Below are 55908 nucleotides of genomic sequence, written 5' to 3' on the forward strand. Positions count from 1 at the left end.
AAAAATATAGATATATTAATTTACCCATCGGACAGTGAAAGCTTAGGTTTAGTACCTCTTGAAGCGATGTCTACAGGTGTTTATTGTATTCTTTCTGACATTCCGGCTTTTCGTGAATTTAGCGATAAAGGATTAGTCTTTTCATTTCTCAAAAATATTGACACCTCATCTATTCGTGATGAAATTATTTCATTTAATTCTAAGGATGAAATTGAAATGAGAAAGATAATGCAAAAAAATAGCCTAATAGTCAATGAGTTCTATGGTAGTGAAAGCTTGAAAGGACGGTTGAATGATGTGTTTAGATGATAAATTTATTCTCTTTGTTTATGGGGAGGGGGGGCATACAGCACAGATGGCGAGATTGGCTCCTAATTTATTAAATAAACTTGAAGGTTTTAATGCTATAACATTATCAGATTCTTCGAAAAAAGCTAGTTGGTCTTTTTCTCATGTTGTAACGGGAGAGTTTAGGAATAAACATAAATGGTTAGGTATGTTTACCAACCTTGGCCCATTATCAATATTTATCGAATCATATCGGTTAATCCAAAAATACAATATCAGAGTTATTATTACTACGGGGCCAGGAATAGCTATATCAACTGCGCTTGCTGGAAGGATTTTGGGAGCAAAAATAATTCATATTGAGACGTGGTCACGATTTACGTCTTCTTCTCTTTCAGGGCGAATAATGTATTTATTGGCTTCAAAATTCTATGTGCAAAACGAATCGTTATTGCAATTGTATCCGAAGGCTATTTTTTCAGGTAGGTTATGAAAATATTTGTGACAGTTGGTACAACATCATTTGATAAAATGATAGAAAAGGTCGATATTTTTTTCTCAAAAGAAAATGACTATGACGTTACCTTTCAGATAGCTGATGGTAAATATATTCCTGTCAGCGGGGAGTTTTTCGCGTATACAGAAAATATTTATGATTACTATAATGAGGCTGATGTGGTTATAACCCATGCTGGGGCAGGTACAATCTATACTCTTCTCGAGATGGCAAAGAAAGTCATAGCTATTCCGAACTTAGAGAGAATAGATAAACATCAAAAAGATTTGGCGGAATATATGGAGGCTAATAATTATCTTATGGTTTGTTGGGATTATGAAAATCTCCCCTTTGTAATAGGTTCAATGCGGGATTTTACACCATCGAAATATAAAAAAATAATTTCCTAAAATATGATGAAATTGTTGATTTTGTTGTTCAGTCTTATTTGAATTAAATATGCTAATATGCTTTAGTATAAATTAGATATTTTCACTACACTTGAAAAGCATCCTAAGTTAATCTATCCGCTAGATAAGAGCCGCGCATAAGTCGCGGTGACCACACCTGACAGGAGTATGTAATGTCCAAGCAACAGATCGGCGTCGTCGGTATGGCAGTGATGGGGCGCAACCTGGCGCTCAACATCGAAAGCCGCGGTTATACCGTCTCCATCTTTAACCGCTCCCGCGAAAAAACTGAAGAAGTTGTTGCCGAGAACCCGGGTAAGAAACTGGTTCCTCATTACACGGTGAAAGAGTTCGTCGAGTCTCTTGAAACTCCGCGTCGTATCCTGTTAATGGTGAAGGCGGGCGCTGGCACTGATGCAGCCATCGACTCCCTGAAGCCGTACATGGATAAAGGCGACATCATTATTGATGGCGGTAACACCTTCTTCCAGGACACTATCCGTCGTAACCGTGAACTGTCCGCGGAAGGCTTTAACTTTATCGGTACCGGTGTTTCTGGTGGCGAAGAAGGGGCGCTGAAAGGGCCTTCTATCATGCCTGGCGGCCAGAAAGAAGCCTACGAACTGGTTGCGCCGATTCTGACTAAGATCGCTGCTGTTGCAGAAGACGGCGAGCCGTGCGTAACATACATCGGTGCGGACGGTGCGGGTCACTATGTCAAGATGGTTCACAACGGTATTGAATACGGCGATATGCAGCTGATTGCTGAAGCCTATTCTCTGCTGAAAGGTGGTTTAAACCTGTCTAACGAAGAGCTGGCAAGCACTTTCACCGAGTGGAACAACGGTGAGCTGAGCAGCTACCTGATCGACATTACCAAAGACATCTTCACCAAAAAAGATGAAGAAGGTAAATACCTGGTTGACGTCATTCTGGATGAAGCCGCTAACAAAGGTACCGGTAAGTGGACCAGCCAGAGTTCTCTGGATCTAGGCGAGCCGCTGTCGCTGATTACTGAATCCGTATTCGCACGCTATATCTCTTCTCTGAAAGAGCAGCGAGTTGCCGCTTCTAAAGTCCTGACGGGTCCAAAGGCCCAACTGGCGGGTGATAAAGCTGAGTTCGTTGAGAAAGTTCGTCGCGCTCTGTACTTGGGCAAGATCGTCTCCTATGCGCAGGGCTTCTCGCAACTGCGTGCCGCATCTGACGAGCACAACTGGGATCTGAACTACGGTGAGATTGCCAAGATCTTCCGTGCCGGCTGCATCATTCGTGCGCAGTTCCTGCAGAAGATCACCGATGCTTACGCTAAAAATGCCGGTATCGCTAACCTGCTGCTGGATCCGTACTTCAAGAACATCGCTGATGAATATCAGCAGGCGCTGCGTGATGTGGTGGCCTATGCCGTACAGAACGGTATTCCGGTTCCGACCTTCTCCGCAGCGGTTGCCTATTACGACAGCTACCGTGCAGAAGTACTGCCCGCTAACCTGATCCAGGCACAACGTGACTACTTCGGTGCGCACACCTATAAGCGCACAGATAAAGAAGGCGTGTTCCATACGGAATGGCTGGATTAATCTGATTTAGTCCCACCGCAAATGCCGGCCCGGAGCGCTCCTCCGGGCTTTTTTATGGGTAAAAAACGGCATTCGGTCAGGTCTGATAGGCGTAGCTGCGCTAAATCGCGATATAATGCACTTACGCTGATCCGATACGACAACGTTGGGTCTAACGATGGTGAATTGTTCACTCTTTAATGTTTAACCAAAAGAAGTCAAAGCTAATGAAAATAACGATTTCAGGTACAGGTTATGTGGGGCTGTCGAACGGTATTCTGATTGCCCAAAGTCACGAAGTGGTCGCACTGGATATTGTGCAATCCAAAGTAGACATGCTGAATCAGAAACAGTCACCGATTGCTGATAAAGAAATTGAAGAGTATTTGGCCACAAAAGATCTTAACTTCCGCGCAACCACCGACAAGCAAGAGGCTTACCGCAATGCTGACTACGTCATTATTGCCACGCCAACCGACTACGATCCTAAAACCAACTACTTCAATACGTCCAGCGTGGAGTCAGTCATCCGAGATGTACTGGAAATAAATCCGCAGGCGGTGATGATCATAAAATCAACCATCCCGGTAGGTTTTACCCAGTCGATTAAAGAATGTTTGGGCACGGAGAATATTATTTTCTCACCGGAGTTTCTGCGTGAAGGTAAGGCGCTTTATGACAATCTCCACCCGTCACGCATTGTGGTTGGTGAGCGTTCTGAGCGTGCAGAGCGATTTGCGGCATTGTTGCAGGAAGGTGCCATCAAGCAAGATATCCCCACTTTATTTACCGACTCTACCGAAGCTGAAGCGATTAAACTGTTTGCTAATACCTATCTCGCTATGCGGGTGGCGTATTTCAACGAGCTTGACAGTTACGCTGAAAGCTTAGGTTTAGATGCACGACAAATTATCGAAGGTGTCTGTCTGGATCCGCGTATTGGTAATCACTATAACAACCCCTCATTTGGTTATGGTGGCTATTGCCTGCCGAAAGACACCAAACAGTTGCTGGCGAACTACCAGTCGGTTCCCAATAACCTTATCTCCGCCATTGTGGATGCCAACCGCACGCGTAAAGACTTTATTGCCGACTCGATCCTTGCACGCAAACCAAAGGTGGTGGGGGTTTATCGCTTAATCATGAAAAGTGGTTCTGATAACTTCCGGGCGTCGTCCATTCAGGGCATCATGAAGCGAATTAAAGCCAAAGGTGTACCGGTGATTATTTTTGAACCGGTAATGAAAGAGGATGAATTCTTCCATTCGCGCGTGGTACGTGATTTAGACGCCTTTAAAAATGAAGCGGACATTATCATTTCTAACCGTATGACGCCGGAACTAAGTGATGTCGCCGATAAGGTGTACACCCGCGATCTGTTTGGTAATGACTAAGCCATCTCGCGAATAAAAGAGGTCCTTTAAAAGGCCTCTTTTATATTTCAGAACGAAAGAGTTTAAACCGCGTAGAAATCGCGATACCAGTCCACAAAGTTTTTTACACCATCTTTAACGGTTGTTTCGGGTTTAAAACCAATCACATCGTATAGTGCTTGAGTATCTGCGCTGGTTTCCAGCACGTCTCCGGGTTGCAGTGGCAGCATATTTTTAGTGGCTTCAATACCTAGCGCTTCTTCCAGTGCTTTGATGTAATCCATCAACTCGACCGGGGCACTATTGCCAATATTGTAGACGCGATAGGGAGCAATACTGGTAGCTGGAGTGCCGGTTTCAACGGTCCATTGTGCGTCGGTCAGCGGAATAATGTCCTGCAGGCGAACAATCGCCTCGGCGATATCATCAATATAGGTAAAATCACGCTTCATTTTACCAAAGTTATAGACGTCGATGCTTTTCCCTTCCAGCATCGCTTTGGTGAACTTAAATAGCGCCATATCCGGGCGACCCCACGGGCCGTACACGGTGAAGAAACGCAATCCCGTGGTCGGCAGGCCATATAAATGAGAGTAGGTATGCGCCATCAGCTCGTTGGCTTTTTTGGTTGCCGCATATAAGGACACAGGGTGATCAACGGAATCATCTGTGGCAAACGGCATCTTGCGGTTCAGGCCGTACACCGAGCTGGAGGATGCATAGAGCAGGTGTTGGATTTGGTTATGTCGACACCCCTCCAGTACGTTCAAAAAGCCGGTCAGATTGGAGTCTGCGTAAGCATGTGGATTGTCGATTGAGTATCGAACGCCCGCCTGTGCGGCGAGATGGATTACGCGATCAAAGCGCTCGTCCGCGAAGAGTGCCGCCATGCTTTCCCGGTCAGCTAAATCAAGCTTATGAAAATGGAATCCGGGGTGTACCAGCAACGCCAGGCGCGCCTGCTTAAGGTTGACATCGTAGTAATCGTTGAGATTATCCATACCGACCACCTGGTGGCCAGCGTCCAGCAGGCGTTTGCTAACGTGGAAGCCGATAAAACCGGCGGCACCCGTAACCAGGTATTTCATGTTGTACCTCTGTCTGGCTTTATTGTTGCCAGGCGCCATCAGGCGCCAGAAAGGGAGAATCATACCGTTTGACGATAAAAAAGATAATCGTTATCTGTTATCACCCTGTTCGGTTTTACTGGTTACGTCATTTTTATTCACAACGTGAATTGATAGGATGGCATGAATAGGCGCGCCAGTCAGATTTTCATTGTTGACTGCGATGATTGCCAGCTTAACTTTTTAAGTAGTGATTAAAATACCAATCAATATCACTTAAATAATCTGTATTTTTTATCAGTAATCCTATGGCATTACCTGAATTTATGGCTAAACTATTGGCGTTAAGTCTTTCCTCATTTAGGGTAATTATGTCTGTCGGTGATAACAACGTATCGGGGCGCAGTAACGATCCGGAACAGATTGATTTAATTGATTTAGTGATGCAGTTGTGGCGCGGCAAAATGACGATTGTTGTCTGTGTTGTTGTTGCCATCCTCCTTGCGGTGGGTTATCTGGCAGTGGCAAAAGAGAAATGGACTTCTACTGCAATTGTTACCCAGCCTGATATCGCGCAAATAGCCACTTACAATAATGCATTGAACGTATTGTATGGCAGCAGCGCGCCAAAAGTGACTGAGTTACAGGCCAATGTTATTGGACGTTTTAGCACCGCGTTTTCTGCGTTGGCTGAAACGCTTGATAATCAGGAAGAACCAGAAAAACTGACTATTGAGCAGTCAGTTAAGGGGCAACTGTTGCCGCTGGCGGTCTCCTATGTGAGTGATTCTCCTGAAGGTGCGCAGCGTCAACTTTCTGAATATATCCAACAAATTGATGACAAGGTTGCCAAAGAACTGGAAACTGACTTGGTTGATAACATCAAGCTGCGGACAACGGCGCTGAAAGACTCGTTGAGAACTCAAGAAGTGATTGCGCAAGAGCAAAAAAATCTGCGTATTAAGCAGATTCAGGAAGCCTTGCGCTACGCTGAACAAGCAGGTGTGACCAGGCCACAAATTCAGCAAACTCAGGATGTGACTCAGGACAGCATGCTGCTGTTGGGTAGCGATGCTCTGAAATCAATGATTGAGCACGAAGCGACTCGCCCGTTGACCTTCTCTGATAGCTACTTCCAGGCCAGGAAAAACCTGTTGGATATTGAGGCACTGAAGCTTGACGGTACTGGGTTAAACGCTTACCGCTATGTAATGAAACCGACCTTACCGATCCGTCGTGACAGCCCGAAGAAAGCCATTACGCTGGTACTGGCGGTACTGCTCGGGGGAATGATTGGCGCGGGCGTGGTACTGGGGCGAAATGCGTTACGGGGCTACAAAGCAAAAGCGCAGTAAGTCAGTATGACGCAGAGCTAAAAACAAAAAACCGGGTATCGCCCGGTTTTTTTACGCCCGAAGTTTACTGATGCCGCTGACGCAAATTCTCTATTACCGTGGTCAGATCGAGATCCTGATCCTGCAGCAGTACCAGCAGGTGATACATCAGATCGGATGCCTCATTGGTCAGTTCGAAACGGTCATGTACCGTTGCGGCCAGCGCGGTCTCCACGCCTTCTTCACCGACTTTCTGGGCGATGCGTTTGGTGCCGCTGGCATACAGTTTAGCCGTATAGGAACTCTCCGGGTCCGCCGTTTTACGCTCAGCAAGTAGCTGTTCAAGCTGATACAGGAACAGCCACTGGTGGCTGGCCTCGCCAAAACAGCTGCTGGTCCCTTTATGGCAGGTGGGCCCAATCGGGTTCACCAGCACCAGCAACGTGTCGTTATCGCAATCGGTCGTAATGCTGACCACATTGAGGAAGTTGCCGGAGGTTTCGCCCTTGGTCCACAGGCGCTGTTTGGTGCGCGAGAAAAAGGTCACTTTGCCGCTTTCAAGCGTTTTGTCCAGTGCTTCAAGGTTCATATAACCCAGCATCAATACTTCGCCGGAGACCGCATGCTGTACGACAACCGGCATCAGTCCGTCGGTTTTTTCCCAGTCCAGTTCGCGGCATTGTTGCTTCGTTAACATATCCTGATCTCCACGCCCTGCGTTGCCAGGTACGTTTTTAATTCACCAATATTAATAATCTGCTTGTGGAACACTGAAGCGGCGAGCGCGCCATCGACATCCGTATCCCGGAAGGCAGCAAGGAAGTGTTCCATGGTTCCTGCGCCGCCGGAGGCGATCAGCGGAACGTGGCATACTTCACGTACTTTTTTCAGCTGCTTGAGATCGTAGCCGTTACGCACGCCGTCCTGGTTCATCATATTGAGGACGATTTCACCTGCGCCGAGTTTTTGCACCTCTTTAACCCAGTCGAGGGTTTCCCACTGGGTGACGCGGGTTCGGCTTTCATCGCCAGTGTATTGATTAACGTGATACTTCCCGGTTTCGGCGTCATGCCAGGTATCGATCCCAACCACGATGCACTGCACGCCAAAGCGTTCGGCAAGGCGAGTGATGAGCTGAGGGTCTGCCAGCGCAGGGGAGTTGACAGAAATTTTATCAGCGCCGAAAGTCAGTATTTTCGCAGCATCGTCCACTGACTTAATCCCGCCCGCCACGCAGAACGGGATGTCGATCACTTCTGCTACGCGCGATACCCAGCTCTTATCGACTACACGTCCATCGCTGGAGGCGGTGATATCGTAGAACACCAGCTCATCTGCGCCCTCGTCGGCATAGCGTTTCGCCAACGGGACGATGTCACCGATGACCTCGTGATTACGAAACTGGACGCCTTTCACTACCTGACCATCGCGAACGTCCAGACACGGAATTATGCGTTTTGCCAGCATTGAATGGCCTCCTCAACGGTGAATTTTCCTTCCAGCAGCGCGCGTCCGACGATCACGCCGCGCACGCCGGTTCCGCGCAGGGCGGCAACGTCGTCGATATCACCAATACCACCGGATGACTGAAAGGCCACCTGCGGATATTTAGCGCAGACTTCTTCATAAAGCGATACGTTAGAGCCTGCCAGCGTGCCGTCGCGGGAGATATCGGTGCACAGCACATGCTTCAGGCCAACGGGCAGGTAGGTTTCCACCAGTTCTTCCAGCGAAACGCCGGAGTCTTCCTGCCAGCCGCTGACCGCGACCTGCTTGTTACCTTGTTCGTCAATACGCACATCCAGCGCCAGCACCAGTGCATCTGCACCGAAACGCTCGAACCAGCCTTTGACGACTTCAGGTGATTTTACCGCCGTCGAGCCAACCACCACGCGCGCCACACCGGCTGCCAGCAGGGCCGCAACATCCTCTTCTGTGCGCACACCGCCGCCAACCTGCACCGGTACGTTGACACCGGCGACCAGCGTTTTAATCAGCGGGATCTGACGCTTGAGCGGATCTTTCGCGCCGGTTAAATCTACCAGGTGCAGAACCTGTGCACCTTGTGCGGCGTAATCCTGCAAGCGCGGCAGGGGATCGTTGCCGTAATCACGCTGGGTGGCGTAATCGCCTTGGTGGAGACGCACAACTGTGCCATCGATTAAATCTAATGCCGGAATAATCATCACATCTCCAGAAAATTTTTCAGCAACAGCGCCCCAGCGGCACCCGAGCGCTCAGGGTGAAACTGTACGCCGAAGAAATTATCTTTTTGTACCGCTGCAGTGAACGGTTCACCGTAATGGCACTGGGCAATGGTCGAGGGATTGACCGGCATTGCGTAGCTGTGAACAAAATAAAAATACGCGCCATCGTCAATGCCGCGGAACAGTCGATTTCCCGCCTGCGGATACACCCGGTTCCAGCCCATATGCGGCAGTGGCAGACCAAAGTCGGTCATCTTAGGTACGTCTTGCTCAATAATACCCAGCATATCGACGCCATTGCTCTCTGCACTACGCCGACCGAGCAGTTGCATGCCTAAACAAATCCCCAGAACCGGTTGGGTACAGGCTTTGATCAGCTCAATCAGTTCGCGTTCACGTAGCTGATCCATCGCCGCCTGCGCGGTCCCGACGCCGGGCAGAAAAAGCTTATCAGCGCGCAGTACCACATCGGCGTCGCGGCTGACGATGGGGTCATAACCGTGACGCGCCACGGCAGATTTCACTGAGTTGAGGTTGGCGCAGCCGGTGTCGAGGATCACCACGTTCATCACAGCACTCCTTTTGAGGAGGGAAGGGTATCGCCCTCAACGCGAATCGCCTGGCGCAGCGTGCGGCCAAAGGCCTTGAACAGGCTTTCCACACGGTGGTGATCGTTTTTGCCCTTGGTCTTCAGGTGCAGCGTCACGCCCATGGTGTAAGAGAGCGAACGGAAAAAGTGCTCGATCATCTCGGTGCTCAGATCGCCAACGCGCTGATAGGTGAATTCAGCCCGGTATTCCAGGTGCGGACGTCCGGAGATATCCAGCGCGCAGCGGGCCAGGCATTCGTCCATTGGCAGCACAAACCCGAAGCGGTTGATGCCACGCTTGTCACCCAACGCCAGTTTTAACGCTTCGCCCAGCGCCAGACCGGTATCTTCTACGGTGTGGTGATCGTCAATATACAAGTCGCCCTTGACGGTGATTTCCATGCGAAAACCGCCGTGGGTCGAGATTTGATCCAGCATGTGGTCAAAGAAGCCGACGCCGGTATTAATTTTGCTGCGGCCCTCGCGGTCCAGCCACACTTTGACGTCAATCTGCGTTTCTTTGGTATTACGCTCAACGTGGGCGTAGCGGTCGCGTTTGGTCAGCTGTTCGCTAATCATCGACCAGTTCAGGGTGTCACGGTGGTAGCGTAACCCGCCGATTCCCATGTTTTCAGCCAGCTGAATGTCGGTTGCGCGGTCGCCAATCACGTAGCTATTCGCGGTATCCAGCGCCTGTTCAGCCAGATACTGTTCGACCAGCTTCACTTTTGGTTTACGGCAGTCGCATTCGTCTGCTGGCAGGTGCGGGCAGATCAGCACCTCATCAAACACCACGCCCTGCGAGGTGAAAATCTGCATCATCAGGTTATGCGGCCCGTCAAACTCAGCCTGCGGGAAGCTTTGCGTTCCCAGTCCATCCTGGTTGGTGATCATCACCAGTTTATAACCGGCTTTTTGCAGCTTGAGCAGGGCAGGGACAACCTCCGGCTCAAAGGCCAGTTTGTCAAAGCGATCAACCTGAAAGTCACTTGGCGGTTCTGAAATCAGGGTTCCATCACGGTCAATAAAAAGATACTTCTGGCTCATACTTGCTCCGCACGTAAAGCGTCAATGACGCGCTGGCTTTCTTCACGGGTGCCGACGGTGATCCGCAGGCAGCCGCTTAATGAAGGTTGTTTGTTCTGGTCTCGTAAGATAATGCCCTGATCCCACAAAGATTTAAACACAGAACTGGAAGCGGTAAAGCGGGCCAGAATATAGTTGGTTTCAGAGGTGAAAACCTGCTCCACGCAGGGGATAGTGTTTAGGGTATCCACCAGGTACTGACGCTCTTGTAGGATCTGCGCTACGCGTTCACGCATGGCGGCAATGCCTTGTGATGTCAGCGCCTGGGCGGCGATATCGGCTACCGGCGTCGACAGCGGGTAGGGGGCGATCACTTTCAACAGCAGGTTAATCACCTCTTCATTGGCCAGCGTAAATCCGCAGCGCAACCCTGCCAGCGCAAACGCCTTGGAAAGGGTACGCAGAACCACCAGGTGTGGATATTCCGTTAACCAGCCGGCCAGCGTCGCCTGCGGACAGAACTCAATGTACGCTTCATCGGCGACCACAATGGCTTTACCTTGGGTCATTTCAAGCAGCGAGCGTAGATCTTGTGGGTTAATCAACTGGCCGGTCGGATTGTTAGGGCTGCAAACGTAAACCACCTTCACGCCATCAAGCTTGTCGGCAATGCCCTGGAGATCGAGCTGCCAGTCGGCAAGCGTAGGCACGGTGCGGCATTCCACGCCGATGGTCTCAGCGCTGACGCTGTACATGCCGTAGGTCGGCGGGCAGTAAAGAATGGCATCCTGGCCGGGTTCACAAAACGCGCGGACCAACAGTTCGATACCTTCATCTGCCCCTCGGCTAACCAACACCTGCTCCGGTTTAACGCCCGCGTACTGTGCGTAATTCTCAATCACCGCTTTTGGCTGACATTCCGGGTAACGGTTAAGCGTCTGCTGGCTGAGCTGAAACTCAACGGCCGTCGGGAACTCGTTGGCATTCAGCCAGACGTCGCCATTACCGCCCAGACGACGGGCAGACTGATAGGGCGTCAGTTCGCGGACATTTTTACGGGCTAAATCGGTGACGCTAAGAATGTTGTCAGTGCTCATGCTTGCTCCTTGAGGGCGTTAACACGCAGGGTGACGGCATTTTTGTGGGCGGTCAGTCGCTCCGCGGCGGCCAGCGTTTCGATGGTTGAGGCGAGGGCTGAGAAACCTTGTGGCGACAGTTCCTGGACGGTCATCCGCTTTTGGAAGTCTGCCAGCCCGAGGCTTGAACAGGTCGCGGTGTAACCGTAGGTCGGTAGCACGTGGTTTGTCCCTGAGGCATAATCACCGGCGGATTCCGGTGACCAGTCACCGAGAAACACGGAGCCGGCGCTGGTGATGTCATCGACCAGTTCACGGGCGTTACGGGTCTGAATGATCAGGTGCTCTGGGCCGTACTGGTTAGAAATGGCGATGCACTGCGCCAGATCCCGGGTCACAATCAGACGGCTGGCGCTCAGCGCCTGACGCGCTGTTTCCGAGCGTGGTAGTTCAGCAAGCTGGCGTTCAACGGCGTCAGCCACGCGGCGGGCTATCCCGGCATCTGGCGTCAGCAGGATCACCTGAGAGTCCGGGCCGTGCTCGGCCTGCGAGAGCAGATCGGAGGCGACGAAATCCGGGGTCGCGCCGCTGTCGGCAATCACCAGTACTTCGGAAGGTCCGGCCGGCATATCAATGGCCGCACCGTCCAGACGCTGGCTTACCTGGCGCTTGGCCTCCGTTACCCAGGCATTACCCGGGCCAAAAATTTTGTCGACTTTGGGTACCGATTCGCTACCGAAGGCCAGAGCGGCAATTGCCTGGGCGCCACCGACGTTAAACACTTCTTGCACACCGCACAGCTGCGCCGCATACAAAATTTCGTCGGCGATAGGCGGTGGCGAGCACAGCACCACGCGTTGGCAACCAGCAATACGGGCCGGGGTGGCAAGCATCAATACCGTTGAGAAGAGTGGGGCCGATCCCCCCGGAATATACAAACCGACGGAGCTGACCGGACGGGTCACCTGCTGGCAGCGCACGCCGGGCTGCGTTTCAATATCTACCGCGGGCAGTTTTTGCGCGTTGTGAAACGTTTCAATATTTTTCACCGCGACCGCCATCGCCTGCTTGAGGTCCTCACTCAGACGCGCGCTGGCGGCAGAAATCTCTTCGGCACTGACTTTCAGCGCGCTGACGGTGGTTTTATCAAATTTGGCGCTGTATTCGCGCAGCGCCGCATCACCGCGTGATTTGACGTTATCCAGAATGTCGCTGACGGTACGGGTGATGCTGTCCGAGGCAGAGATTGCCGGGCGCATCAGCAATTCGCGTTGCTGCTCTGTGCTGCAGGTATTCCAGTCAATCAGGGTATTGAAGCTCATGGTCGTTACTCCATTATCGGGTGTTGCCGGATGGCGGTGCTGCCTTATCCGGCCTACAAGACCCGTAATATCAATGATTGTGACAATTCTTGTAGGCCTGATAAGCGAAGCGCCATCAGGCATCAGATCACTCCATCATCTTCTCAATTGGCAGCACCAGAATCGAACTGGCACCGAGCGCTTTCAGTTTTTCCATGGTTTCCCAGAACAGGGTTTCGCTGCTGACCATGTGCATTGCTACGCGCTGCTGATCGCCTGCCAGTGGCAGAATAGTTGGACGCTCTGCGCCTGGCAGCAGGGCGATGACCTCGTCCAGACGTTCGGTTGGGGCGTGCATCATGATGTACTTGGATTCGCGGGCCTGGATCACGCCCTGAATACGGGTCAGCAATTTATCGATCAGCTGCTGCTTGGCTTCCGCCATCTCGCCGTCGCGCTGGATCAGGCAGGCTTTGGAGCGGTAAATCACTTCGACTTCACGCAGGCCGTTGGCTTCCAGCGTGGCGCCGGTTGAGACCAGATCGCAAATCGCATCGGCCAGGCCCGCACGCGGGGCAACTTCTACTGAGCCGTTTAGCAGGCAGGATTTAAACGTGACGCCTTTCTGATCGAGATAACGTTTCAGCAGGTGCGGGTAGGAAGTGGCAACACGTTTACCGTTCAGCGAAGCCGGGCCGTCCCAGGCTTCGTCAGCCGGGGTGGCTAACGAGAGGCGACAGCCACCGAAGTCGAGACGACGCAGCGTAAAGTAGCGCGGATCTTCGCCCTGCGCCCGGCGGTTGAGCAACTCTTCTTCTAAAACGTTTTCACCAATGATGCCGAGGTCAACCACGCCGTCCATCACCAGACCCGGAATATCGTCATCACGCACGCGGAGAATATCAATCGGCATGTTCTCTGCCATCGCAATCAGGCGCTGGGTGTGAAGATTAATTTTAATGCCACAGCGGGCCAGTAATTCGCGTGAATCATCGCTTAAGCGGCCTGATTTCTGCATAGCTATGCGTAAACGGGTATTGTCTAACATTCTCTTGTCCTCGTTATCCTGTCTGAATCGGTCTGGGTCACGCACCAAAAAAAAAGCCCCCGGAAGAATTCTTCCGGGGGCTTTCTCATGCGCTCATGCACCACTGGAAGAGTTAAATGTCTCCCAGCACACATCGCCTGAAAGACTAGTCAGGATGATGGTGATGATGGTGTTTAAATTGAGCGCGTGTCATAAAATTTTCTCGATGAATGTTTATTCATTTGATGTCTTTTAACCTAAACCACTTTAGTCACCGAAAGCAAGGGCTTTTTTTGATCATTAATTCATTTCATATTGATACTATGAATTGTCAGTCACCGTGGGCTGGCGTAGCCTTGGGTAACAGGCCACAAGTCAGGAGAGAAGGCATGAAAAAGGTCGCAATTGTCGGGTTAGGTTGGTTAGGAATGCCGTTAGCCATGTCGCTGGCGGCGCGAGGCTGGCAGGTCACCGGCAGCAAAACCACGCTGGATGGGGTGGAAGCGGCCCGCATGAGCGGTATCGAAAGCTACTCGCTGCGCCTTGAACCTGAGCTGGTGTGCGCGTCAGACGATCTCGATGCGCTGATGGATGTCGATGCGCTGGTCATCACGCTGCCCGCCCGCCGTAGCGGTCCGGGTGAAGATTTTTATCTGCAGGCGATGCAGGAGCTGGTCGACAGTGCGCTGGCATACCGTATTCCACGGATTATTTTTACCAGCTCGACGTCGGTGTATGGTGACGTACAGGGAGCCGTGAAGGAAGGCTCGCCGCGCAATCCGGTGACGGCAAGCGGTCGTGTGCTGAAAGAACTTGAGGACTGGTTGCATAACCTGCCGGGGACCTCGGTAGACATTGTGCGCCTCGCCGGATTGGTTGGACCGGGCAGACACCCAGGGCGTTTTTTCGCCGGTAAAACGGCACCGGATGGACAGCATGGCGTCAATCTGGTGCATCTGGATGATGTCGTGTCTGCAATCACCCTGCTGCTCCAGGCACCGAAAGGAGGACACATCTATAATATATGTGCGCCTATGCATCCGGCGCGTAATGTGTTCTATCCCCAGATGGCGCGTTTGCTGGGGCTGGAACCGCCGGAATTTCGGGACGGTGTGGATAACGGTAAAGGTAAAGTCATTGACGGCAACCGAATTTGCAATGAACTTGGGTTTGAGTACCAGTATCCCGACCCGCTGGTGATGCCGATGGAGTGACAGACCAGCAGCGTGCCGTCATATACCGCCAGGGGGCGAGTATGAAACCACTGCTGGACGTTCTGATCATCCTCGACGCGTTAGATAAAGAGGGAAGTTTCGCGGCGGCGTCGGCAAAATTGTTTAAGACGCCGTCCGCGCTGAGTTATACCGTCCATAAGCTGGAAAGCGATCTGAATATTCAATTGTTGGATCGCAGCGGGCATCGGGCGACGTTTACCCGCACCGGGCAGATGCTGCTGGAAAAGGGGCGGGAGGTACTGCATACCGTCCGCGAACTCGAAAAACAGGCCATCAAACTGCACGAAGGTTGGGAGAACCAGCTGGTTATTGGCGTGGATGACACCTTTCCTTTTTCACTGCTGGCCCCGCTTATCGAATCCTTCTACCAGCACCACAGCGTCACGCGGCTTAAATTTATCAACGGTGTACTGGGCGGTTCCTGGGAGGCGCTCACCCAAGGGCGGGCCGATATTATCGTCGGGGCGATGCATGAACCGCCTTCCGCGAGTAACTTTGGTTTTGCGCGTTTAGGTGACCTCGAACAGGTGTTTGTGATCGCACCGCATCATCCGCTGGCGCAGGAAGACGAACCACTGCAACGGCGTACCATTAAACGTTTCCGTGCCATTGTGGTGGGGGACAGTCCTCACCTGGCGAGCTTGTCGGGTTCTCAACTGCTTGACGATCAGGATGCAATCACCGTTTTTGACTTTAAAACCAAGCTGGAACTGCAGATCAGTGGGCTGGGATGCGGGTATTTACCGCGCTATCTGGCACAACGTTTTTTGGACAGCGGCGCCCTGATAGAGAAGAAAGTGGTCGCACAAATTATGTTTGAACCGGTGTGGATTGGCTGGAATGAACAGACGTCAGGATTAGCCAGCGCCTGGTGGCGAGATCAGATTTTAGCAAATAGTGCTATCGCAGGCGTTTATGTAAAATCGAGTGTCGATAAATCAGGCGGTTAGATAAAAATATTTATTTTTGGCTATCTCATTCTCTTGTTATTTCTCTCCAATTTAGTGCAAAATACGCCGCTTGCAAAAAATGACATTAGCCGACGTTTTAATACGCGTCGGTTATTTTTTTGCATCAAACCAATCATTCATAAAAGAGGCCGGGCTTCGTACCGGATAGATACTTACTAAAAACCGACAGTTGTTGTCGCTGAGGAATTCGTAAAAATGGGGCAATTTTTTGCTTACGCGACGGTATTCACCGTAAAGGGGAATGACCATGTCGCATAACGTTACTCCAAACACCTCTCGCGTGGAATTACGTAAAACGCTTACGTTGGTTCCGGTTGTCATGATGGGCCTTGCCTATATGCAGCCGATGACGCTGTTCGATACATTTGGTATCGTTTCGGGCTTGACCGATGGTCATGTCGCGACGGCTTATGCTTTTGCGTTGGTTGCCATTCTCTTTACTGCGTTGAGCTACGGTAAACTGGTTCGCCGTTTCCCGTCTGCTGGCTCTGCGTACACCTATGCTCAGAAATCCATTAGCCCGACCGTAGGCTTTATGGTGGGCTGGTCATCGCTGCTGGACTATCTGTTCATGCCGATGATCAACATCCTGTTGGCTAAAATCTACTTTGAAGCGCTGGTGCCGTCGGTACCGTCGTGGATCTTTGTTGTCGCGCTGGTGGGCTTTATGACCATCTCGAATCTGCGCAGCATCAAGGCCGTCGCGAACTTCAATACCCTGATTGTTATTTTGCAGATGGGTATTGTGGCAGTGATTGTTGGCCTGATCATTTACGGCATTATGCACGGCGAAGGCGCAGGCACGCTGACCAGCACCCGTCCGTTCTGGTCTGAAGGCGCGCACGTGGTGCCGATGATTACCGGTGCAACTATCCTGTGCTTCTCGTTCCTTGGTTTTGACGGCATCTCTTCGCTGTCAGAAGAAACCAAAGACGCAGAGCGCGTTATTCCGAAGGCTATCTTCCTGACCGCGCTGATTGGTGGCCTGATCTTTATTGGTGCCTCCTACTTCCTGCAACTGTACTTCCCTGATATCTCTCGCTTTAAAGATCCGGACGCGTCACAGCCGGAAATCATGCTGTACGTTGCGGGTAAAACCTTCCAGTGGGGCGTGCTGGTGTTCTCCAGCGTCACCGTACTGGCATCCGGTATGGCGGCACATGCGGGCGTTTCTCGTCTGATGTACGTGATGGGGCGCGATGGCGTATTCCCGACCCGTTTCTTCGGTTATATTCACCCGAAATGGCGTACTCCTGCATGGAACGTGCTGCTGGTGGGTGCGATTGCGCTGCTGGCAATCAAATTTGACCTGGTGACGGCGACGGCGCTGATCAACTTCGGTGCGCTGGTGGCGTTTACCTTCGTGAACCTGTCTGTGATTTCACAGTTCTGGATCCGCGAAAAACGCAATAAGACGCTGAAAGACCACTTCAACTACCTGGTCATGCCGGTGTGTGGTGCTCTGACCGTCGGCGCACTGTGGGTTAACCTGGAAGAAAGCTCGATGGTTCTGGGTCTGATCTGGGCGGGTATTGGTCTGGTTTACCTGGCTTGCGTGACCAAAAGCTTCCGCAATCCGGTTCCACAGTACGAAGATATCGCGCAGTAATTGATGTTTGCCGGACTGGGGGCCTTGCGCCACCATCCGGCAAATTGCCTAACCGGAGACATGTTCTCCGGTTTTTTTATACCTGCGTGTTAGTTTCTCTACTTACACAATCTCTTCGGCGTATTGCCAGAGTGATTTCAGCAGCACCAGCTTCTCTTTATTATCCGCGTACTGTTGACTCAGCAGCTGCAATTCATTGGCATATTGCTGTAAAAACTCTGCGGTAAACACCTGACGGCGATGCTCCAGCCAGCGCTGCTGTTCAGACTCATCCAGCGTGCCGGGGAAGTTACGCGCGCGGTAATTAAACAGCAGCTTTTCAATACGCTTATCAACAAAGGTAATATCCAGTGCCGGTAAATTGCGTGGGTCGGTTTCCAGCACGATTTTCATCGCGGCGCGGTCGGCATCGCTGAAAAAACCGTTATACAGTTGGGCATCCACGTTGTCTGACGGTGTGAAGGGTTCTGCCTCGGAAAAAATAGCCACCACTTTATCGCGAACCTGCGGGTTTTCACGCAGGATTTTGAGGTTATCCAGACAATGCTGGCGGTTAATCCCCAGGCGGTCGGCATCTTCAGGGCGTAGTGTGTTGGCCTGTGCCAGAACCGGGCATTTGTTGATGTGCACCAGTTTCACGGGTACCGCCACGTTATCGCCCAGGTCGGCTTTGGCGGTGTAAAGGCGCTCACGCAGCGTGTCGCTGTCCAGCTCAAGCAGGGGAGAAATATCACCGGCTAAGTCAACCATGATGACCGCGTTGCGATTGTCCGGGTGCCAGGCGAGCGGCGCAACCCAGCTGGTATTGCCGCGCCATGCGCCGAACATGCCGGAGACATGAACCAACGGTTTCATTTGTGGGACATCGATCAGGGCGGCCAGCTTGTGCTTGTTCCGGTGGCTATAGAGATAGTCGAACAGACGAGGCTGACGCGACTTAACCAACTGCGCCATCGCAATGGTGGCGTACACGTCGGCCATCGCATCGTGGGCGTTGGCGTGTTCAATGTCGTTGGCTTTGGTCAAATGCTCAAGGCGGAAACTGGGTAACCCGTCGTCGTTTTCTGGCCAGTTAATGCCTTCCGGACGCAGGGCATAACAGGCGCGCATGACATCCAGTAAATCCCAACGTGAATTATCGTGCTGCCAACTCCAGGCGTAGGGGTCGTAGAAATTGCGGTACAGGATATTGCGCGTCACTTCGTCGTCGAAGCGCACATTGTTATAGCCCACAATACAGGTTTTGGGCACGGTAAACAGGGCGTGAATGCGGGCAGCAAACGTTGCTTCGTTCTCTCCTTTTTCACGCGCTTCCTGCGGGGTAATACCGGTGATAAGTACCGCTTCCGGGTGCGGCAGATAGTCGTCCGCAGGCTTGCAATAAAAAACCTCTGGATCGCCGATAATGTTGAAATCGTTATCCGTGCGGATGGCCGCAAATTGTGCGGGCCTGTCCAGCGCCGGATGGGTACCAAAGGTTTCGTAATCGTGGAAGAGAAACGTAGGATGCTGCTTGCCGTCATTCATTGTTCAGTTATGTCCGGGATCAATTTAGCGCTGTTATAAGAGTACCAAAAAATAGCGAGGTAATCAGCAAAGCGATTATCTGTTCGGGGAGTCAGGTCGCAATAAAATTGAGATGAACGGTGCTTTTATATATTTCTTGAATTAATTAAATGACCGAAACTGTATTTATTGGCATGATTATCATCAAGGATAATTTCATTTTAATAATTTGATTGATAACCATTATTGTTATTTTTACGGTTAATTGTTGAGTTTTGGAAGTTTTAAAAATCTTTGTAAACAATAGGTTCTGATTCGTCAGGATGTTCTTGCTTCACTGTAAGGAAATGTGAGTGAGATTAAAAATTAATAATATAAACTCCATATAATAATTGGATATATCTAATAACAGGAGGTTATATGAGCATTAGTCGGCGTAACTTTTTGCGCGGCGTGGGTATTGGCTGCTCCGCATGCGCAATAGGAACTTTTCCACCGGGGGCACTGGCGCGTAATGCACCAGAGAGTATCAAGGGGAAAACCTCACTCACGCCAAGTCTGTGCGAAATGTGTTCATTTCGCTGTCCCATTCAAGCTCAGGTCATTAATAATAAAACCGTTTTCATCCAGGGGAACCCTAATGCGCCGCAGCAGGGTACCCGGGTCTGTGCCCGAGGGGGCAGCGGTGTGAGCCTGGTTAACGATCCGCACCGTATTGTTAAACCGATGAAGCGCACTGGCCCGCGTGGCGCTGGAGAATGGCAGGTCATTAGCTGGCAGCAAGCCTATCAAGAAATTGCCGAAAAGATGAGTGCCATAAAAGCGCAATATGGTCCTCAGGGCGTTGTCTTCTCTTCTAAATCCGGCTCGCTTTCCGGTCATTTATTTCACCTGGCGACGGCCTTCGGTTCGCCGAACACTTTTACCCATGCCTCGACATGTCCCGCCGGGAAATCCATTGCCGCTAAAGTGATGATGGGCGGCGATCTGGCCATGGATATTGCCAACACCCGTTATATGGTCTCTTTTGGCCATAACCTCTATGAAGGTATTGAGGTTGCCGACACGCACGAACTGATGACCGCGCAGGAGAGAGGCGCGAAGATGGTCAGCTTCGACCCTCGCTTGTCCGTATTTTCCAGTAAAGCGGATGAATGGCATGCCATCAGGCCTGGCGGCGACTTGCCGGTACTGATGGCAATGTGCCACGTCATGATTAAAGAAAACCTGTATGACGCGCAGTTTGTGGAGCGTTATACCACGGGGTTTGCACAGCTGGCAGAGGCCGTACAAGAGACAACGCCTGAATGGGCGCAAAAGCTGGCTGATGTTCCTGCTGAAGTTATTACCCGCGTAACCCGAGAAATGGCGGCCAGCGCGCCTCGTGCCATCGTCAGCCCAGGCCACCGCGCGACGTTTTCTCAGGAAGAGATCGACATGCGGCGGATGATCTTCACCCTCAACGTGCTGCTGGGCAATATCGAACGTGAAGGTGGCATGTACCAGAAAAAGGCGGCGGCAACCTACAACAAGCTGGCTGGCGAAAAGGTCGCGCCGGTGCTGGCAAAACCGGATGTGAAATTACCGAAGCCAACCGCGCAGCGCATTGATCTGGTGGCACCGCAGTTTAAATATATCGCCGCGGGTGGCGGGGTCGTGCAAAGCATTATTGATGCCGTGTTAAAGCAGACTCCTTACCCGGTGAAGGGATGGATCATGTCCCGACATAATCCTTTCCAGACTGTGACCTGCCGACCCGATCTGGTCAAAACCGTGGAACAACTGGATCTGGTGGTCAGCTGCGACGTCTATTTAAGTGAAAGCGCGGCCTATGCTGACTATCTGTTACCGGAATGCACCTACCTTGAGCGTGATGAAGAAGTCTCTGATATGTCAGGGCTGAATCCAGCTTATGCATTACGCCAACAGGTAGTTGAGCCCATTGGCGATGCTCGTCCGAGCTGGCAAATCTGGAAAGAACTGGGTGAACAGTTGGGTCTCGGGCAATTTTACCCGTGGCAGGATATGCAGACGCGCCAGCTGTACCAGCTCAATGGCGATCACGCTTTATCCGCAGAACTGCGTCAGAAGGGATATCGGGAGTGGGGCGTACCGCTGTTATTTCGTGAACCTGAGGCCGTGCGCCAGTTTGTCGAGCGCTATCCTGGCGCAGTGCCCGCGGACAGCGATGGTACCTACGGGGAGCAACTGCGATTCAAATCCCCGTCAGGCAAAATCGAGCTTTATTCCGCAGAGCTGGAATCGTTACTTCCCGGCTACGGTATTCCACGCGCCCGCAATTTTGCCCTGAAGGGTGAAAATGAACTCTATTTCATCCAGGGCAAGGTGGCGGTTCACACCAACGGAGCAACGCAATATGTGCCTTTACTCAGTGAACTGATGTGGGACAACGCGGTGTGGATCCACCCGACGACCGCGCGTGAAAAAGGGATTAAAAGCGGTGACGACATCTGGCTGGAAAACGCCACTGGCAAAGAAAAAGGTAAGGCGCTGGTCACGGCCGGTATTCGACCCGATACGCTGTTTGTTTATATGGGGTTTGGCGCCAAGGCCGGGGCTAAAACGGCGGCAACCACGCACGGTATTCACTGCGGTAATTTACTTCCGCACGTGACCAGTCCGGTTTCCGGAACGGTGGTGCACACCGCTGGCGTGACGCTGCGTCGGGCATGAACAAGGAGAACATCATGAATCAATCCACAAATCCCTATGTCATGCTGCATGACGAAAAACGCTGCATTGGCTGCCAGGCATGTACGGTTGCCTGCAAGGTTCTGAACGATGTGCCGGAGGGGTACAGCCGCCTGCAGGTGCAGATCCGCACCCCGGAAAAAGAGTCAGACGTCCTGTCTCATTTTCAGTTTGTGCGGGTTTCTTGCCAGCACTGTGAAGATGCGCCCTGCGTGAGCGTTTGCCCGACCGGTGCTTCATTTCGTGACGAAAACGGTATTGTGCAGGTGGACAAGTCGCGCTGTATTGGTTGCGACTATTGTGTTGCGGCCTGCCCGTTCCATGTGCGTTATCTGAATCCGCAAACGAGTATCGCTGACAAATGCAATTTTTGTGCAGATACCCGCCTCGATGCCGGGCAAGCGCCGGCCTGTGTTTCTGTTTGTCCAACCGATGCGCTGAAGTTTGGCCGCCGCGACGACCCGGAGATCCAGCACTGGATAAGTCAAAAAGAGGTATATCGCCAGCAGGATACGCGCAGTGGTGAGGTGAGTCTTTATCGGCGTAAAGAGTATCATCAGGAGGGGAAAGTATGAATGCTATCTGGGGAGCAGAGCTTAACTATGCGCCGGACTACTGGCCGCTGTGGCTCATTTACGCAGGTGTGGTCATCCTGCTGATGATTGTGGGTCTGGTGGCGCACGCGCTGCTGCGCCGGATGCTGGCACCTAAAACCGCAACCGGTGAAGAGCATCGTGATTACCTCTACTCGTTAGCGGTCCGCCGCTGGCACTGGGGAAATGCGCTGTTGTTCGTTCTGCTGCTGGTAAGCGGGTTGTTTGGTCACTTTTCGATAGGGCCGGTGGCGCTCATGGTGCAGGTACACACCTGGTGTGGCTTTGCATTACTGGCCTTCTGGGTGGGTTTCGTGCTGATAAATGCCACTACCGGCAACGGCTGCCACTATCGGGTGAAATGTAGCGGACTGATTTCGCGCTGCCTGCAGCAAACACGCTTTTACCTGTATGGGATAATGAAGGGTGAAGCGCATCCGTTTGCCGCGACGGCAGAGAGTAAATTTAACCCGCTACAACAACTGGCCTATCTGGCCATAATGTATGCGCTGGTACCGCTGTTGATCATCACCGGTTTGCTGTGTCTTTACCCACAAGTTATCGGCGCAGGTCCGGTTATGCTGGTGTTGCATATGGCGTTGGCGATTATTGGCATTCTGTTTATTTGTGCGCATATCTACCTGTGCACACTGGGCGACACGCCGGGGCAAATCTTTCGCAGCATGATCGACGGCTATCACCGGCATCGCAGCCATCACGCAGATGTATCACCGCGTAAAGGGTAATGTAGTGCGAATTTATCACTACCCGTTTATCTGATACCTGCATTCCATTGCAAGAAAATGTGCCTTAAGTCACATTTTCTTGCAATTTATCCCTGTTTGTTCTTCAGAATTTCCGTAAAAAGAACGGCTATTTTTCCTTTTCCTGAGGACATGCTGTTGAAACGCCGTTTGTTTATTACCGCTTCCCTTTTCGCGATGAGTTTTTCCTCCGCTTTTGCGGCGGATGTCGCCAGTTTTGCTCCCCAACCTCCGGCTATCAATGCGGGTGCGTGGGTGCTGATGGATTACACCACAGGCCAAATTCTTACCGCAGGTAATGAGCACCAGCAGCGCAACCCCGCCAGTCTGACCAAGCTGATGACCGGCTATGTTGTTGACCGCGCCATCGACAGCCAGCTTATTAGCCCGTCAGATATTGTCACCGTTGGGCGTGACGCGTGGGCGAAAGACAATCCGGTATTTGTCGGTTCATCATTAATGTTTCTAAAACAAGGTGACCGCGTTTCAGTACGTGATTTAAGTCGCGGCTTAATTGTCGATTCCGGCAACGATGCCTGCGTTGCGCTGGCGGATTATATCGCCGGTGGGCAGCCACAGTTTGTCGCGATGATGAACAGTTATGTGCAAAAGCTGAAGTTGCAGGACACCCATTTTGAAACGGTGCACGGACTGGATGCCCCAGGTCAGCACAGTTCGGCTTACGATCTGGCTGTGTTATCGAGGGCTATCATTCACGGCGAGCCTGATTTCTATCATATGTACAGCGAGAAGAGCCTCACCTGGAACGGCATCACCCAGCAGAATCGTAACGGTTTATTGTGGGATAAAACCCTGAACGTGGATGGGCTAAAGACGGGACATACCTCTGGTGCCGGGTTTAACCTGATTGCATCTGCGGTAGACGGACAGCGTCGATTAATCGCCGTTGTAATGGGGGCCGAGAGTGCGAAGGGGCGTGAAGATCAGGCGCGTAAGCTGCTGCAATGGGGACAGCAAAACTTTGACACAGTGCAGGTTCTGCGTAGTGGTAAGCAGGTCGGCGTTGAGCGGATCTGGTATGGCGATAAAGAAAAAATCAGTCTCGGTACCGAGCAGGATTTTTGGATGGCGCTGCCTAAAGCCGAAGTGGCGAATATTAAAGCAAAGTATGTGCTTGATAAGAAAGAGCTGGTCGCCCCCATTGCCGCACATCAGCGCGTGGGCGAAATTGAACTCTACGACCGGGATCAGCTGGTGGCGCATTGGCCGCTGATGACGCTGGAGTCAGTCGGTGAGGGGGGGGTGTTTTCGCGCCTGAGCGATTATTTTCACCATAAGGTGTAGATTTCTGTTTGTGCACCAAACTGGCAAGACTGCGAATCTGCTCACATAATAATCACTATTTCCTTGAGGTCGTAATACGCAGAAATTATACTGTATTTTTATACAGTATAATGCGGGAGGTTATATGGAGTATGAGATAAAGCAGGTAGAAAGACGCAGGATTGCCGGGTTTCACATGGTTGGACCGTGGGAACACACGGTAAAGCAGGGGTTTGAACAGCTGGTTATGTGGGTCGACGGTAACCAGATTGTGCCGTTGGAATGGATAGCCGTCTATTACGACAACCCAGACGTGGTTCCGGCAGATAAACTGCGCTGCGATACCGTAGTTTCAGTGCCTGAAGGTTTTGAGATCCCCGAAAACAGCGAAGGGGTGATCCTGACTGAACTGGCGGGTGGCGACTATGCCGTGGCCGTTGCCCGTGTTGAAAACCATGACTTTGCCACACCCTGGTATCAGTTTTTTGACCGTCTACTGCAGGATTCGTCCTGGCAGTTATCGGCCAAACCGTGTTTTGAAATTTACCGAAATAATGGTGTGGAGGACGGATACTGGGATATTGAAATGTACGTGCCGGTGCAGGCGAAGTAACGGTTTTGGGTGTGAATCAGGATAAAAGGCCTGTTGATAACGGTGATGTTTTCACTGAAAAAACAGGTACAATTCTGTTCTTTGCTATTCCCTGACGGAGTGCATGAGTGCGTGCAGATAAGTCACTGAGTCCTTTTGAAATTCGCTTGTATCGTCATTATCGTGTGGTGCATGGTATTCGCATCTCGCTGGCGTTTCTTCTCACTTTTCTGCTGGTTCGCCTGCTGGACATCCCTGAAGGTACCTGGCCTCTGATCACGCTGGTGGTGATCATGGGGCCGATTTCCTTTTGGGGCAATGTCGTCCCCCGAGCTTTTGAGCGTATTGGTGGCACGATTCTGGGTTCGGTCCTTGGGCTGGTGGCGCTCCGGCTGGAGCTCTTTTCATTGCCGCTGATGCTGATATGGTGTGCGGTGGCGATGTTCCTGTGCGGTTGGCTGGCATTGGGTAAAAAACCGTATCAGGCGCTGCTGATCGGCATCACGCTGGCCGTCGTGGTTGGCGCACCTGCGGGCGATATGAACACGGCACTCTGGCGCGGGGGGGATGTGATTCTCGGCTCGCTACTGGCAATGCTGTTTACCTGGATCTGGCCGCAACGCGCATTTATACACTGGCGTATCCAGCTGGCGCACTGCATTACCGGCTATAACCGTGTATATCAGGCTGCGCTATCACCCAACTTACTCGAACAACCCCGGCTGGATAAGCACTTACAGCAGTTGCTGAGTGACGTCGTTAAAATGCGCGGCTTAATCATTCCGGCCAGCAAAGAAACGCGCATTCAAAAATCAGTTTTTGAAGCCATTCAAACGATTAATCGGAATCTGGTGTGCATGCTTGAACTGCAAATCAACGCGCTGTGGGCAACGCGGTCCAGTCATTTTGTGATGTTGAATGCGCATACGCTGCGTGAAACTCAACTCAGAATGCAACAGGCACTGCTGACGATAACGCACGCTCTCTATGAAGGTAATCCGCAGCCGGTGCTTGCCAACACCGAAAAACTCAATGATACGGTGACCGAGATGCGTCAGCTGATTGATGAACATAAGGGCGACAACGTTGCAGAAACGCCTATTCATGGTTATGTCTGGCTGAATATGGAGATGGCACGACAGCTGGAACTCCTCTCACATTTAATCTGTCGTGCTTTGCGCAAATAAAGCGCAGATGAGGGGATTGGTTCTACTGCTGCTTCGATTCAGCAACGATTAAGGGTATGATACTGAAAAAGGCTAAAACCATTGGTAACTGCAATGGCTTTACCCTCGATAATTCAGGTTTCAACCGTGTATTGTCAATGCAGATGCAACTTGAAGTATGGCGGGCATGAAAGTAATGTTGACCCACTTTAGCCGTTGTTTAAACGAATCCGAATCTCACATTATCAGGGGTGTAAAAATGGAAACTACCAAGCCTTCTTTCCAGGACGTGCTGGAATTTGTTCGTCTGTTCCGTCGTAAGAACAAACTGCAACGTGAAATCCAGGACGTTGAGAAAAAGATCCGTGACAACCAGAAACGTGTCCTGCTGCTGGACAACCTGAGCGACTACATCAAGCCAGGTATGAGCGTTGAAGCGATCCAGGGCATTATTGCCAGCATGAAAAGCGACTATGAAGATCGCGTGGATGATTACATCATCAAAAATGCCGAGATCTCTAAAGAGCGTCGCGACATTTCTAAAAAGCTCAAAGCCATGGGCGAAGTGAAAAACGGCGAAGCGAAAGCAGAGTAATTGTTGCAAACGATAGGGGCGTAATGCTGCCCCTATCGTCCCTACTGTAATTCAACCCCGCCCGTTACCATCCGTAGTAAATGCTGTTCCGGCCAGTGTGTAGTCAGTTTTTTCTGTACCAGCATCCATTTGATGTAGTCAATGTCATGACGCGTTCTGTCCAGCATCAGGCCAACCACGCTGCCGCTGTGGGCAACGTTCACACCGTATAAATCACATTCTTCAACCAGCGATAATAACGAATCGAAATCCGGTTTTGGCAACAACATCTGGCTGGCAATGGCGCTTAGCGTGGCCGCTTCGCCCATCCGGTACGGGTTTTGACTTGAGCAAGCTTCCTGCACTTTTTCCCAAGCTCGTTTGAGGGCAGGTGCGCCTGCCTGTAACCCGGCCTGGCGCGGGATCCGGTGATAGTCTGCCGTGCGTAACGTTTCCGGGCTTTCGAGAACCAGCAGGTCGAGGTGGGGCTGCGCTTCACAGGCGATCTGAGTGGATGCGTCGTTATGATCAAAAAGAGTTAACTGGCGAAAAACGGTGCTGTCGGTAGGTTCGAGCGAAACGCAAAGCTGCGCTAACGTGGCTTCATCTAACTGATGGCCCAGATGGTGGGCGGTAGCGATGGCGGTGGCGGCAATATCTGCCGTACTGCTGGCCATCCCTTTGGCGATGGGGATCGTGGAGTGGATATCAATACGAATATCCTGACTGACATGTGCCGGATATTGCCAGTGCTGCAACAAGCGGTCAACCATCGACCGTGAAAGAGGCCGCTCATCGACAAGCGGCGATCCGGAGCTGACTTCAACGGTGCTGTACCATTCAACCGGGCAGGAGACCAATTTCTCGCTGCCCAGAATCCAGCCCTGGATAAGTTCTCCGCATGATGCGGGGCATTGCGCAACAGCCACGTCTTCACCTTTGTGATTAGCAATCTTCGGCGCATAGTGTCATGGCGATCGCGCTATTACCATGATGTGCCGCAATCTGCGGCACAGCAGTGTTAAGCGGGAATGCTCAGCGTCACAGTTTCTGCAATCGCTATACGCATTACGTCTTGCGCGATCATCAGCTCTTCGTTGGTATTGATGACGGCCACTTTGACCATCGCGTTTTCTGTTTGAATAAAGGTCGCATTACGTTGATTTTTGTCCTCATCTACCGCCAGCCCTAAGAAATTGAGGTTGTGGCAAATTGCTGCCCGGGCACGAGCAGAGTTTTCGCCGATACCACCGGTAAACACCAGCGCATCCAGACCGCCCATTTGCATAATGTAGCTGCCAATGGTGGCACGAATTCGTTCGGCAAACAGCGTCAGCGCCAGCGCTGCCTGACGGTTTCCGCTATCAGCCGCCTTTTCCACGTCACGGTAGTCAGGAGAGATGCCGGATACGCCAAGTAACCCCGACTCGTTGTTGAGTAGCTGATTTAGCTGCTGTGGTGTTTTACCTTCTCGTTGGGCAATCCACGGTAGAATGGACGGATCGATGTCGCCGCTACGGGTGCCCATCATCACACCAGACTGTGGGGTAAAGCCCATTGACGTATTAACGGATTGTCCGCCCTTGATGGCGCAGATGCTGCTGCCGTTGCCCAGATGGCAACACACAACTCGTAGAGCGCTGAGCGGCACGCCCAGTTTTTCAGCCAGCGTATGGCTGACGTATTTGTGGCTGGTACCATGGAAGCCGTAGCGACGAATACCCAGCTCCGAATAATAACGCCAGGGCAGGGGATAAATAAAAGAAGGCTCGTCGAGCGTCTGATGGAAGGCCGTATCGAAAACTGCTACAGCAGGTGTCGTCGGTAATAGTTGGCGAAAAACAGCAATACCCAGCGCATTAACCGGGTTATGCAACGGAGCCAGTTCTGCCAGACGTTCTATTTCTGCCAGCGATTCATCGGTGACTAAAACTGAATCTTTAAAGGATTCTCCGCCGTGTGCGACGCGATGCCCAACACCGTCGATGTCTTGTAAGCTATTAATGATGCTGTGACTGAGCAGTTTTTCCAGTAACAGCGTTACCGCTTCACGGTGATCGGCAATCGGCAGTGTTTCCTGCCATTTTTGCACCGGGGTTTTTATCGTGACCTTTGCATCAGGCATCCCGATGCGCTCGAGCAGCCCCTGACAGAGCATCTCGCCCTGCGGCATCGCCAGTAACTGAAACTTCAGAGAAGAGCTGCCTGCGTTAATGGCCATTATTTTGTGAGACATGACGATTCCTTTGCGTGCAGAAAATTGAACATCTCATCAACGCCGGTATTGTTCACCGCGCTGGTAATAAAAACGTTTTGCGCCCCGGCCTGCCTCAACCAGCCCTCGACGAGGGCAATCTGCTGCGGGTTAGCTAAATCGGCTTTGGTCACCAGACCGATAACGGGCCGGTTCATGGGGCCAGTAAATCCAGGAGAAAAAGGTGACCAGGGCGCGTCAGCGTTGAGCACCAGCGCGATAACGTCGGCTTCACAGGCGCTGACCAGCAGCGCACTGTACAGGCAGCGGTTCTCCAGATATTCCCCAGGTGTGTCTATCGCCGTGGGAGACCAGACGATAGCCTGGGTTTTCTGATAATGAAGCGCTTCGCCACGCATACACTGGGTGAGAGATGTTTTCCCACTTTGGCTGGGTCCAATGAACATGATGCGTTTCATTACGTCATGTCCGCGTAATCGGGCAGGCGGTAAAACGCATCATTTCGCCCAGCGTACGGGTAACTTGTTTCAGCGCGTACTCAACGGCCGAAACATCGCCGGTTAATACGACTGCGCCGGTAAAGCGGTCCAGAAAACCAATCTCTACTGCACCCGATTTAGTGGCGATATCACAGGCGATAATGGAGGCTTCGCTGGGCGTAATAGTTAAAATGCCAATCGCCGAGACTGAATCCTGCAAGCCAAGTTTCTTGAACAAATCTTTACCAGGATTAGCAATAAGATGCGCCAGTGTGACCTGTTTTCCGGGCACATATTCCTGAATCATACGATCCGTCGTCTGCTGCATTTCCATCACCCCTCCACCATTTGGCGCCACATGCTTTCATGCGGACGTGGGATCACCGAGCGATAGACCAGCAGACCTTTTTCACCAGCACTTTCGCTGGCGACCGTCACGGCGTTATTCACATCGGAAACATCGCCCGCGACAACCATGTAGCACTTACCGCCAATACCAAACGCCATATGCACTCTTACCAGCGTGACATTGGAGGCTTTTACCGCGCGGTCGGCGGCACAAATACAAGCCGCAACGCTCCAGGTTTCAACAATCCCTACCGCCTGACGTTTATCTACACTATTGAGTCCGCTGATCGCCGGCAGAACGCTGGCATGAATGTTAGGCAGGACCAGGCTGTCGACGAGCATATCTCCAGCAAGTGAGGTTCCTGTGGCAATGGCCTGCTGTATTGCGCCAACATCACCACCCAGCATCAGCAAAAATTTTCCCGGGCAGATGGTTTTACTGACCAGCAAATTCACATTAGCGCTTTTCAGCATCGCATCGCCGGCTTCCATTCCTTTGGCAATGCTGGTGAGTTCTAAAATCCCTATAGCCTGAGACATGGTTAACCTCTTATTACCGTGATGGACTGATCTGTGATTTCGCTGACAATACCGTCAATACTGGCGTGAACCTGCGCACCTAATGCGCCCTCGGGGATCTCTGCAACACATTGGCCGCGCACAACGCGCTCCCCTTTTTGCACACAAGGAATGGCACTGGCACCAATATGCTGGCGTAACAACAACGTTGTTTTTTCAGTGGGATGATCTGTCTGGTCTAATGGTGCATCGTGATACCAGTCACTGAGACCCAGTTTGGTAATAAGCCGTTTCACCGGAATCAGACGGTACTTCGCCATTTCATCTTCAGGGTTTAACGGGCCTTCATAACGATGATTGAGCGCACGTAGCTCGCGTTTGAGCATGCGGTTAATGCGCATCGGAGAAATCCCCACCGGACAGGCCACGCTTTCACAGACGTTGCATTCTGAGCAAGTCAGGGCGGTGAGCAGTAATTGCGGTGTGGCGGCCTGCTGATAGTTGACCGCGCGAACCAGCAAATGTGGTGAGAGTTCATGACCAATCAAGTGTCGTGGACACAGATCCGTGCACAAGCGGCACTGCTCGCAGACGGTTTTGGCAACTGAGAGCACGGTCCGTTCATCCTGCATTCGTCGCTGGATCAGCGCATGGGATTTCGGTAGTACCAGCAGGCCACCGGTCGTTTTACTGACTGGCGTATCCAGAGAAGTAATCAGACCGCCCATCATCGGACCGCCGTTAATAAATCCGGGGTCATCGACGGTAGCGCCGCCAGCCAGTGCCAGCACTTCACGCAGTGACATACCGACAGGCACGGTCAGGGTAACCGGCCGGGCAACTGCGCCATTGACGGTTAATGTACGACGCGTAACGGGGAACTGCTGTTCAACGGCTCGTGCAATGTTAAGCACGGTCTGGACGTTATTGACCACCACGCCCACACTAACCGGGAGAGCAGCAGGAGGCACCCGCCGTCCGGTTGCCATCCAGATTGTCAGCACTTCATCGCCAGCCGGGTAGACATCAGGCAAAATGTGTAACCTGATATCGGCGGGCAGGAGAGGTGTTAACGCACTGATGGCTTTCTGATATTTTTCTTTAAGGGCGATAATGCCGGCGCTGGCGCCAGTGGTCTTCATGGCATACTGCACGCCGCGTATCAGTCGGGCTGCCTGCACGGCCATTAATTGCTGATCAACCTTCAGCATCGGCTCGCATTCTGCAGCATTGACCAGAAACGTATCGACCTGCGCCTGCAGTTTTACATGGGCAGGAAAGCCGGCACCACCGGCTCCCACTACACCTGCAGCGCGCACGCGATCGCGTATTGTCTGAGTATCATAACAAATGGGTTCAGCCGTCATGGCTGTATTCATAATAATTCCTCAAGCAGTTCCTGGATGGCAGCGGCATCAGCATCGCGGGGATTCGTTTGCAGCGTGGCATCCGCCAGAGCCGCCTGAACCATCGAGGGAATACGCTGTGACCAGGTTTGCTTTCCGTCTTTGAGCGCGTCTGTGAAAGAGGGTAACGCACACTGTTTTTTGAGTTGCTCAATATGATGAATTAGCGCATTGAGTGCCGCCGTATCGTTTGCGTTATCAGGGCATAAGTGGCAGGCCTTCGCGAAGCGGGCATACCGTTTTGCGGCCCTGGGATCGCGGGCATTAAAGTGAATCACAGAGGTCAGGAGTAGTGCGTTAGCAAGGCCGTGCGGCAGATGAAACTGACCGCCAAGCTGATGCGCTATGGCATGGTTAATTCCAAGACCAGCCTGGCTAAACGCCATCCCCGCGAGGGTTGAGGCGTTGTGCATTTTTCCTCGGGTAGTCAGGCAATCGCCTTTGCTGACGGCGATGGGCAGATACTGGAAGACAATTTGCGCTGCTTTTTCAGCCAGCGCGTCAGTGAAGTCGCTGGCCTTGGTGGAAACGTACGCTTCAAGCGCATGCGTCAGCACGTCCATTCCGGTATTGGCGGTGATGGCAGGCGGTACGCTGACCACCAGCATTGGGTCAAGGATCGCCATATCCGGGTAGAGGGCATTATTAAATAACGGATATTTAATGCCTTTCTCCGGATCGCCGATCACGCAGGCGCTGGTCACTTCAGAGCCTGTTCCGCTGGTGGTGGGGATGGCTACACAGGTTTCGATTTCGATGCCAAACTGACGGCTGAACCAGACAATCGCTTTCGCTGCATCAAGCGCCGACCCTCCACCAAAGCCAATCACTACATCCGGTCGCAGGGACTGCATTTGCGCAATCCCTTGTACTACCGTATTGATGGTGGGATCGGGTGTGATATCACTGAACACGCTAATGCGATTATCCGCAGGTAACGCATCGCGCAGCGTTGCAATCAGCGGCGAACGCGCAAGAAAACCATCGCAAATAATCCAGATATGCTTATTCGTGAAGCGTTTGAGCACGCTCAAACTGCCCTGGCCGCTGTACAATCGAGTTTGCAGTGAAAAGCTATTCATTACGGCCTCATTAGCGGATAGAAAAACCGTTGGTCAGCACGCAACGACGAGAACGTGCAAACGTTCGCGCAGACGTTGTCCCTTCACCGGTTGGGGTGGCGATGGTAAAGGTGGTGAAACCTTCGCCGCCGACGCCAATACCGGCGTAAGAGGGGCCATTTTTCACAAAAATAGACGTTTGCAACGTGCGAGCAGCAAGATTCAAACGCGACACATTTTGCGAGTGCATAATGGCAGTATGGTGCAGTCCCTCTTCAACCTTCAGCGCCAACGTTAGCGCACTGTCAAAATCGTTAACCGTCACGACAGGGAGCATGGGCATCAACTGTTCGCTGGTAACCCACACATCGTCAGCCTTGACGACGCCTATCAACAGACGAGGCGCTTTTGTTGGAACGGGTATACCTGCCGCTTCCAGTAACGTTGCCGGGCTTTTTCCGACAAGTTTCTTATTCGCCATTCCCTCTGGCAGACAGGTGGCGCGTAGTTTGTCCACTTCTTCGCTGTTTAGCAGCAACGCCCCAAAAGACTGCATTTGTTGAATCAGTCGTTCGGCAACCGCTTCGACAACAATTAGGCTTTTCTCTGCAATGCAGGGCAGATTGTAATCAAACGATGCGCCGTTGATGATGTCTTCCGCGGCCTTAACCAGATCGGCGGTTTCATCAACGATGCAGGGGGGGTTCCCGGCACCGGCACCAATGACTTTTTTCCCGCTTTTCATACCCATAGCCACAATGCCCGGGCCACCGGTAATCGCCAGAACTGCGATTTTAGGGTGCGCCATCATCTGCTGGGTAGCTTCAAAAGTGGGTTCTGTGACTGTGACAACAAGATTTCGGATCCCGCAGCAGCGGAAGGCAATATCTTCAATCATGGCAATCAGCTTGAGTGAAACCACTTTAGCGCCCGGGTGCGGGCTGAAGTAAACGCTATTCCCGGCAGCTAACATACTGATGCTGTTGTTAATAATGGTTTCCGTTGGGTTGGTGCTAGGAGCAACGGAACCCATTACGCCAAAGGGGGAATATTCAAATAGCACCATGCCGCCATCACCGGTGAGGGCGGTTGTGGTTAGATCTTCAATACCGGGGGTGTTATCCAGCGCGGCTTTATTTTTGAGAAATTTATCTTCTTTGTTGCCCATTCCCGTTTCGGTTGCGCTTTCTGCCGCCAACGAGGCCAGATGAGGTGTCAGTTCTTCCCGCAGAGCGCTAATAATGGCGCTACGGGTTTTCAGTGGGCATTGCTGATAACGTAAAAAGGCCTGATGCGCGGCATCGATTGCTTCACCGACGGATGGAAAAATACCGCCACCCTTTATCTCTGCTTTTGCCGGTTCGAGCTGTTCAGTCAAAATAGTGCGGATAAGGGTTTCAAGTTCTGACGTATTCATTGATGTGTTCTCACGTTAATCGCCGCAATGGCGGTTTCTGCAATGTCCATATCCTGCTCAACGCTTCCTCCGCTGATGCCAAGACCCCCAAGGAGTAAACCTTCTCGCCATAGTGCGTATCCGCCACCAAACGTGACGACTTTTCCCTGCATATGGCTTTCCAGACCGTAAAGTGCGGCGCCCGGTTGCACCGCTGCGCTCAGTTCATGGGTGGCGGTTTTCATCGCCACGGCGGTCCACGCTTTTTTCGGTGCCAGCTCGCTACTGACGAGCAGGGCATCGGGCATGCGCCAGGTCACTGTTTGTGTACCGTTTGCATCCACAATGCTGATGACAACCGGAACTTTGAGTGCTTGTGCACGCGCTACCGCCGTACGCGTAAGCTGATGGAGTTCCTGAAATGACAATGACATAGCAGACTCCTGAACTGCCGATGTCTGGGTCGCTGCCACGTAACGCTCAGCCACCTTCTGAATGAGCGTGTTTTGGTGCGCGTCATAATCTTCAGACCTGGCGAGCGCATATAAGCAATCGGACAGGCGGTTGATATAGCGCATCAGTACCTGTCGGATGGAGGCATCTGTGGAGAGTTCGACAAGCCGTCTTTCAGCGCGACGGGCAAGCGTGCGGGCGAAGTGCAGACGGCTGGCGGCTTCACAGCGTCCGGGCAAAATAAAACTGTGCAGGGGAGGCACTCGCGCCATCGCGGTATCGATGGCAGCCTCAAGTGCTGCAATGTCCTCCGAGCTGATGTAGCGTTGGGAGGGCGTGGGCTGTTCGCTTTCACTGGCCAGTTCGGCACTGAACCAAAACAGCTGTAACTGAATTTCTTCAAGTAACACACGGTGTTGCGGGCTTTGTGCCGCGCAGACGCATAGGCTCAGCGCCGCGTTGAGTTCGTCCAGCGTGCCGTAAGCCTCAACGCGCGGGTGTGTTTTACTGACGCGCTGTCCGCTAAAGAGCGCTGTCGTACCGGCATCGCCTGTTCGGGTATAAATCGCCATAGTTCCTCCTAGCGAGAAAGCGTGTCGACAATGCCAACGATGGCCAGATCGATAGCCTCATTGGGGCCGCTAAAAACGTGTCTGGCGCTGGAGCCGCTGCTGAGTAAAACCAGCTCACCGGTACCGGCACCTACTGAGTCAACTGCGACCTCGTCACCCGCTGTTGGCGATTGCGGTAGTTCGCCGTCGGCTGTTACCCGACGTACCAGTAACAGTTTTTTTCCAACCAGTGACGGTGATTTTTGCGTGGATACCACGACGCCTGTAACGCGTGCCAGATGCATGGTTCACTCCTGCTTAATTAATTGGATATTGCGCATACTGACGGTTTCTTTTGCCAGTGCGGTCACAACACATCGACGGCGTAGCACCAGAAACCCACCTTGTAATCGGGCTACATCGGCATAACTTAAAAGCGTCTCGGGATGCAGAATGATGGTTTGCCCGCGTTCATCACTGAACTCCAGCGGCAGTCGCGCGAGTTTTCGTACGGGGATCGCCGGTAGCAATTGATGCTGCAGCGATATCTTCACGCGAACGCCACAGGCCAGGGCTTCGTGGAGAGTGATCGCTGACACATCGGATGAATCGTGTTGCGCAATATGCGCCAGCAGCGGTAAATCAGCGTGCTCGATAATCAGAGCGGAGTACTGACAAACCAGCGCCCGGGGATCGGCTTCCCGTAACTGCGCGACGCTCAGAGAGAGCGAACTGTCCGCGCGTTTTTGTAATCGGGAGACGACCTCCCCGATGATGCGTTGCAGCAGTTCATTGTTCATCGTGAGCTCACCAGCGTGGCGAATGCCTGTGGGCTATCCGCCCCTGCAGCATTGGCTTCGTCAGTGTCGATATGCATTTCAAGACGCATATCCGGCGATACGCGAACGGCAACGTTATCGAAGATCAGTCTGCGTTCATCTCCATTGATGGCGACGGAGACTTTATCGCCATGTGACACGCGTAGGATCAGCGCATCAAGCGGTGACATATGAATGTGCCGCTGGGCGACAATCACTCCGCATGAGATATCCAGTTCAGCAAAAGGACTCACCAGGCGAATGCCCGGCGTTCCCTGAATATTGCCGGACATACGCAACGGCGCAGCGATACCCAGCGTGCGGGCGTCGGTGCGGGAGATTTCTACCTGGCTGGTGCTTCGCAGCGGTCCCAGCAAACGCACATTTTTTAGCTGGCCTTTTGGACCCACCAGCGTAACGGTCTGATCTGCGGCATATTGTCCAGGCTGCAGCAGACCTTTTTTCTCGCTGATGGGCTGATTGGGAAACAAACGAGCGTAATCTTCAGCACAAAGATGGATATGACGATTAGAGATCCCCAGTGGAATAGGGCGCTCGCGCATTTCATCCAGTACTTTACTGACCGTAGTCTCCAGTTGCTGTTTATCCATTACGCTTCACCTCGTTTACCAGAATGCAGGCAGAGTGAGCGAGGCTCTCCCTTCTGGCGCGGACAGGCAGGGTCGAGACACAGATTGCAGCTAATCAGGTCTGTATCTTGTGGTGCTTCGGGTAATTCACTTTCCACAACCACCTGTACTTCCACCTCGACAGGTGTGGGTTCAGGGATGGGCTCAGGTGTCGAAACGACGCTGTGCGAAAGGATGCCTTCCCCGGGTCTGGAAATGACTTTGTGCGCAACCAGACCTTCCCGCTGGTCTGCAAAGCTGGCACCGGTGGAAATGGCCGCCTGCACGGAGGCCACATCCCCGATGATTTTGATCACCGTCCAGCCTGAGCCGTTGGTTTTTTCGAGGCCCACCAGCGTGATGGAGGCGGCTTTCGCCATGACATCCGCGCAACTGATGGCTAATGCCAGACCACTAACTTCAAGTAATCCCAGTGATTGCTTCACGCTGTGCTCCTTGTTGCAACGGTTTAAGCGGATTTAGGTAAAATGGCTTCGACGTCGCTGTGTGGACGCGGGATGACGTGGCAGGATTTCACCTCGCCAACGGCGCTGGCGGCAGCGCTGCCAGCGTCTACAGCAGCTTTAACCGCGCCGACATCCCCACGAACCATGACGGTGATAAGGCCCGAGCCAATTTTTTCGTAACCAACCAACTGCACGTTAGCGGATTTCACCATGGCATCAGCGGCTTCAATAGCGCCGACAAGCCCTTTTGTTTCAACCAGTCCCAGTGCGTTATTCATACTGCTTTTCTCCTGTGGATTATGAGTGGCATTCCCGGAAGGGAATGCCTTTAACCAGCCGCGCAGCGTTATTGCCGATGCGCCGACGGGCGTGGCTATCTTGTTGATACGTCAGCGTAAAAAGTGGCGCTGAGGTCGGTAAATTTTTGTAGTGCACAACCAGTTGTTCCCGGTTACATCCAATGCCGACGAGCAGCGGTGACTGACATGCCGCCAGCCATGCGCTGTGGATGATGTCGGCGGAATGGCTCTCCTGAACCACAAAGGGGATCCCTTCTTCTTCAATACCCAGCAGGACGTCATTCCAGAGTGACATGTCCTCTCCCAGGGTGAAGATCACGATAGCCGGTGCGCTGAGGTTACTTTCCATGAGCAAATGCCTTGTACCAAGAGAGGATAAGCCCAGTTGCGACAGCATTTCGTGGGCCTTCGGTACCGCGAATATTGCCGCGCCCCGCAACCAGGCGGTAGTGCGCCAGCGCATCCGTTACCAGCTGTGGAACTTCGAAGTCCAGAGAAGAGCCACCAACCAGAACCACAAACGGGATGTCGCGAATATTTCCTGTGGGGCTAACCTGACGAAGCGCTCTCAGCGCATTGGTGACAAAAACGCGTTCCTTGGCGCTGCGGCGAATGACGCGAACTTTCTCCAGAGCCAGGTCCCCAGGTAATGGCACCAGTTCATCGGGTTTCACCACACAGACCCGGGCGAATACCGTTGGCGGCAGGGGAGAAGGAAAGAACTGAACGCTGCCATCTTCGTGGCGAAGGTGGAACAGGCTTTCTACTTTCGCCAGCGGATATTTTTTGATCTCCTCGGCGAGGTAACGATCTTCCAGTCCCAGTTCACGGGCAATAATCATCGTGACCATATCGCCCGCACCCGCCAGGTGTGTGGCAATAATTTCGCCTTTTGGATTAATGATAGAGGCGTCAGTGGAACCTGCGCCGAGATCCAGAATGGCCAGCGGACGCGTTGTGCCCGGCGTAGTGAGGGCACCCAGAATGGCCGCTTCGGCTTCAGCGCCGCCTACCTGCACGTCGATGTTGAGCTTTTGCGTGATCTCCTGGGCTATCATCGCCATTTGCAGGCGATCTGATTTCACCATTGAGGCAATACCCACCGCCTGTTCCAGCGAGAACTCTCCGGCGAGTCCCCCCGTCACGCTGACGGGAACGGAGGTATCAACAGCCAATAAATCCTGGATGAAGATTTCATGGCTGGGCTTGTTGGTTAACTCCGCCATGGTCTGGCGTACATGTTCCAGCATGCCGCCAATATTGGTTCCTGCTTCGCCGATAACGTTATCAAGCCGTGGGCATTCGCCTACCGCCTTCATAATGGCTTCCGCGCCTGCGGCAACGTCGACGCGAACAGTACGTCCTTGCGACTGGAGTTCGAGGTTTCCGGCAGGAATGGCTCGCGCTTTTACATCGCCCGACGGTGTTTTCACGACGACCGCTGAGCGGTTACCAATCAGGGCACGTGCCATGGGGACAATATTTTTGGTCTCGTCCGCATTCAGGTTAAAAACAGTCGCAATCCCGTAAGGATTAGAGAGTGTTTCAATCACCTTTCCGGGGATAGCGACCTCAATGGCCGCCAGCATCCCTAATGGGATCCGATCGATATAGCGCACTTCGTCGACGATGGGCAGCGGCGTAGTAAGACGGTTGCTGACCAGCACGCCATCGTCCTGTTGCAAAATAACGCCGGTTAGCTGATATCCGGCGCGAACGGAGGCATTAATCATGGTGGCGACATCGGCAAAATCGAATGCCGATGACACCACCAGGATATAAGGCATATCCGCCGGACGGGTTAACAACTCTTCCGGCGTAATTGTGACGCCAACACCTAACCCGACCCCACCAGGCGTTTTAGGGTTGTGGCCTATCATGGTTGACTCGGTGATGATGGTTTCGGTGATCGTCTCCATCGCCACATCACCAATGACTGGCGTGGCTTCGTTAATACGGATGAGCGAAATATCGCTGACATTGATGCCTGCATTTTTTGCTGCAAGCGTAAGCGCCTCCTGAATACCAAACACATTACGTAACGTGCCCTTAATTCCAGTCGTTTCTGCCAGTGCGCTGGTTGTAATGCTCAGCGTGCCAGCGTCATCCAGAGTCGCGAGAGCGACTTCTGTTGATGAGTTGCCTATGTCAATGCCAGCTATATATCGCATCATTTTTCCCTAAAATTAATCGTCACCTTTGAGTTTCTTACGTTCGACGTACAGCACTGCTGCTTCACGTACGAAGGCTGCGCAAATCTTTGCCTGATAACGATTTTCGAGATCGTCGGCGATGGCCATCAGCTCGTCTTTGGTTGAGCGGTATGGGCGCAGGGCGTTGTAGATCTCAAGGATGCGATCGTCAGGTACTGCGGTCAGTTCTGCGGCACGTTCAAAGTTCATCGCCAGCCTGTCACGTCCGGCATCTTTGGCGATATCCGCCTGAATGCGCAGCGTTTCTGGTGTGATACGCATATCCTGTGCGGTGACCTTATTGCTCAGCACATTTTCGAGCGTGAAGTCATCCAGCGTTTTATTGGTGGCGGTTTTTACCCACTCAGGGTGTTTATTGGCGAGCGGGTAATCCGTCACTTTCGCGGTATGCGCTGATGAACCAGTCGCGGCTGGAGTGACGGTCTCTCCCTGCAGACTGTTCATTCGGCTCAACACATCCCGAACCATCGATTCAATTGCGTCGGTATTCATGGAGTTATCCTTTATCAAAGCGCCACGCGCAGTTCCTGCGGGTTTTTGCCCGTCACGACGTATTTGGTCTCTTTAATGTGCAGAATGGCTGATTTCGCCTGGTACTTCGGACGCGCCATCTGATCATTCAACGTCGGGACCGGTTGTGGAGATTCACGCTTGGCGTAACGCGCGGCGTTCTTACCAATCTGGCGGTAGGTTTCCAGCGTCAGGAGTGGGGCCTGAGGGAACAGCTCCAGGTTAGAAAGCGGCGGTAACCCCTGCTGGTGGATAACCGTGGTGCCTTTGGACTGGATGCCGATTGAAATACCGGAACCACTCAGACGGTTACCTTCCACGGCGACAAACGCCACATCGGAGGATTTAAAGCAGCGGATGACGCGTGCTTTAATGCCTTCTTCTTCAATACCCGCGATCACTTCGCGCAAAATATTCTTGTGCGGAATACCGACGATATTGACGGTCTGCGAGAGCCCAAACGCCGGACCAACGGCAATAATCACTTCATCCTGCTGCTGACCCTGTTTGGCTTCGCCAATTTCGGTCAGAAAACTGTCACCAGGCGCGGTCGCCATCTGCGGTGCGGTTGCCGCAGCAGACGAGCGGAAAGAAACAGGCTTATCGCTGGTCTGCATTTCAGACAGCACATCTTCAATTATCTGGCGCAGCAGCTTTTCATTGATTTCCATAGTTCACCCCTTAGCCAAGCTCGTTGGGATCAAGTGCGCCGGGGATGTTTTTAATTTCTTCCCAGCGCTCGCCTTGCAGGCGATAACCTGTTGCCGGACCGGCATAATCGTTGACGTCATTCACCGCGGAAAGCACCTGTCCGTCGCCGACGATAATGGCGGAGGTATGCAGATAGTCTCCGGTTAACTTGGCTTTCTGGATGTTGAGCATATCCTGAGCAACATCGGTAAATCCGCCCTGGGCCAGGGCTTTCACCACTTCCAGTCCGTTGCGGTTTTTGCTGATGATCTCTTGCGCAAACTTAATGTCTTCAACGATGTTACGTTCTGGCATATCTTTCGAGCCGTGGGCGTAAGTCGCGGCTTCAACTTCTTCATCGGTGATGGGTGGCAATCCCATTCCAGCAAACACTGCCTGCAGTGCGCGGGCCGCTTTGTTACGAATGGCGATGACGTCTTCTTCACGCACCGGACGCAAACCCCCGTCGACTTTCAGGTCACGCTGGAGAACGTTGTAGTCGTCAAAGTCTTCGGCATCTTCGTTAGAGCCTGCAAACATGTTGTCGTAGTTCGGTACGGCGGAATAGCCGGAAGAGATGAAGTCAGTTCCTGGCAGGAATTGCATCAGCAAACGCGCGGTACGGCGCATATCCGAGTGGGTAAAGGTTTGGTCGTTACTGGAGGCGCATTCGAGATCCAGTGACGAGCAGATCAGGTTTTCTGCCAGCACTGCGCGGATACCTGACGGTACGGCGGAAGGGACGCCGATGCAGCTAACGGACCCGTTCTGTAAACCCTGCACGCCAGCGGCTTTGGTGATGTAAATGCAGCGGGCTTCCAGATACAACATGGATTTGCCTTCTGCATAACCCATCTGCACTTCTGAGCCTGAGCCTGAGGTAAAGCGCATTTTCAGACCGCGTGAGGCATAAGAAGAGGCCAGGAAGCCTTTTGACCATGGGGTATCGTCACCATCGGTAAAGACCGGCTCAGTACCGTACACGGAAATCGTTTCTGCATAGCAGGTGTGGCCTAACATGCCGAGTTTGAGTTCGGTGGCTTCTTCCAGTGAGCACTGGGTTAATACGCCGGGACGCCCAACCTGTGAACCGACCAGCAGAGCAATAGCGTTAAACGGGGCATAGCGTGCCACGGCAACGGTTGTTTCCTGCTCGTCAAATCCACGCCATGCGCCTTCTGCTGCATCGGCCGCAATCTGCACCGGGTTGTCTTTAACGTTGGTGACGTGCGCTTGTTGAGAAGGGGTTCTGCGGGCGCGCATTTTCTGCATCGACATCATCATTTCGACGACGTTCATATGCGAAACCACTTCGACAATTTTTGCCGGTGTCATCGCGGTGGTCAGCGGAACGATGTCTTTGCGTTTCACATTAGGATCGCAGAGCATATTGGCGAGTTTGACCGAGTCCATCGCCATCACTTCTTCAGCGCGCGCCAGATTAATACCGTAGCGGGCAATGAAATGGTCTATCAAATCAAATTCACTGGCGGCTTTACCATCCAGTTCGGTGACCATACCGTTAACGATTTTTATGGACGGTTTTGGGTCGTTCGGGCTTTCCATCGCAATGAAGCCTTCTTCGATCCACTCCTTAACGAAGCCGTCCTGATTCACAGGGCGTTTCGCCAGTGCTTCAAATCTTTTCGATCTCATGAATCAGCCTCACGGGTATCAGATGTAGGACGGACGATCGTTTTTCGGTTCTGAGCCGAGGGTCGCAAGCACGGTTTTACCGATTTCGCGCGCGGAGATGACGGCCTGACGTACGGCGCCAGAGTCACCGGAAATAACCAGAATGGCTTCGTTACTGAAGCTGGTACCATGGGCAGGGGAGCTATAAGCCACCACTTCGACGTTGGCTGATTTCAGTGCGGTATCGGCCATCAGTACACCAACCGATGCCGGTGCGCCGACGATCACACCACAGGCACGACCAATGGGTGCGCCGAAGGCTTTTTCCAGCGCATAGCTGGCACGTGCGGTGTATTGCATTTCGATGTGACCGGCTTCATTGGCGTAGACATCACCAAATGTGCGATCCAGTTCTTTCAGCGCGACTTCAATTCCGCGTTTTACGTCGGAAACATCGTTGCCGCCGAGGATAATCAGTGAACCGTGGCCTGCTCCGCCTTTGGTATCTCGCGGAAGCTCAATGCTCACCACTTCAGTATTGGTGGCTTTTACTGCTTCATCCGCGGCCATGATATGGGGGCCTGCGCCGGTACGGGCGCCTAGAATGCCAATGGAGCGATAGCGTTTTTCAAGCTTCATCGCGTCCAGTAAGGCGCTGTCGACGTTGGCGATCACCAGACCGACGGTGTCGCCAATCGCGGTGCCGACAAATTCCGTTAAACTGCAGCTTTTCTCTGCCATAGCCGTCTCTCGTGTTGGAAGATTATTTTCAGGGATAGCCTTGTGTTCTGGCGTTGCCACTCGAGCAATCACCTGCGCCATGATCTGTTCAACCAGCTCATTGCTGCTCATCAGCTAATTCCCTTCGGTAAGATTTTTTCGACATCGGTATGAGGACGTGGGATCACGTGTACGGCTTTCACTTCACCCACATTACGTGCGGCAGCGGCGCCTGCATCTGTTGCCGCTTTTACCGCGCCAACATCACCGCGAACAATCACGGTGACCAGCCCTGAACCAATTTTTTCGTAGCCGACCAGCATCACATTGGCTGACTTCACCATTGCATCTGCGGCCTCTATGGCTGCAGTTAAGCCTTTGGTTTCTACCATTCCTAACGCTTCTTGTTGCATAAAGACCTCGCCTGGGTTGTTCCGATTTTCATGACTATAAAAAGAAGCGAGGAAAAAGAATGGCTGACTTGAAACGGAGAGTGAAAAAATAGTAAGCGAACGGCAATATAAAATTGCTTGATTTTATTTTATCAGATTGTTTTTAAATGATTTTTGTGATCTTGCGGATGTGAAAAATTGGTTATGTCAATACCAGATTTACATTTTTGCTAGTGACACGATAAATATCATTTGCTATGCGGGGGAAATGAAATTGTGATGCTTGTTTGAAAACAGAAATCTGCTGTTGGCAATATTTTATTATTTTTAGAATGCATTTTTAATAGGGCTAATGCCCGTTTTTGTTAGCTGTTTTAATAATGCTGACAGCAAAAATTTGTTATCACTACACGATTTTAAAAAGGTGGGAGTGCTCAGATTGCCAACAATTTGCCGACGGCGCTTTTTATAGTAAGCCTTGAAGTACTCTACTGCCAGCAGGGAGTCCGCTGGTACAGACACGAACTCTGCTTAGAAGGTGTCACAATGAACGATTCACTAAAAGCGCAATGCATTGCCGAGTTTTTAGGTACCGGGCTGTTCCTGTTTTTTGGCATTGGATGCCTGAGTGCCCTTAAGGTGGCCGGTGCGAGTTTAGGGTTATGGGAAATATGCATCATTTGGGGTCTTGGGATTTCGCTGGCGGTCTACCTGACTGCCGGAATATCCGGGGCACACCTCAACCCTGCGATTACCATCGCTCTGTGGCTGTTTGCCTGTTTCCCTGGGCGTAAAGTTTTACCCTATACGGTCGCGCAAGTCGCAGGTGCCTTTGGTGGCGCGTTGCTGGCCTATTTGCTGTACGGCAGTTTATTCATTGAATATGAGACGGCGCACCATATGGTTCGTGGCAGTCTTGAAAGCCTGCAACTGGCCAGTATTTTTAGTACTTATCCGGCCTCTGCGCTTAGCGTATGGCAAGCGGCGCTGGTGGAAGTGGTCATCACGTCCATTCTGATGGGTATGATTATGGCGCTGACGGACGATGGCAATGGGGTGCCTAAAGGTCCTCTCGCGCCATTGCTGATTGGTATTCTGGTTGCCGTCATCGGTGCATCAACAGGTCCGCTCACAGGATTTGCCATGAATCCGGCGCGTGATTTTGGTCCTAAGTTGTTTGCCTGGTTTGCCGGATGGGGAGATGTTGCGATGACGGGGGGACGCGATATCCCATACTTTATCGTCCCGATTGTGGCACCGATCATCGGTGCGTGCGCCGGGGCAGCAATTTATCGTTACTTTATTGGCAAAAATTTACCGTGTAATACTTGTAAGCTGGAGGAAAATGAGAGCTAGCTTCATGGAAATTGTTTATTTCTGAAATGCAAAAACTGATTTCGTGATCCGGTTTCCTGAACAGCTTAAAAAGTCTCCCCACAATGGGAGACTTTTGTTATGGTCCATTAACACCTTTTATCATTGCGTCTAATAGCGAGATGAAAAGTGAATGTGAATAATGTGTTTTTATTTATAACAATAAATTAACTGAGAGGTTTTATCATGATTTCTGCGAGCGCCCTGAACTCAGAACTCATTAATAAAATCGCACAGGATTTTGCACAGGCCACCAGTCTGGCCGTTGTGGTTGTCAATATTCACGGTGATGAAATTTCTGAACTCTTTAATTTTACCCCTTTCTGCCAGTTGATGCGCCAGCATCCGCAGCACAGCACGCGATGCCGTATGAGCGATCGTTGTGGGGGCCTTGAAGCATCAAAATCAGACCAGCCGTGTATTTATCGCTGTCATGCCGGCCTTACCGATTTTTCTATCCCTTTGGTGATTGCAGGCCACTTGGTTGGTTTTGTTTTATGCGGTCAGGTGCGCTTAAGCAATGACGTAGGCCTGGTTGATATTTTGAGTGTCGATGATCGCTGGCAAGCCGATCCCGAACTGCTCAATGAATTTCGTAATGTTCCGGAAATGGACTATTCTCGCGTCATCGCCTCTGCAGATTTGTTGAAGTTGATTGTTGAAAATTGCCTTAAAAAACAATTGAATTTCGTTGTCATTAAAGACAGTACACAGCAGTCAGAGTCGGTGCGTCCAACCCGTAGCCCGACTCCTCATGACAGTAAAATGAAAAAAGCGTTGCGCTATATCGACGCACATTTGTCGGATGAGCTTCGCCTCGAGGAGGTGGCTTCGCATGTTTATCTCAGTCCGTACTATTTCAGCAAGCTGTTCAAAAAATATCAGGGGATCGGTTTTAATGCCTGGGTAAACCAACAGCGAATGGCAAGTGCTAAAGAGTTGCTTTGTCATAGTGACTGGAGTATTGCCAGTATTGCGCGAAATTTAGGCTTTTCGCAAACCAGTTATTTTTGCAAAGTTTTCCGCCAGACATACCAGGTGACGCCGCAGGCTTTTCGCCAGCAAATTAGTGTTGTTTCGTCCGAAGAGTCAGCATAAATAGCAATATTTTGCTATTGCCGATTTTTGATATCGTATTGTATGTCCGTCATTATAAAATGAAAAATAAGGATAGAAGACAATAAATTGTCATAGCGCAACAAAGTAATAGTGTCTGAAGGATAAACTGCACCAGTTTTTATTTTTGTGATGAGATACAGTGTCTGTGTGAATGACTTTCTTTATTATTAATTGAAGCTTTCATACGGAATGCAAACTTAAGAATAAGCTGAATGACGCCATAACATTGGCTGAATGAGCGTAAAAGATATTTAAATGAATTTTTGTCATGAGGTGTGTTAATTCATCTCATGCCTGGAGCTTAATAGAATTTGCTCCTGAGCTGACAGGTTTACCACGTTTGTGGTAGGGAAGGGGGTGAGAATCCCCCGCAGCCCCCGCTGCTGTGATGCTGACGACCCCGTATAGACCACTGATCGCGAGATTGGGAAGGACGGGTGAGAATGACGCTAAGCCAGAAGACCTGCCTGTCAGTGACTACCAACAACTTCGGTGGGAAGTGGGTTGCTCAGATGCATACAGTCGAAAGACTGGGTATCTCTACACCCCTACCACCCTGAACAGGATCAGGGTATGGCGGCCAATTTTCGCGCGTTTGTTCTTGCAGGTACCGGAAGCGGCTGTGGTAAAACCACGGTAACGCTGGGCTTGTTGAGTCTGCTGAAAAAACGCGGTTTGCGCGTCCAGCCTTGCAAAGTCGGTCCTGATTATCTGGATACCGGCTGGCATACCGCCGTATCTGGCACAGCCTCCCGCAATCTTGATAGCTTCATGCTCCCCACTTCCACGCTGAACGCCTTATTTTGCGAACATATGCAGCATGCGGATATCGCCGTCATCGAAGGCGTTATGGGGTTGTATGACGGTTATGGTACGGACCCCAATTACTGCAGTTCCGCCGCGATGGCGAAGCAGCTGGGCTGTCCGGTCATTTTGCTGGTGGACGGTAAAGCCGTCTCAACGTCAATTGCCGCCACGGTGATGGGATTCCAGCATTTTGATCCAACGCTGAACATTGCTGGCGTGATTGTTAACCGGGTAAACAGCGAAACGCATTACCAGCTACTTAAAGTCGCCATCGAACGCTACTGTTCGATACCGGTATTGGGCTATGTTCCCCGCGTCGATGGCGTGGCGCTCCCTGAGCGTCATCTGGGACTGGTGACCGCGCGGGAATCAATCGTCAATCAGTTGCCGTGGCAGGAATTTGCTACAACGCTTGAGCAAACGTTAGATATCGACGCGCTGCTGGCCTTAAGCCAGTTAGACACCCCACCGGTGGGCGAATGGCCCGCGCTTCCTGCCTCCGATGCCGGAGCTGGACTGACGCTTGCCATTGCTGATGACGAAGCATTCAACTTCTACTATCCGGATAACATTACGCTACTGGCGCGCACGGGCCTCAATATTGTCCGTTTCAGCCCGCTACACGACAGCCGTCTCCCTGATTGCCAGATGATCTGGCTAGGGGGCGGATACCCTGAGCTGCACGCTGCCGGGCTTGCCCAAAATTCCACCATGCTGGCGCAACTGCGTGCGGCTCATCAGCGCGGTGTGGCGATTTACGCGGAGTGCGGTGGTCTGATGTACCTGGGGAGTTCGCTGGAAGACAGCAACGGCGATATCTGGCCGATGGCGGATATTATTCCCGGTCACAGCAAAATGGGCAAACGTCTGACCCGATTTGGCTATTGTGAAGCGCAGGCCGAACAACAAACCTTACTCGCTGCGCCCGGTGACGTGCTGCGCGGACATGAATTTCACTATTCCGATTTTACCCCTCAAACCCAGGCCGTGACGAGCTGTCGCAAAGTTCGCGATGGCGAAACGTTACAGGCGTGGTCTGGCGGTTGGCAGGTTGGCAATGCGTTTGCCAGCTACCTGCACGTTCATTTTGCTCAGCGTCCTGAGATGCTTAATCACTGGCTAGACGCCGCGAGGAGCGTGAAATGACACTGCTCGCGTGGTGTGTCGCCTGGCTGCTTGATTTTATCATTGGCGATCCGCAGAGCTGGCCGCATCCGGTACGTTGGATTGGCAATCTCATTACCGCTGTGCAGCGCCTGGTTCGCCGCTACTGCCATAGCGATGGCATGCTGCGTATCGGTGGCGCAGTGCTGTGGGTTGTGGTGGTCGGCGTGACCTGGGGCGTTTCATGGGGCGTACTGGCGCTGGCGCAATCGCTTCATCCGTGGCTAGGGTGGGGCGTCGAGGTGTGGATGATCTTTACCGTGTTGGCTGGCCGCTGCCTGGCGAATGCCGCACGAGATGTCGAACGTCCACTGCGTGCCAATAATCTCACAGAAAGTCGGGAAAAACTCTCCTGGATTGTGGGGCGTGACACCTCACAATTACAGCCGAAACAGATCAATCGCGCGGTGGTGGAAACCATCGCTGAAAACACCGTGGACGGCATCATTGCACCGCTGTTCTTCCTGTTTCTCGGCGGTGCCCCGTTGGCGATGGCCTACAAAGCGGTGAACACCCTGGACTCCATGGTTGGCTATAAAAATGAAAAGTACCGCGCTATCGGGATGGTCAGTGCACGACTGGATGATGTCGCGAATTTGATTCCTGCCCGACTGGGGTGGCTGTTGCTCGGGTGCGCTGCATTTTTATGCCGTAAAGACGGCTTCGGTGCATTACACATTGGTTGGCGCGATCGCTACAACCACAGCAGTCCAAACTGTGCCTGGTCCGAGGGGGCCGTTGCCGGAGCATTAGGTGTCCGCCTTGGTGGCCCTAACGACTATTTTGGTCTGCGCGTTGAGAAACCGTGGATTGGTGATGCACAACGAGACATTTCAGTAGACGACATTTCCCAAACAATTCGATTGATGTGGGTAGCATCGACCCTGGCCCTGGCGCTATTTATTGCGCTGCGGTGGCTGTTGGTCGGTGTGGCCTGAGGACAAAACAATGCAATACATTCAGCAACCCCAGGCGATTGAAGCCAAAAGTTTCGACATCATTGGCGACATTATTCGTGAAACCCGCCCGGACTATCAGTTTGCCAGCCCATTACATGAGGCCATCATCAAGCGGGTGATCCACACCACCGCTGACTTCGACTGGCTGGACATTTTGTGGTTTTCCGATGATGTACTGGCGCAGTTTTGCGCCGCGTTAAACCGATCAAGCGTGATTTATACCGATACTACGATGGCCCTTTCCGGGATCAACAAAACGTTGCTGGCAAAATTCGGCGGAGAATGCCGCTGTTACATCAGCGACCCGCGTGTGGTGCGCGCCGCAAAAGAACAGGGTATCACTCGTTCGATGGCCGCCGTCGACATTGCGGTTCAGGAAGAGGGCGAAAAGCTGTTTGTCTTTGGCAATGCGCCGACGGCGCTGTTCCGCCTGATGGAACATGATGTTGCCGTGAGCGGCGTGGTCGGTGTGCCGGTAGGGTTTGTCGGCGCGGAGGAGTCAAAAGATGCGCTGACGAAAAGTCATCTGCCTGCCATAGCTGCCCTGGGCCGCAAAGGCGGAAGCAACGTCGCAGCCGCTATCGTCAACGCGATGCTCTACCACATGCAGGGGGCGCGATGAGCGACCAACCCTTTGACGCACCGGTATGGCACAACGGTAAAGCGCTGCGCAAAGGGTACACCACCGGATCGTGTGCGACGGCAGCAGCCAAAGTCGCTGCGTTGATGGTATTGCGTCAGCATTTGATCCATCAAGTATCCATAGTCACCCCGTCCGGGGTCACGCTATGCCTGAACGTTGAGTCGCCGCACATCGAAGGGCAGCAGGCGATTGCCGCTATTCGTAAAGACGGCGGCGATGATGTGGACGCCACCCACGGGATGCTGATTTTTGCTCGTGTGACGCTAGACGACAGCGGCGAAATAGCGCTGCAGGGCGGCGAAGGTGTCGGCACGGTCACCCGCAAAGGAATTGGCCTACCGGTAGGCAGTTCGGCAATCAATCGCACGCCGCGTCAGACTATTGAGTCAGCGGTTCGCGAGGCGATCGGCCCAAATCGTGGGGCACAGATTGAAATTTTTGCCCCGGAAGGTGAAGAGCGGGCGCAGAAAACCTACAACTCGCGTCTGGGTATTCTGGGCGGCATTTCCATTATCGGCACCACCGGCATTGTTACGCCCATGTCGGAAGAGAGCTGGAAGCGTTCATTGTCGCTGGAGTTGGAAATCAAACGTGCGGCGGGACTTGAACACGTGGTGCTGGTGCCGGGTAACCATGGCGAACGTTTTGTCCGAGAACAGATGGGGATTGACACGCAGGTGGTGGTCACCATGAGCAACTTTGTCGGCTACATGATTGAAGAGGCCGTCCGCCTTGGGTTCAAACAAATCGTTCTCGTCGGACATCCGGGCAAGCTCATCAAAATTGCAGCGGGTATTTTCCATACCCACAGCCATATTGCCGACGCGCGTATGGAAACTCTGGTCGCCCACCTGGCGCTGCTCGGTGCGCCGCTGGAATTACTGACGTTGGTCAGCGACTGCGATACCACCGAAGCCGCGATGGAGCACATCGATGCCTACGGTTTTCAGCATATTTACGATCATCTGGCTAAACGTATCTGCATGCGTGTCCTGCAGACTTTGCGTTTTACCAAAAATCCGCCGACCTGCGACGCCATCATGTTCTCTTTTGATAACCAGATCCTCGGCAGCAACCGCCCGGTCACAGAGATTGCGCAGGAGATGACATGCTTACCGTTGTAGGGATGGGACCCGCGGGGTTGCATTTGATGACGCCCGCAGCACGCGAGTCTGTCGCCACGGCGGATGTGCTGGTCGGTGGTAAACGGCATTTGCAGCAGTTCCCGGATTTTACCGGCGAGCGGTTTGCCCTTGGCGCCAATATCCCGGAGTTATTAACCTGGATTGGCGAGCATCAGGGGAAGCATGTAGTGGTACTGGCCTCTGGCGATCCGTTGTTCTACGGCATTGGTACCCGGATGGTGGCGCATTTTGGCATTGAACATGTGCGCATTATTCCTGGCATCAGTGCGGTGCAATATCTGTGCGCGCAGTCCGGTATTGATATGAACGACATGTGGCTGACCAGTAGCCACGGCCGTAGCGTCTGTTTCGATGAACTGGCACGACATAACAAGGTGGCGATGGTCACGGATGCCCTGTGCGGTCCGCGCGAAATTGCACATCAGCTTATTGCCCGTGGTAAGGGGCATCGCTGGATGGTGATTGGCGAAAACCTGGCAATGGAAAATGAACGCATCCACTGCCTGCCGCTCAGTGAAATTAATGCCGACTATGACATGAATGCAGTGGTGATCCTCGATGAAAGATGAGCTTTTTCTGCGTGGAGAGAAGGTGCCGATGACCAAAGAAGCGGTCCGTGCACTTGCCCTCTCAAAACTTGAATTACACCGCGCCACGCACCTGATTGATATTGGCGCAGGAACCGGCAGCGTGTCGATAGAAGCGGCGTTGCAATATCCATCGCTACGCGTGACGGCGATTGAGCGTAACCCGGCGGCACTCAGACTGCTGGACGAGAATCGCCAGCACTTTGCCTGCGCCAACGTTGATATTTATCCCGGTATCGCGCCGATGACCATCGCGGAAAAAGCTGATGCCATCTTTATGGGCGGCAGTGGTGGTCACTTGACCGACCTGATTGACTGGTCGATGCGTCAACTGCATCCCGCCGGGCGGTTGGTAATGACCTTCATTCTTCAGGAAAACCTGAATACCGCGCTGGCGCATCTGGAACACCTTGGCGTGCAGGGTGTGGACTGCCTGCAAGTGCAGGTGTCATCACTGACCACGCTTGGCAGTGGCCACTATTTCAAACCGAATAATCCCGTTTTTGTTATCGCCTGTCTGAAGGAAGGAAACCATGTCTGAGATATTTGATCCCCGTAGTGTGTGGTTTGTTGGCGCTGGTCCTGGCGATCGCGAGCTGATTACCCTCAAAGGTTACCGGTTGCTGCAGCAAGCGCAGGTGGTTATCTATGCCGGATCGCTGATTAATACCGAACTGCTGGAATATTGCCCACCTGACGCTGAGTGTCACGACAGCGCCGAACTGCATCTGGAACAGATCCTCGACCTGATGGAAGCCGGTGTAAAAGCGGGTAAAACGGTTGTGCGTCTGCAAACCGGCGACGTCTCGCTGTACGGCTCGGTCCGCGAGCAGGGTGAAGAGCTGACCAAACGCGGGATTGAATGGCAGGTGGTACCTGGCGTCAGCGCGTTCCTCGGGGCAGCGGCAGAACTCGGCGTCGAGTACACGGTACCTGAAGTGTCGCAGAGTCTGATCATTACCCGTCTTGAAGGTCGTACGCCGGTACCGGAGCGCGAACAACTGGAGGCGTTTGCCAGTCACCAGACGTCAATGGCGATTTATCTTTCCGTCCAGCGTATCCATCGGGTGGCTGAGCGTCTGATTGAGGGCGGTTATCCGGCGACAACGCCAGTGGCGGTCATCTATAAAGCCACCTGGCCTGAAAGCCAGACCGTACGTGGCACCCTTGAGGATATTGGCGACAAAGTGCGCGATGCGGGGATCCGCAAAACGGCGCTTATTCTGGTCGGCAACTTCCTGGGCTCGGAGTATCACTACTCCAAACTCTATGCGGCGGACTTTAGCCATGAATACCGTAAAGCCTGAGTCTATCGCGTTGTTCTGCCTGACGCCCGGCGGTGTTTTGCTGGCGAAGCGTCTGGCGGCAATGCTACCGGTGACCTGTTTCACCAGTGAAAAATTGCTGGAGGAGGGATTTCTTCCCTTCGAAAACGGGTTTGCCAATGCGGCCCGCGATGCGTTTGCGAACTATTCGGCGCTGATTTTTATCGGCGCGACCGGTATTGCGGTACGTGTTCTGGCCCCGCTGGTTAACGACAAGTTTTGTGACCCGGCGGTGGTCGTGATCGATGAGCGTGCGCAGCATGTCATCAGCCTGCTGTCGGGCCATGCGGGGGGCGCTAACACGTTGGCGCGCTACCTGGCGGGCATGCTGGGTGCGGATCCGGTGATCACCACGGCGACGGATGTGAATGACATGGCGGCCCTTGATACGCTGGCGTTTCAACTGAATGCGCGAATGACCGACTTCCGTTCGGTGGTAAAAATCGTTAATCAGATGCTGGTCAGCAACAAGCGGGTTGGCCTGTGGTGGGACGACGAACTGGCGCAGGACGTCAGTCATTGCGATCGTCGTGGTTTCATCACGGTGACTGACCTGAACCAACTCCCTGAACTCGATGCGCTGATTTGCATCACCTTGCGGACCGATCTCCCCGAGTTGCCCCTTCCGCACTGGAAGTTGGTGCCACAGCGGGTTGTCGCCGGGATTGGCTGTCGTCGCGATACGCCGTTCCCGCTGTTAGCTGAACTGCTTTCCCGCCAACTTGAAGCCCAACGGCTCGATCCGTTGGCACTAAAAGCCATCGGCAGCATTACGCTGAAAAAAGATGAACAGGGGCTTATCCAACTGGCTTCCTGCTGTCGCGTACCTTTCGAAACCTTTACTGCTGACGCGCTGCGTGAGCATGAACACCGTTTTCCTGCCTCATCGTTTGTGCGTAAAACGGTCGGGACGGGGAGCGTCTCCGGTCCTGCAGCCTGGCTGCTGAGCCATGGACAACTGTTAGGCGAGACCCTGCGTGAACAGGGCGTCACTATTACTTTGGGAGTTTCACACTGATGTTAACCGTAATTGGAATTGGTCCTGGCTCGCAGGCAATGATGACCATGGAAGCCGTTGAAGCACTGAAAGCGGCAGAAATTATCGTGGGTTACAAAACCTACACCCACCTGGTAAAAGCCTTCACCGGCGATAAGCAGGTGATCAAAACCGGGATGTGCAAAGAGATAGAACGCTGCCAGGCGGCGATTGAGCTAGCGCAGGCCGGTCATAACGTGGCGCTAATCAGCAGCGGCGATGCCGGAATTTACGGCATGGCCGGGCTGGTGCTTGAGCTGGTCAGCAAGCAGAAACTGGATGTTGAGGTCAAGCTAATTCCAGGGATGACTGCCAGCATTGCCGCGGCCTCTTTGCTCGGTGCTCCGCTGATGCACGACTTCTGCCATATCAGTTTAAGCGACCTGTTAACACCGTGGCCGGTGATTGAAAAACGCATTGTGGCCGCGGGCGAAGCTGACTTCGTGATTTGTTTCTATAACCCGCGCAGCCGTGGCCGCGAAGGGCATCTGGCACGTGCTTTTGAGCTGCTTTCTGCCAGCAAAAGTGCACAAACACCGGTGGGTATCGTGAAGTCAGCCGGACGTAAAAAACAGGAAAAATGGCTGACCACGCTCGGCGAAATGGACTTTGAACCGGTGGATATGACCAGCCTGGTGATTGTCGGCAACAAAACGACCTACGTTCAGGATGGCCTGATGATCACCCCACGCGGTTATGTACTGTGAATTACGGTGATGTGCTGGTCATGGGCGGTACCAGCGACGCGCGCATGCTGTGCCAGCAACTGGATGCGGCGAACGTGGCTTATACCCTGTCGGTAGCCACCCCAACGGGGAAACAGCTGGCGGGCGATATTAAAGGTCAGGTGCGCTGCGGACGTCTGGAGCGGGAACACATGGTTGCCTGGCTGCAGGAAAACCGTACGCGCTGGGTGATTGATGCCTCACATCCATATGCCGAAGTGGTGAGTCGTAACATCATGAGCGCCTGTGAAGCGGCGGGCGTGCTGCTGAGCCGCTATCAGCGCCCTGAGCAGTTGAGTGGCTTAACGCATCCTCATCTGTACACCGTGCAGAGTATTCAGCAAGCCTGCGACGTGGCGCGTCGCTTTGGCGAACGAGTGCTGCTAACCACCGGCAGCAAAGATCTGGCTATCTGGCGCGCGGGGCTGCCGGAAAAAACACTGCTGGCCCGCGTACTGCCGGTGCCTGACGTTATCCAGCAATGCGCCGATTTAGGATTTGGCGTTGGCGAAATATTCGCCCTGTGCGGGCCGTTTAGCGCTGAGTTTAATGCCGTGTTTTACCGTCAGTGTCAGGCTGACGTGGTCATCACCAAAGCATCGGGCGCGGAAGGTGGTTATCAGGAAAAAGTACAACCCTGTCTGGATGCTGGGATCCCCTGCATCGTGATTACACGTCCGGCACCGTTGGTGACGGGAGAAGAATTACTGGATAGTCAGGCCGCATTTACGGCGCGTTTAGTGCGCTGGCTGGCTGTGGCTTAAGGAGTTAGAGATGAAAAAGGCGCTTCTGGTGGTCAGTTTTGGCACCAGCTATCACGACACCTGTGAGAAAAATATTGTGGCCTGTGAGCGCGATCTTGCGGCCAGTTGCCCTGACCGTGACCTGTTTCGGGCATTTACCTCCGGGATGATCATCCGCAAGCTCAAACAGCGCGACGGCATTGACATCGACACGCCGTTGCAGGCCCTGCAAAAGCTGGCGGAGCAGGGGTATCAGGATGTGGCTATTCAGTCGCTGCACATCATTAACGGTGACGAGTACGAAAAAATAGTTCGTGAAGTACAAAGTATGCGCCCGCTGTTTGCCCGCCTGACGCTGGGGGTTCCCCTGCTGAGTAGCCATGATGATTACGCGCAACTGATGCTGGCGCTGCAGCAGCAGATGCCGTCGCTTGGTGAGCGAGAAAAAGTGGTGTTTATGGGGCACGGGGCCAGCCATCACGCCTTTGCCGCTTATGCCTGCCTCGATCACATGATGACCGCGCAGGGTTTCCCGGCGCGAGTTGGTGCGGTAGAGAGCTACCCGGAAGTGGATATTCTTATCGACAGCTTAGGTCGCGAAGGGATAACGGCGGTGCATCTTATGCCATTAATGCTGGTTGCGGGTGATCACGCTATCAACGATATGGCCTCCGACGAAGACGACTCGTGGAAAACATTATTTAACGCGGCAGGCATTCCG

The 55908-nt window shown here is 52.6% G+C and carries 61 protein-coding genes, 1 pseudogene, 1 riboswitch and 1 other annotated feature (2 of these 64 running past the window's edge); of the genes and pseudogenes, 30 read left to right on the forward strand and 32 right to left on the reverse strand.

What is annotated here, in order from left to right; translation table 11 throughout:
• From IB214_RS09335 to ugd, 5 genes are all read left to right on the forward strand, one after another.
• On the forward strand, positions 1-309 hold the end of the coding sequence (locus tag IB214_RS09335; RefSeq protein WP_117343292.1) for a glycosyltransferase family 4 protein. It extends 747 nt beyond the left edge of the window; 309 of the gene's 1056 nt are visible here — the last part of the coding sequence; its start codon lies off the left edge, out of view; it ends in the stop codon at positions 307-309.
• Complete coding sequence (pssD, locus tag IB214_RS09340; protein ID WP_223240377.1) at positions 293-781, forward strand: PssD/Cps14F family polysaccharide biosynthesis glycosyltransferase; 489 nt, start codon at positions 293-295, stop codon at positions 779-781. Before IB214_RS09335 ends, pssD begins: the two co-directional genes overlap by 17 nt.
• Entirely contained in the window at positions 778-1194 is a 417-nt protein-coding gene (gene pssE / locus IB214_RS09345; protein WP_223240378.1) for a PssE/Cps14G family polysaccharide biosynthesis glycosyltransferase, read from the forward strand. Before pssD ends, pssE begins: the two co-directional genes overlap by 4 nt.
• Positions 1195-1367: 173 nt before the next feature.
• The gene (gene gndA / locus IB214_RS09350; RefSeq protein ID WP_117343293.1) at positions 1368-2774 is read left to right on the forward strand and encodes an NADP-dependent phosphogluconate dehydrogenase; all 1407 of its coding nucleotides are present in this window, start codon (positions 1368-1370) and stop codon (positions 2772-2774) included.
• Between the two features lie 206 nt (positions 2775-2980).
• Positions 2981-4147 (forward strand): UDP-glucose 6-dehydrogenase, encoded by a 1167-nt coding sequence (gene ugd, locus IB214_RS09355; RefSeq protein WP_117343294.1) that lies wholly within the window; start codon positions 2981-2983, stop codon positions 4145-4147.
• 62 nt (positions 4148-4209) lie between these two features.
• Here the strand turns inward: ugd and IB214_RS09360 are convergent, their stop codons facing one another.
• A complete protein-coding gene (locus IB214_RS09360) occupies positions 4210-5214 on the reverse strand; it encodes an NAD-dependent epimerase (protein WP_117343295.1) in 1005 nt (334 codons plus the stop codon).
• Positions 5215-5564: 350 nt separating this feature from the next.
• Here IB214_RS09360 and wzzB point away from each other — a divergent pair, with 350 nt between their 5' ends.
• The gene (wzzB, locus tag IB214_RS09365; protein ID WP_117343296.1) at positions 5565-6548 is read left to right on the forward strand and encodes an LPS O-antigen chain length determinant protein WzzB; all 984 of its coding nucleotides are present in this window, start codon (positions 5565-5567) and stop codon (positions 6546-6548) included.
• 64 nt (positions 6549-6612) lie between these two features.
• On the opposite strand, the gene hisIE is transcribed toward wzzB, so the two are convergent.
• The 9 genes from hisIE to hisL all read right to left on the reverse strand — a co-directional run bounded on the left by hisIE (position 6613) and on the right by hisL (position 13967).
• On the reverse strand, positions 6613-7224 hold the full coding sequence (hisIE, locus tag IB214_RS09370) for a bifunctional phosphoribosyl-AMP cyclohydrolase/phosphoribosyl-ATP diphosphatase HisIE (RefSeq protein ID WP_117343297.1): 612 nt from the start codon (positions 7222-7224) through the stop codon (positions 6613-6615).
• A complete protein-coding gene (hisF, locus tag IB214_RS09375; RefSeq protein WP_117343298.1) occupies positions 7218-7994 on the reverse strand; it encodes an imidazole glycerol phosphate synthase subunit HisF in 777 nt (258 codons plus the stop codon). The genes hisIE and hisF overlap by 7 nt, the downstream gene beginning before the upstream one ends.
• Positions 7976-8713 (reverse strand): 1-(5-phosphoribosyl)-5-[(5-phosphoribosylamino)methylideneamino]imidazole-4-carboxamide isomerase, encoded by a 738-nt coding sequence (gene hisA / locus IB214_RS09380; RefSeq protein WP_117343299.1) that lies wholly within the window; start codon positions 8711-8713, stop codon positions 7976-7978. Before hisA ends, hisF begins: the two co-directional genes overlap by 19 nt.
• A complete protein-coding gene (hisH, locus tag IB214_RS09385) occupies positions 8713-9303 on the reverse strand; it encodes an imidazole glycerol phosphate synthase subunit HisH (RefSeq protein ID WP_117343300.1) in 591 nt (196 codons plus the stop codon). The genes hisA and hisH overlap by 1 nt, the downstream gene beginning before the upstream one ends.
• A complete protein-coding gene (gene hisB, locus IB214_RS09390; protein ID WP_096756621.1) occupies positions 9303-10370 on the reverse strand; it encodes a bifunctional histidinol-phosphatase/imidazoleglycerol-phosphate dehydratase HisB in 1068 nt (355 codons plus the stop codon). The genes hisH and hisB overlap by 1 nt, the downstream gene beginning before the upstream one ends.
• The gene (gene hisC, locus IB214_RS09395; RefSeq protein WP_117343301.1) at positions 10367-11446 is read right to left on the reverse strand and encodes a histidinol-phosphate transaminase; all 1080 of its coding nucleotides are present in this window, start codon (positions 11444-11446) and stop codon (positions 10367-10369) included. The genes hisB and hisC overlap by 4 nt, the downstream gene beginning before the upstream one ends.
• Entirely contained in the window at positions 11443-12747 is a 1305-nt protein-coding gene (gene hisD / locus IB214_RS09400; protein ID WP_117343302.1) for a histidinol dehydrogenase, read from the reverse strand. Before hisD ends, hisC begins: the two co-directional genes overlap by 4 nt.
• 127 nt (positions 12748-12874) lie before the next feature.
• Positions 12875-13774, reverse strand: coding sequence for an ATP phosphoribosyltransferase (gene hisG / locus IB214_RS09405; protein WP_096756624.1), 900 nt, complete (start codon positions 13772-13774; stop codon positions 12875-12877).
• Between the two features lie 47 nt (positions 13775-13821).
• Positions 13822-13944: a sequence feature (His leader region), on the reverse strand.
• Entirely contained in the window at positions 13920-13967 is a 48-nt protein-coding gene (gene hisL / locus IB214_RS09410) for a his operon leader peptide (RefSeq protein ID WP_100250077.1), read from the reverse strand. Its footprint overlaps the feature before it by 25 nt.
• A 175-nt stretch (positions 13968-14142) precedes the next feature.
• Here hisL and IB214_RS09415 point away from each other — a divergent pair, with 175 nt between their 5' ends.
• From IB214_RS09415 to IB214_RS09430, 4 genes and pseudogenes are all read left to right on the forward strand, one after another.
• Positions 14143-14967: an SDR family oxidoreductase gene (locus IB214_RS09415; protein ID WP_117343303.1), complete on the forward strand. Its 825-nt coding sequence runs from the start codon at positions 14143-14145 to the stop codon at positions 14965-14967.
• Between the two features lie 41 nt (positions 14968-15008).
• Positions 15009-15942 (forward strand): annotated as a pseudogene (locus IB214_RS09420) (LysR family transcriptional regulator).
• Positions 15943-16154: 212 nt separating this feature from the next.
• Complete coding sequence (yoeI, locus tag IB214_RS09425) at positions 16155-16217, forward strand: membrane protein YoeI (RefSeq protein ID WP_101706264.1); 63 nt, start codon at positions 16155-16157, stop codon at positions 16215-16217.
• The gene (locus IB214_RS09430) at positions 16207-17568 is read left to right on the forward strand and encodes an APC family permease (protein WP_162604171.1); all 1362 of its coding nucleotides are present in this window, start codon (positions 16207-16209) and stop codon (positions 17566-17568) included. Before yoeI ends, IB214_RS09430 begins: the two co-directional genes overlap by 11 nt.
• Before the next feature lie 102 nt (positions 17569-17670).
• Here the strand turns inward: IB214_RS09430 and sbcB are convergent, their stop codons facing one another.
• Positions 17671-19095: an exodeoxyribonuclease I gene (gene sbcB, locus IB214_RS09435; RefSeq protein WP_117343305.1), complete on the reverse strand. Its 1425-nt coding sequence runs from the start codon at positions 19093-19095 to the stop codon at positions 17671-17673.
• A gap of 399 nt (positions 19096-19494) precedes the next feature.
• Between sbcB and phsA the strand changes: the two genes are divergently transcribed.
• The 7 genes from phsA to IB214_RS09470 all read left to right on the forward strand — a co-directional run bounded on the left by phsA (position 19495) and on the right by IB214_RS09470 (position 26780).
• Complete coding sequence (phsA, locus tag IB214_RS09440; protein WP_117343306.1) at positions 19495-21768, forward strand: thiosulfate reductase PhsA; 2274 nt, start codon at positions 19495-19497, stop codon at positions 21766-21768.
• 14 nt (positions 21769-21782) lie between these two features.
• Positions 21783-22361, forward strand: coding sequence for a thiosulfate reductase electron transport protein PhsB (gene phsB / locus IB214_RS09445; protein WP_115258140.1), 579 nt, complete (start codon positions 21783-21785; stop codon positions 22359-22361).
• Positions 22358-23125 carry a thiosulfate reductase cytochrome B subunit gene (gene phsC, locus IB214_RS09450; protein WP_117343307.1) on the forward strand — a complete coding sequence of 256 codons (768 nt, stop codon included), beginning with the start codon at positions 22358-22360 and terminating at the stop codon, positions 23123-23125. The genes phsB and phsC overlap by 4 nt, the downstream gene beginning before the upstream one ends.
• 150 nt (positions 23126-23275) lie before the next feature.
• Positions 23276-24448, forward strand: coding sequence for a serine-type D-Ala-D-Ala carboxypeptidase DacD (dacD, locus tag IB214_RS09455; protein ID WP_117343308.1), 1173 nt, complete (start codon positions 23276-23278; stop codon positions 24446-24448).
• A 124-nt stretch (positions 24449-24572) separates the two neighbouring features.
• Positions 24573-25040 carry a DNA gyrase inhibitor SbmC gene (gene sbmC / locus IB214_RS09460; protein WP_117343309.1) on the forward strand — a complete coding sequence of 156 codons (468 nt, stop codon included), beginning with the start codon at positions 24573-24575 and terminating at the stop codon, positions 25038-25040.
• A 107-nt stretch (positions 25041-25147) separates the two neighbouring features.
• On the forward strand, positions 25148-26206 hold the full coding sequence (locus IB214_RS09465) for an FUSC family protein (RefSeq protein ID WP_115258144.1): 1059 nt from the start codon (positions 25148-25150) through the stop codon (positions 26204-26206).
• Between the two features lie 238 nt (positions 26207-26444).
• Positions 26445-26780: a DUF496 family protein gene (locus tag IB214_RS09470; RefSeq protein WP_003834176.1), complete on the forward strand. Its 336-nt coding sequence runs from the start codon at positions 26445-26447 to the stop codon at positions 26778-26780.
• Between the two features lie 41 nt (positions 26781-26821).
• On the opposite strand, the gene IB214_RS09475 is transcribed toward IB214_RS09470, so the two are convergent.
• From IB214_RS09475 to pduA, 21 genes are all read right to left on the reverse strand, one after another.
• The gene (locus tag IB214_RS09475) at positions 26822-27688 is read right to left on the reverse strand and encodes an L-threonine kinase (protein WP_117343310.1); all 867 of its coding nucleotides are present in this window, start codon (positions 27686-27688) and stop codon (positions 26822-26824) included.
• Between the two features lie 92 nt (positions 27689-27780).
• Entirely contained in the window at positions 27781-28995 is a 1215-nt protein-coding gene (locus IB214_RS09480) for an acetate/propionate family kinase (RefSeq protein WP_117343311.1), read from the reverse strand.
• On the reverse strand, positions 28980-29432 hold the full coding sequence (gene pduV / locus IB214_RS09485; RefSeq protein ID WP_117343312.1) for a propanediol utilization protein PduV: 453 nt from the start codon (positions 29430-29432) through the stop codon (positions 28980-28982). Before pduV ends, IB214_RS09480 begins: the two co-directional genes overlap by 16 nt.
• Positions 29433-29436: 4 nt before the next feature.
• The gene (gene pduU / locus IB214_RS09490; RefSeq protein WP_117343313.1) at positions 29437-29787 is read right to left on the reverse strand and encodes a propanediol utilization microcompartment protein PduU; all 351 of its coding nucleotides are present in this window, start codon (positions 29785-29787) and stop codon (positions 29437-29439) included.
• A complete protein-coding gene (gene pduT / locus IB214_RS09495) occupies positions 29787-30341 on the reverse strand; it encodes a propanediol utilization microcompartment protein PduT (RefSeq protein ID WP_046275683.1) in 555 nt (184 codons plus the stop codon). Before pduT ends, pduU begins: the two co-directional genes overlap by 1 nt.
• A gap of 2 nt (positions 30342-30343) precedes the next feature.
• Positions 30344-31699 (reverse strand): cobalamin reductase PduS, encoded by a 1356-nt coding sequence (gene pduS, locus IB214_RS09500; RefSeq protein WP_117343314.1) that lies wholly within the window; start codon positions 31697-31699, stop codon positions 30344-30346.
• Positions 31696-32808, reverse strand: a complete 1113-nt coding sequence (locus IB214_RS09505; RefSeq protein ID WP_117343315.1) for a 1-propanol dehydrogenase PduQ — start codon at positions 32806-32808, stop codon at positions 31696-31698. The genes pduS and IB214_RS09505 overlap by 4 nt, the downstream gene beginning before the upstream one ends.
• A 10-nt stretch (positions 32809-32818) precedes the next feature.
• On the reverse strand, positions 32819-34204 hold the full coding sequence (gene pduP, locus IB214_RS09510) for a CoA-acylating propionaldehyde dehydrogenase PduP (protein ID WP_115258150.1): 1386 nt from the start codon (positions 34202-34204) through the stop codon (positions 32819-32821).
• Positions 34201-35208 carry a two-domain cob(I)yrinic acid a,c-diamide adenosyltransferase PduO gene (pduO, locus tag IB214_RS09515; RefSeq protein WP_117343316.1) on the reverse strand — a complete coding sequence of 336 codons (1008 nt, stop codon included), beginning with the start codon at positions 35206-35208 and terminating at the stop codon, positions 34201-34203. The genes pduP and pduO overlap by 4 nt, the downstream gene beginning before the upstream one ends.
• Positions 35209-35216: 8 nt before the next feature.
• Positions 35217-35492: a EutN/CcmL family microcompartment protein gene (locus IB214_RS09520; protein ID WP_096756643.1), complete on the reverse strand. Its 276-nt coding sequence runs from the start codon at positions 35490-35492 to the stop codon at positions 35217-35219.
• A 3-nt stretch (positions 35493-35495) separates the two neighbouring features.
• Positions 35496-35987 carry a microcompartment protein PduM gene (pduM, locus tag IB214_RS09525; RefSeq protein ID WP_115258152.1) on the reverse strand — a complete coding sequence of 164 codons (492 nt, stop codon included), beginning with the start codon at positions 35985-35987 and terminating at the stop codon, positions 35496-35498.
• Positions 35984-36616 (reverse strand): phosphate propanoyltransferase, encoded by a 633-nt coding sequence (locus tag IB214_RS09530; RefSeq protein WP_115258153.1) that lies wholly within the window; start codon positions 36614-36616, stop codon positions 35984-35986. Before IB214_RS09530 ends, pduM begins: the two co-directional genes overlap by 4 nt.
• Positions 36616-37080, reverse strand: coding sequence for a BMC domain-containing protein (locus IB214_RS09535; protein ID WP_096756646.1), 465 nt, complete (start codon positions 37078-37080; stop codon positions 36616-36618). The genes IB214_RS09530 and IB214_RS09535 overlap by 1 nt, the downstream gene beginning before the upstream one ends.
• Positions 37081-37103: 23 nt before the next feature.
• Entirely contained in the window at positions 37104-37379 is a 276-nt protein-coding gene (pduJ, locus tag IB214_RS09540) for a propanediol utilization microcompartment protein PduJ (protein ID WP_001057752.1), read from the reverse strand.
• Between the two features lie 19 nt (positions 37380-37398).
• Entirely contained in the window at positions 37399-37749 is a 351-nt protein-coding gene (locus IB214_RS09545) for a glycerol dehydratase reactivase beta/small subunit family protein (protein ID WP_096756647.1), read from the reverse strand.
• Positions 37739-39571, reverse strand: coding sequence for a diol dehydratase reactivase subunit alpha (locus tag IB214_RS09550; protein WP_117343393.1), 1833 nt, complete (start codon positions 39569-39571; stop codon positions 37739-37741). Before IB214_RS09550 ends, IB214_RS09545 begins: the two co-directional genes overlap by 11 nt.
• Before the next feature lie 15 nt (positions 39572-39586).
• On the reverse strand, positions 39587-40105 hold the full coding sequence (pduE, locus tag IB214_RS09555; protein WP_115258155.1) for a propanediol dehydratase small subunit PduE: 519 nt from the start codon (positions 40103-40105) through the stop codon (positions 39587-39589).
• 14 nt (positions 40106-40119) lie between these two features.
• Entirely contained in the window at positions 40120-40794 is a 675-nt protein-coding gene (pduD, locus tag IB214_RS09560) for a propanediol dehydratase medium subunit PduD (RefSeq protein ID WP_096756649.1), read from the reverse strand.
• 10 nt (positions 40795-40804) lie between these two features.
• Positions 40805-42469 carry a propanediol dehydratase large subunit PduC gene (gene pduC / locus IB214_RS09565; RefSeq protein ID WP_096756650.1) on the reverse strand — a complete coding sequence of 555 codons (1665 nt, stop codon included), beginning with the start codon at positions 42467-42469 and terminating at the stop codon, positions 40805-40807.
• 18 nt (positions 42470-42487) lie between these two features.
• Positions 42488-43300 (reverse strand): propanediol utilization microcompartment protein PduB, encoded by an 813-nt coding sequence (gene pduB / locus IB214_RS09570; protein ID WP_096756651.1) that lies wholly within the window; start codon positions 43298-43300, stop codon positions 42488-42490.
• Entirely contained in the window at positions 43300-43581 is a 282-nt protein-coding gene (pduA, locus tag IB214_RS09575; protein WP_003030255.1) for a propanediol utilization microcompartment protein PduA, read from the reverse strand. Before pduA ends, pduB begins: the two co-directional genes overlap by 1 nt.
• A 525-nt stretch (positions 43582-44106) precedes the next feature.
• Between pduA and pduF the strand changes: the two genes are divergently transcribed.
• The 13 genes from pduF to IB214_RS09640 all read left to right on the forward strand — a co-directional run.
• Positions 44107-44916, forward strand: coding sequence for a propanediol diffusion facilitator PduF (gene pduF, locus IB214_RS09580; protein ID WP_117343317.1), 810 nt, complete (start codon positions 44107-44109; stop codon positions 44914-44916).
• 204 nt (positions 44917-45120) lie between these two features.
• Positions 45121-46032 (forward strand): regulatory protein PocR, encoded by a 912-nt coding sequence (gene pocR, locus IB214_RS09585; RefSeq protein WP_117343318.1) that lies wholly within the window; start codon positions 45121-45123, stop codon positions 46030-46032.
• A gap of 331 nt (positions 46033-46363) precedes the next feature.
• A riboswitch (cobalamin riboswitch) is annotated at positions 46364-46539 on the forward strand.
• Between the two features lie 87 nt (positions 46540-46626).
• Positions 46627-48006: a cobyrinate a,c-diamide synthase gene (locus IB214_RS09590; RefSeq protein ID WP_117343319.1), complete on the forward strand. Its 1380-nt coding sequence runs from the start codon at positions 46627-46629 to the stop codon at positions 48004-48006.
• On the forward strand, positions 48003-48962 hold the full coding sequence (cbiB, locus tag IB214_RS09595; RefSeq protein ID WP_117343320.1) for an adenosylcobinamide-phosphate synthase CbiB: 960 nt from the start codon (positions 48003-48005) through the stop codon (positions 48960-48962). Before IB214_RS09590 ends, cbiB begins: the two co-directional genes overlap by 4 nt.
• Positions 48963-48972: 10 nt before the next feature.
• Positions 48973-49605, forward strand: a complete 633-nt coding sequence (locus tag IB214_RS09600; RefSeq protein ID WP_096756656.1) for a cobalt-precorrin-8 methylmutase — start codon at positions 48973-48975, stop codon at positions 49603-49605.
• On the forward strand, positions 49602-50750 hold the full coding sequence (cbiD, locus tag IB214_RS09605) for a cobalt-precorrin-5B (C(1))-methyltransferase CbiD (protein ID WP_115258159.1): 1149 nt from the start codon (positions 49602-49604) through the stop codon (positions 50748-50750). The genes IB214_RS09600 and cbiD overlap by 4 nt, the downstream gene beginning before the upstream one ends.
• A complete protein-coding gene (locus IB214_RS09610; protein ID WP_115258160.1) occupies positions 50735-51340 on the forward strand; it encodes a cobalt-precorrin-7 (C(5))-methyltransferase in 606 nt (201 codons plus the stop codon). The genes cbiD and IB214_RS09610 overlap by 16 nt, the downstream gene beginning before the upstream one ends.
• Entirely contained in the window at positions 51330-51899 is a 570-nt protein-coding gene (locus tag IB214_RS09615; protein WP_117343321.1) for a decarboxylating cobalt-precorrin-6B (C(15))-methyltransferase, read from the forward strand. Before IB214_RS09610 ends, IB214_RS09615 begins: the two co-directional genes overlap by 11 nt.
• The gene (locus tag IB214_RS09620; protein ID WP_117343322.1) at positions 51892-52665 is read left to right on the forward strand and encodes a cobalt-precorrin-4 methyltransferase; all 774 of its coding nucleotides are present in this window, start codon (positions 51892-51894) and stop codon (positions 52663-52665) included. The genes IB214_RS09615 and IB214_RS09620 overlap by 8 nt, the downstream gene beginning before the upstream one ends.
• Positions 52646-53701, forward strand: a complete 1056-nt coding sequence (gene cbiG / locus IB214_RS09625) for a cobalt-precorrin 5A hydrolase (protein ID WP_115258162.1) — start codon at positions 52646-52648, stop codon at positions 53699-53701. The genes IB214_RS09620 and cbiG overlap by 20 nt, the downstream gene beginning before the upstream one ends.
• On the forward strand, positions 53701-54426 hold the full coding sequence (locus IB214_RS09630; RefSeq protein WP_096756662.1) for a precorrin-3B C(17)-methyltransferase: 726 nt from the start codon (positions 53701-53703) through the stop codon (positions 54424-54426). Before cbiG ends, IB214_RS09630 begins: the two co-directional genes overlap by 1 nt.
• Positions 54423-55208 (forward strand): cobalt-precorrin-6A reductase, encoded by a 786-nt coding sequence (locus IB214_RS09635; protein ID WP_117343323.1) that lies wholly within the window; start codon positions 54423-54425, stop codon positions 55206-55208. The genes IB214_RS09630 and IB214_RS09635 overlap by 4 nt, the downstream gene beginning before the upstream one ends.
• A 10-nt stretch (positions 55209-55218) precedes the next feature.
• Positions 55219-55908 carry the 5' portion of a sirohydrochlorin cobaltochelatase gene (locus tag IB214_RS09640; protein WP_115258164.1) on the forward strand. 105 nt of this gene lie beyond the right edge of the window, so the window shows 690 of its 795 coding nt (coding positions 1-690); it begins with the start codon at positions 55219-55221; the stop codon falls past the right edge of the window.

It is taken from the genome of Citrobacter sp. C1 (assembly GCF_014596895.2).
Taxonomy (GTDB): domain Bacteria; phylum Pseudomonadota; class Gammaproteobacteria; order Enterobacterales; family Enterobacteriaceae; genus Citrobacter; species Citrobacter gillenii.

What these genes read in the sequence shown, in the direction of transcription:
- pduD (WP_096756649.1), bottom strand. Translation starts at nt 40,794, where the DNA reads ATGGAAATCAATGAAAAGCTGCTGCGCCAGATAATTGAAGATGTGCTG.
- pduJ (WP_001057752.1), bottom strand. Translation starts at nt 37,379, where the DNA reads ATGAATAACGCACTGGGACTGGTTGAAACAAAAGGGCTTGTCGGCGCT.
- pduP (WP_115258150.1), bottom strand. Translation starts at nt 34,204, where the DNA reads ATGAATACGTCAGAACTTGAAACCCTTATCCGCACTATTTTGACTGAA.
- pduV (WP_117343312.1), bottom strand. Translation starts at nt 29,432, where the DNA reads ATGAAACGCATCATGTTCATTGGACCCAGCCAAAGTGGGAAAACATCT.
- hisG (WP_096756624.1), bottom strand. Translation starts at nt 13,774, where the DNA reads ATGTTAGACAATACCCGTTTACGCATAGCTATGCAGAAATCAGGCCGC.
- gndA (WP_117343293.1), top strand. Translation starts at nt 1,368, where the DNA reads ATGTCCAAGCAACAGATCGGCGTCGTCGGTATGGCAGTGATGGGGCGC.
- hisIE (WP_117343297.1), bottom strand. Translation starts at nt 7,224, where the DNA reads ATGTTAACGAAGCAACAATGCCGCGAACTGGACTGGGAAAAAACCGAC.
- IB214_RS09615 (WP_117343321.1), top strand. Translation starts at nt 51,330, where the DNA reads ATGAAAGATGAGCTTTTTCTGCGTGGAGAGAAGGTGCCGATGACCAAA.
- IB214_RS09430 (WP_162604171.1), top strand. Translation starts at nt 16,207, where the DNA reads ATGTCGCATAACGTTACTCCAAACACCTCTCGCGTGGAATTACGTAAA.
- IB214_RS09630 (WP_096756662.1), top strand. Translation starts at nt 53,701, where the DNA reads ATGTTAACCGTAATTGGAATTGGTCCTGGCTCGCAGGCAATGATGACC.
- cbiD (WP_115258159.1), top strand. Translation starts at nt 49,602, where the DNA reads ATGAGCGACCAACCCTTTGACGCACCGGTATGGCACAACGGTAAAGCG.
- pduC (WP_096756650.1), bottom strand. Translation starts at nt 42,469, where the DNA reads ATGAGATCGAAAAGATTTGAAGCACTGGCGAAACGCCCTGTGAATCAG.
- pduA (WP_003030255.1), bottom strand. Translation starts at nt 43,581, where the DNA reads ATGCAACAAGAAGCGTTAGGAATGGTAGAAACCAAAGGCTTAACTGCA.
- cbiB (WP_117343320.1), top strand. Translation starts at nt 48,003, where the DNA reads ATGACACTGCTCGCGTGGTGTGTCGCCTGGCTGCTTGATTTTATCATT.
- pduM (WP_115258152.1), bottom strand. Translation starts at nt 35,987, where the DNA reads ATGAACAATGAACTGCTGCAACGCATCATCGGGGAGGTCGTCTCCCGA.
- pssE (WP_223240378.1), top strand. Translation starts at nt 778, where the DNA reads ATGAAAATATTTGTGACAGTTGGTACAACATCATTTGATAAAATGATA.
- hisC (WP_117343301.1), bottom strand. Translation starts at nt 11,446, where the DNA reads ATGAGCACTGACAACATTCTTAGCGTCACCGATTTAGCCCGTAAAAAT.
- hisA (WP_117343299.1), bottom strand. Translation starts at nt 8,713, where the DNA reads ATGATTATTCCGGCATTAGATTTAATCGATGGCACAGTTGTGCGTCTC.
- pocR (WP_117343318.1), top strand. Translation starts at nt 45,121, where the DNA reads ATGATTTCTGCGAGCGCCCTGAACTCAGAACTCATTAATAAAATCGCA.
- IB214_RS09480 (WP_117343311.1), bottom strand. Translation starts at nt 28,995, where the DNA reads ATGTCTCACAAAATAATGGCCATTAACGCAGGCAGCTCTTCTCTGAAG.
- hisB (WP_096756621.1), bottom strand. Translation starts at nt 10,370, where the DNA reads ATGAGCCAGAAGTATCTTTTTATTGACCGTGATGGAACCCTGATTTCA.
- pduB (WP_096756651.1), bottom strand. Translation starts at nt 43,300, where the DNA reads ATGAGCAGCAATGAGCTGGTTGAACAGATCATGGCGCAGGTGATTGCT.
- phsA (WP_117343306.1), top strand. Translation starts at nt 19,495, where the DNA reads ATGAGCATTAGTCGGCGTAACTTTTTGCGCGGCGTGGGTATTGGCTGC.
- phsC (WP_117343307.1), top strand. Translation starts at nt 22,358, where the DNA reads ATGAATGCTATCTGGGGAGCAGAGCTTAACTATGCGCCGGACTACTGG.
- hisF (WP_117343298.1), bottom strand. Translation starts at nt 7,994, where the DNA reads ATGCTGGCAAAACGCATAATTCCGTGTCTGGACGTTCGCGATGGTCAG.
- hisD (WP_117343302.1), bottom strand. Translation starts at nt 12,747, where the DNA reads ATGAGCTTCAATACCCTGATTGACTGGAATACCTGCAGCACAGAGCAG.
- dacD (WP_117343308.1), top strand. Translation starts at nt 23,276, where the DNA reads ATGCTGTTGAAACGCCGTTTGTTTATTACCGCTTCCCTTTTCGCGATG.
- IB214_RS09545 (WP_096756647.1), bottom strand. Translation starts at nt 37,749, where the DNA reads ATGGAAAGTAACCTCAGCGCACCGGCTATCGTGATCTTCACCCTGGGA.
- IB214_RS09505 (WP_117343315.1), bottom strand. Translation starts at nt 32,808, where the DNA reads ATGAATAGCTTTTCACTGCAAACTCGATTGTACAGCGGCCAGGGCAGT.
- sbcB (WP_117343305.1), bottom strand. Translation starts at nt 19,095, where the DNA reads ATGAATGACGGCAAGCAGCATCCTACGTTTCTCTTCCACGATTACGAA.
- ugd (WP_117343294.1), top strand. Translation starts at nt 2,981, where the DNA reads ATGAAAATAACGATTTCAGGTACAGGTTATGTGGGGCTGTCGAACGGT.
- pduE (WP_115258155.1), bottom strand. Translation starts at nt 40,105, where the DNA reads ATGAATACCGACGCAATTGAATCGATGGTTCGGGATGTGTTGAGCCGA.
- IB214_RS09360 (WP_117343295.1), bottom strand. Translation starts at nt 5,214, where the DNA reads ATGAAATACCTGGTTACGGGTGCCGCCGGTTTTATCGGCTTCCACGTT.
- IB214_RS09520 (WP_096756643.1), bottom strand. Translation starts at nt 35,492, where the DNA reads ATGCATCTGGCACGCGTTACAGGCGTCGTGGTATCCACGCAAAAATCA.
- IB214_RS09600 (WP_096756656.1), top strand. Translation starts at nt 48,973, where the DNA reads ATGCAATACATTCAGCAACCCCAGGCGATTGAAGCCAAAAGTTTCGAC.
- pssD (WP_223240377.1), top strand. Translation starts at nt 293, where the DNA reads ATGATGTGTTTAGATGATAAATTTATTCTCTTTGTTTATGGGGAGGGG.
- wzzB (WP_117343296.1), top strand. Translation starts at nt 5,565, where the DNA reads ATGTCTGTCGGTGATAACAACGTATCGGGGCGCAGTAACGATCCGGAA.
- IB214_RS09415 (WP_117343303.1), top strand. Translation starts at nt 14,143, where the DNA reads ATGAAAAAGGTCGCAATTGTCGGGTTAGGTTGGTTAGGAATGCCGTTA.
- IB214_RS09610 (WP_115258160.1), top strand. Translation starts at nt 50,735, where the DNA reads ATGCTTACCGTTGTAGGGATGGGACCCGCGGGGTTGCATTTGATGACG.
- IB214_RS09590 (WP_117343319.1), top strand. Translation starts at nt 46,627, where the DNA reads ATGGCGGCCAATTTTCGCGCGTTTGTTCTTGCAGGTACCGGAAGCGGC.
- pduF (WP_117343317.1), top strand. Translation starts at nt 44,107, where the DNA reads ATGAACGATTCACTAAAAGCGCAATGCATTGCCGAGTTTTTAGGTACC.
- hisH (WP_117343300.1), bottom strand. Translation starts at nt 9,303, where the DNA reads ATGAACGTGGTGATCCTCGACACCGGCTGCGCCAACCTCAACTCAGTG.
- pduO (WP_117343316.1), bottom strand. Translation starts at nt 35,208, where the DNA reads ATGGCGATTTATACCCGAACAGGCGATGCCGGTACGACAGCGCTCTTT.
- pduT (WP_046275683.1), bottom strand. Translation starts at nt 30,341, where the DNA reads ATGTCTCAGGCTATAGGGATTTTAGAACTCACCAGCATTGCCAAAGGA.
- IB214_RS09550 (WP_117343393.1), bottom strand. Translation starts at nt 39,571, where the DNA reads ATGCGATATATAGCTGGCATTGACATAGGCAACTCATCAACAGAAGTC.
- IB214_RS09530 (WP_115258153.1), bottom strand. Translation starts at nt 36,616, where the DNA reads ATGGATAAACAGCAACTGGAGACTACGGTCAGTAAAGTACTGGATGAA.
- IB214_RS09470 (WP_003834176.1), top strand. Translation starts at nt 26,445, where the DNA reads ATGGAAACTACCAAGCCTTCTTTCCAGGACGTGCTGGAATTTGTTCGT.
- sbmC (WP_117343309.1), top strand. Translation starts at nt 24,573, where the DNA reads ATGGAGTATGAGATAAAGCAGGTAGAAAGACGCAGGATTGCCGGGTTT.
- cbiG (WP_115258162.1), top strand. Translation starts at nt 52,646, where the DNA reads ATGAATACCGTAAAGCCTGAGTCTATCGCGTTGTTCTGCCTGACGCCC.
- pduU (WP_117343313.1), bottom strand. Translation starts at nt 29,787, where the DNA reads ATGGAAATGCAGCAGACGACGGATCGTATGATTCAGGAATATGTGCCC.
- IB214_RS09620 (WP_117343322.1), top strand. Translation starts at nt 51,892, where the DNA reads ATGTCTGAGATATTTGATCCCCGTAGTGTGTGGTTTGTTGGCGCTGGT.
- phsB (WP_115258140.1), top strand. Translation starts at nt 21,783, where the DNA reads ATGAATCAATCCACAAATCCCTATGTCATGCTGCATGACGAAAAACGC.
- pduS (WP_117343314.1), bottom strand. Translation starts at nt 31,699, where the DNA reads ATGAATACAGCCATGACGGCTGAACCCATTTGTTATGATACTCAGACA.